Annotated in this window: 47 protein-coding genes, 1 tRNA gene and 1 pseudogene (2 of these 49 cut by a window edge); 23 read left to right on the top strand and 26 right to left on the bottom strand. The window is 41.3% G+C overall.

Annotation, left to right across the window (positions count from 1 at the left end; all coding sequences use genetic code 11):
- On the top strand, window positions 1–900 hold the 3' portion of the coding sequence (locus DP114_RS08935) for a response regulator (RefSeq protein WP_169266606.1). Its footprint begins 519 nt before the window's first position; 900 of the gene's 1,419 nt are visible here — the last part of the coding sequence; the start codon falls outside the window, past its left edge; it ends in the stop codon at window positions 898–900.
- A gap of 124 nt (window positions 901–1,024) precedes the next feature.
- Here the strand turns inward: DP114_RS08935 and DP114_RS08930 are convergent, their stop codons facing one another.
- A complete protein-coding gene (locus DP114_RS08930) occupies window positions 1,025–1,615 on the bottom strand; it encodes an HD domain-containing protein (RefSeq protein WP_169266605.1) in 591 nt (196 codons plus the stop codon).
- A gap of 92 nt (window positions 1,616–1,707) precedes the next feature.
- Here DP114_RS08930 and pheT point away from each other — a divergent pair, with 92 nt between their 5' ends.
- The 4 genes from pheT (at window position 1,708) to hetI (ending at window position 6,415) form a co-directional block, all read left to right on the top strand.
- Window positions 1,708–4,140: a phenylalanine--tRNA ligase subunit beta gene (gene pheT, locus DP114_RS08925; protein WP_171975925.1), complete on the top strand. Its 2,433-nt coding sequence runs from the start codon at window positions 1,708–1,710 to the stop codon at window positions 4,138–4,140.
- A 98-nt stretch (window positions 4,141–4,238) separates the two neighbouring features.
- Complete coding sequence (locus tag DP114_RS08920) at window positions 4,239–4,508, top strand: YciI family protein (protein WP_169266603.1); 270 nt, start codon at window positions 4,239–4,241, stop codon at window positions 4,506–4,508.
- A gap of 132 nt (window positions 4,509–4,640) precedes the next feature.
- Window positions 4,641–5,045 (top strand): hypothetical protein, encoded by a 405-nt coding sequence (locus DP114_RS08915; protein ID WP_169266602.1) that lies wholly within the window; start codon window positions 4,641–4,643, stop codon window positions 5,043–5,045.
- Window positions 5,046–5,695: 650 nt separating this feature from the next.
- Window positions 5,696–6,415 (top strand): 4'-phosphopantetheinyl transferase HetI, encoded by a 720-nt coding sequence (gene hetI / locus DP114_RS08910; protein ID WP_169266601.1) that lies wholly within the window; start codon window positions 5,696–5,698, stop codon window positions 6,413–6,415.
- A 529-nt stretch (window positions 6,416–6,944) separates the two neighbouring features.
- Here hetI and DP114_RS08905 read toward each other — a convergent pair.
- The 8 genes from DP114_RS08905 to DP114_RS08870 all read right to left on the bottom strand — a co-directional run bounded on the left by DP114_RS08905 (window position 6,945) and on the right by DP114_RS08870 (window position 26,433).
- Window positions 6,945–8,462 carry a thioester reductase domain-containing protein gene (locus DP114_RS08905; RefSeq protein WP_171975924.1) on the bottom strand — a complete coding sequence of 506 codons (1,518 nt, stop codon included), beginning with the start codon at window positions 8,460–8,462 and terminating at the stop codon, window positions 6,945–6,947.
- Window positions 8,463–8,519: 57 nt separating this feature from the next.
- Complete coding sequence (locus DP114_RS08900) at window positions 8,520–10,187, bottom strand: PfaD family polyunsaturated fatty acid/polyketide biosynthesis protein (RefSeq protein WP_171975923.1); 1,668 nt, start codon at window positions 10,185–10,187, stop codon at window positions 8,520–8,522.
- A 109-nt stretch (window positions 10,188–10,296) separates the two neighbouring features.
- Complete coding sequence (locus DP114_RS08895) at window positions 10,297–15,123, bottom strand: PfaB family protein (RefSeq protein ID WP_171975922.1); 4,827 nt, start codon at window positions 15,121–15,123, stop codon at window positions 10,297–10,299.
- Window positions 15,124–15,576: 453 nt separating this feature from the next.
- Window positions 15,577–17,322: an SDR family NAD(P)-dependent oxidoreductase gene (locus tag DP114_RS08890; protein ID WP_169264187.1), complete on the bottom strand. Its 1,746-nt coding sequence runs from the start codon at window positions 17,320–17,322 to the stop codon at window positions 15,577–15,579.
- Window positions 17,323–17,387: 65 nt separating this feature from the next.
- Window positions 17,388–17,912, bottom strand: coding sequence for a hypothetical protein (locus DP114_RS08885; protein ID WP_171975921.1), 525 nt, complete (start codon window positions 17,910–17,912; stop codon window positions 17,388–17,390).
- A gap of 165 nt (window positions 17,913–18,077) precedes the next feature.
- Window positions 18,078–23,630: a type I polyketide synthase gene (locus DP114_RS08880; protein ID WP_172195176.1), complete on the bottom strand. Its 5,553-nt coding sequence runs from the start codon at window positions 23,628–23,630 to the stop codon at window positions 18,078–18,080.
- A gap of 376 nt (window positions 23,631–24,006) precedes the next feature.
- The gene (locus tag DP114_RS08875) at window positions 24,007–24,294 is read right to left on the bottom strand and encodes a hypothetical protein (protein ID WP_169264189.1); all 288 of its coding nucleotides are present in this window, start codon (window positions 24,292–24,294) and stop codon (window positions 24,007–24,009) included.
- 777 nt (window positions 24,295–25,071) lie between these two features.
- Window positions 25,072–26,433: a ParB/RepB/Spo0J family partition protein gene (locus DP114_RS08870; protein WP_169264190.1), complete on the bottom strand. Its 1,362-nt coding sequence runs from the start codon at window positions 26,431–26,433 to the stop codon at window positions 25,072–25,074.
- A gap of 1,038 nt (window positions 26,434–27,471) precedes the next feature.
- On the opposite strand from DP114_RS08870, the gene DP114_RS08865 reads away from it, so the two are divergent.
- The 6 genes from DP114_RS08865 to DP114_RS08840 all read left to right on the top strand — a co-directional run bounded on the left by DP114_RS08865 (window position 27,472) and on the right by DP114_RS08840 (window position 34,437).
- Entirely contained in the window at window positions 27,472–28,698 is a 1,227-nt protein-coding gene (locus tag DP114_RS08865; protein WP_171975920.1) for an ABC exporter membrane fusion protein, read from the top strand.
- Window positions 28,699–28,895: 197 nt separating this feature from the next.
- Entirely contained in the window at window positions 28,896–30,074 is a 1,179-nt protein-coding gene (gene devC / locus DP114_RS08860; protein ID WP_169264192.1) for an ABC transporter permease DevC, read from the top strand.
- Between the two features lie 237 nt (window positions 30,075–30,311).
- On the top strand, window positions 30,312–31,316 hold the full coding sequence (locus tag DP114_RS08855; protein WP_169264193.1) for an NAD-dependent epimerase/dehydratase family protein: 1,005 nt from the start codon (window positions 30,312–30,314) through the stop codon (window positions 31,314–31,316).
- Between the two features lie 117 nt (window positions 31,317–31,433).
- Complete coding sequence (locus DP114_RS08850) at window positions 31,434–32,423, top strand: glycosyltransferase family 2 protein (RefSeq protein ID WP_171975919.1); 990 nt, start codon at window positions 31,434–31,436, stop codon at window positions 32,421–32,423.
- Window positions 32,424–32,612: 189 nt separating this feature from the next.
- Window positions 32,613–33,080, top strand: coding sequence for a DUF2141 domain-containing protein (locus DP114_RS08845; RefSeq protein ID WP_169264195.1), 468 nt, complete (start codon window positions 32,613–32,615; stop codon window positions 33,078–33,080).
- 97 nt (window positions 33,081–33,177) lie between these two features.
- Entirely contained in the window at window positions 33,178–34,437 is a 1,260-nt protein-coding gene (locus DP114_RS08840) for a glycosyltransferase family 2 protein (protein ID WP_171975918.1), read from the top strand.
- 29 nt (window positions 34,438–34,466) lie between these two features.
- Here DP114_RS08840 and DP114_RS08835 read toward each other — a convergent pair whose 3' ends face one another.
- On the bottom strand, window positions 34,467–35,429 hold the full coding sequence (locus DP114_RS08835; protein WP_171975917.1) for an NAD-dependent epimerase/dehydratase family protein: 963 nt from the start codon (window positions 35,427–35,429) through the stop codon (window positions 34,467–34,469).
- A 1,050-nt stretch (window positions 35,430–36,479) separates the two neighbouring features.
- On the opposite strand from DP114_RS08835, the gene DP114_RS08830 reads away from it, so the two are divergent.
- Window positions 36,480–37,730 carry a glycosyltransferase family 4 protein gene (locus DP114_RS08830; protein WP_171975916.1) on the top strand — a complete coding sequence of 417 codons (1,251 nt, stop codon included), beginning with the start codon at window positions 36,480–36,482 and terminating at the stop codon, window positions 37,728–37,730.
- A gap of 136 nt (window positions 37,731–37,866) precedes the next feature.
- On the opposite strand, the gene DP114_RS08825 is transcribed toward DP114_RS08830, so the two are convergent.
- Entirely contained in the window at window positions 37,867–39,141 is a 1,275-nt protein-coding gene (locus tag DP114_RS08825) for a tetratricopeptide repeat protein (protein WP_171975915.1), read from the bottom strand.
- A gap of 320 nt (window positions 39,142–39,461) precedes the next feature.
- On the opposite strand from DP114_RS08825, the gene DP114_RS08820 reads away from it, so the two are divergent.
- The 5 genes from DP114_RS08820 to DP114_RS34810 all read left to right on the top strand — a co-directional run bounded on the left by DP114_RS08820 (window position 39,462) and on the right by DP114_RS34810 (window position 41,590).
- The gene (locus DP114_RS08820; RefSeq protein WP_171975914.1) at window positions 39,462–40,079 is read left to right on the top strand and encodes a chromophore lyase CpcT/CpeT; all 618 of its coding nucleotides are present in this window, start codon (window positions 39,462–39,464) and stop codon (window positions 40,077–40,079) included.
- Window positions 40,080–40,127: 48 nt separating this feature from the next.
- Entirely contained in the window at window positions 40,128–40,349 is a 222-nt protein-coding gene (locus DP114_RS08815) for a hypothetical protein (RefSeq protein ID WP_171975913.1), read from the top strand.
- Window positions 40,340–40,411, top strand: a tRNA-Cys gene (locus tag DP114_RS08810). Before DP114_RS08815 ends, DP114_RS08810 begins: the two co-directional genes overlap by 10 nt.
- Before the next feature lie 173 nt (window positions 40,412–40,584).
- Window positions 40,585–41,172, top strand: coding sequence for a hypothetical protein (locus DP114_RS34815; RefSeq protein WP_246163091.1), 588 nt, complete (start codon window positions 40,585–40,587; stop codon window positions 41,170–41,172).
- A 157-nt stretch (window positions 41,173–41,329) separates the two neighbouring features.
- A complete protein-coding gene (locus DP114_RS34810) occupies window positions 41,330–41,590 on the top strand; it encodes an IS200/IS605 family accessory protein TnpB-related protein (protein ID WP_246163090.1) in 261 nt (86 codons plus the stop codon).
- Window positions 41,591–41,603: 13 nt separating this feature from the next.
- Here DP114_RS34810 and DP114_RS08800 read toward each other — a convergent pair whose 3' ends face one another.
- Entirely contained in the window at window positions 41,604–42,452 is an 849-nt protein-coding gene (locus DP114_RS08800) for a class I SAM-dependent methyltransferase (protein ID WP_169264200.1), read from the bottom strand.
- 130 nt (window positions 42,453–42,582) lie between these two features.
- Between DP114_RS08800 and DP114_RS08795 the strand changes: the two genes are divergently transcribed.
- Window positions 42,583–42,726, top strand: a complete 144-nt coding sequence (locus DP114_RS08795) for a tyrosine-type recombinase/integrase (RefSeq protein WP_211178359.1) — start codon at window positions 42,583–42,585, stop codon at window positions 42,724–42,726.
- A gap of 87 nt (window positions 42,727–42,813) precedes the next feature.
- On the opposite strand, the gene DP114_RS08790 is transcribed toward DP114_RS08795, so the two are convergent.
- Window positions 42,814–43,089 carry a lipopolysaccharide assembly protein LapA domain-containing protein gene (locus DP114_RS08790; protein ID WP_171975912.1) on the bottom strand — a complete coding sequence of 92 codons (276 nt, stop codon included), beginning with the start codon at window positions 43,087–43,089 and terminating at the stop codon, window positions 42,814–42,816.
- A 152-nt stretch (window positions 43,090–43,241) separates the two neighbouring features.
- Here DP114_RS08790 and DP114_RS08785 point away from each other — a divergent pair, with 152 nt between their 5' ends.
- Window positions 43,242–44,408, top strand: a complete 1,167-nt coding sequence (locus tag DP114_RS08785) for an LLM class flavin-dependent oxidoreductase (protein WP_171975911.1) — start codon at window positions 43,242–43,244, stop codon at window positions 44,406–44,408.
- 214 nt (window positions 44,409–44,622) lie between these two features.
- Window positions 44,623–45,093 carry a GNAT family N-acetyltransferase gene (locus DP114_RS08780; protein ID WP_169264239.1) on the top strand — a complete coding sequence of 157 codons (471 nt, stop codon included), beginning with the start codon at window positions 44,623–44,625 and terminating at the stop codon, window positions 45,091–45,093.
- A gap of 205 nt (window positions 45,094–45,298) precedes the next feature.
- Here DP114_RS08780 and DP114_RS08775 read toward each other — a convergent pair whose 3' ends face one another.
- The 12 genes from DP114_RS08775 to DP114_RS08720 form a co-directional block, all read right to left on the bottom strand.
- Entirely contained in the window at window positions 45,299–45,757 is a 459-nt protein-coding gene (locus tag DP114_RS08775) for an EamA family transporter (protein ID WP_246163089.1), read from the bottom strand.
- A gap of 468 nt (window positions 45,758–46,225) precedes the next feature.
- Window positions 46,226–48,022, bottom strand: coding sequence for a GTPase HflX (gene hflX / locus DP114_RS08770; RefSeq protein ID WP_169264203.1), 1,797 nt, complete (start codon window positions 48,020–48,022; stop codon window positions 46,226–46,228).
- A 320-nt stretch (window positions 48,023–48,342) separates the two neighbouring features.
- Window positions 48,343–48,672: a type II toxin-antitoxin system PemK/MazF family toxin gene (locus DP114_RS08765; protein ID WP_169264204.1), complete on the bottom strand. Its 330-nt coding sequence runs from the start codon at window positions 48,670–48,672 to the stop codon at window positions 48,343–48,345.
- The gene (locus DP114_RS08760; protein ID WP_169264205.1) at window positions 48,650–48,871 is read right to left on the bottom strand and encodes a hypothetical protein; all 222 of its coding nucleotides are present in this window, start codon (window positions 48,869–48,871) and stop codon (window positions 48,650–48,652) included. Before DP114_RS08760 ends, DP114_RS08765 begins: the two co-directional genes overlap by 23 nt.
- A 380-nt stretch (window positions 48,872–49,251) precedes the next feature.
- Entirely contained in the window at window positions 49,252–50,271 is a 1,020-nt protein-coding gene (locus DP114_RS08755; protein WP_169264206.1) for a DUF389 domain-containing protein, read from the bottom strand.
- Between the two features lie 167 nt (window positions 50,272–50,438).
- Complete coding sequence (locus DP114_RS08750) at window positions 50,439–51,446, bottom strand: mechanosensitive ion channel family protein (RefSeq protein ID WP_169264207.1); 1,008 nt, start codon at window positions 51,444–51,446, stop codon at window positions 50,439–50,441.
- Window positions 51,447–51,582: 136 nt separating this feature from the next.
- A complete protein-coding gene (locus DP114_RS34805; RefSeq protein WP_465251448.1) occupies window positions 51,583–51,783 on the bottom strand; it encodes a PIN domain-containing protein in 201 nt (66 codons plus the stop codon).
- Window positions 51,783–52,037 (bottom strand): UPF0175 family protein, encoded by a 255-nt coding sequence (locus DP114_RS08740; protein WP_169264208.1) that lies wholly within the window; start codon window positions 52,035–52,037, stop codon window positions 51,783–51,785. The genes DP114_RS34805 and DP114_RS08740 overlap by 1 nt, the downstream gene beginning before the upstream one ends.
- Before the next feature lie 125 nt (window positions 52,038–52,162).
- The gene (locus tag DP114_RS08735) at window positions 52,163–52,528 is read right to left on the bottom strand and encodes a type II toxin-antitoxin system PemK/MazF family toxin (protein ID WP_169264209.1); all 366 of its coding nucleotides are present in this window, start codon (window positions 52,526–52,528) and stop codon (window positions 52,163–52,165) included.
- The gene (locus DP114_RS08730; RefSeq protein ID WP_171975910.1) at window positions 52,521–52,859 is read right to left on the bottom strand and encodes a DUF2281 domain-containing protein; all 339 of its coding nucleotides are present in this window, start codon (window positions 52,857–52,859) and stop codon (window positions 52,521–52,523) included. Before DP114_RS08730 ends, DP114_RS08735 begins: the two co-directional genes overlap by 8 nt.
- 84 nt (window positions 52,860–52,943) lie before the next feature.
- Entirely contained in the window at window positions 52,944–54,128 is a 1,185-nt protein-coding gene (locus DP114_RS08725; protein WP_171975909.1) for a tetratricopeptide repeat protein, read from the bottom strand.
- A complete protein-coding gene (locus tag DP114_RS08720; protein ID WP_171975908.1) occupies window positions 54,125–55,450 on the bottom strand; it encodes an AAA family ATPase in 1,326 nt (441 codons plus the stop codon). Before DP114_RS08720 ends, DP114_RS08725 begins: the two co-directional genes overlap by 4 nt.
- Before the next feature lie 196 nt (window positions 55,451–55,646).
- Here DP114_RS08720 and DP114_RS08715 point away from each other — a divergent pair, with 196 nt between their 5' ends.
- Together DP114_RS08715 and DP114_RS34800 are read left to right on the top strand one after the other, a co-directional pair.
- The gene (locus DP114_RS08715) at window positions 55,647–55,865 is read left to right on the top strand and encodes a type II toxin-antitoxin system HicB family antitoxin (RefSeq protein WP_169264212.1); all 219 of its coding nucleotides are present in this window, start codon (window positions 55,647–55,649) and stop codon (window positions 55,863–55,865) included.
- 92 nt (window positions 55,866–55,957) lie between these two features.
- Window positions 55,958–56,095 (top strand): annotated as a pseudogene (locus DP114_RS34800) (type II toxin-antitoxin system HicA family toxin); the annotation flags it as partial.
- A 47-nt stretch (window positions 56,096–56,142) separates the two neighbouring features.
- On the opposite strand, the gene cofG reads toward DP114_RS34800, so the two are convergent.
- Window positions 56,143–57,081: a 7,8-didemethyl-8-hydroxy-5-deazariboflavin synthase subunit CofG gene (cofG, locus tag DP114_RS08705; protein WP_171975907.1), complete on the bottom strand. Its 939-nt coding sequence runs from the start codon at window positions 57,079–57,081 to the stop codon at window positions 56,143–56,145.
- Window positions 57,082–57,423: 342 nt separating this feature from the next.
- Here cofG and DP114_RS08700 point away from each other — a divergent pair, with 342 nt between their 5' ends.
- A protein-coding gene (locus DP114_RS08700; RefSeq protein WP_171975906.1) for a DUF4037 domain-containing protein crosses the window boundary here: on the top strand, window positions 57,424–57,671 show its start. 628 nt of this gene lie beyond the right edge of the window; only the first 248 of its 876 coding nucleotides appear in the window; its start codon is at window positions 57,424–57,426; the stop codon falls past the right edge of the window.

Raw genomic sequence — 57,671 nt, 5'->3', positions numbered from 1 at the left:
GCGGAACGTTGCCAACAAAAGTTGCAGAATTGGCATTCCTTGGGACCCCAAATTTCTTCTCCCTATCAACGTCCATATTTGTTAATTAAAACCACAGATAGTCCAAATAAATTATCAGGAATAGACCCTCAGTTAACTGAGTGGATGAAGGGTTTTAGTTTGCGACATTTGTCAGTGATTATGAATCAAGACGAAGTCCAACTAGCCAAAACATTATACCCTCATATTTTAAATGGCACTATACTATTACATGAACCAGATCCACCCTTTGATAAATTACCAAAAACTTTTACAGATGTAATATCAGTTTCTCGTTCTGTTACGCAATCAGATCAAACTAAACTGGTTGATTCGGAAGTAGGATCAACTCGCACCAGATATTCGGATAACTCTGTTATTTCTGCAAGTCATGCCGTTACTCAACAGCGAAAAACTCCAGTTTCTCCGGATAAGGAAAAAATTCAGAAATCAACAATATCTAATAATAACAATCTTAAACATGAAGCAGGAACTTCCGCTACTGTCACCCCACGAAAAGTCTACAAAGTTATTTCTGTAGATGATAGTCCCACCATGCTTAAAGAAATTAGCCGCTTTTTAGAAGATGAAAATTTTTCTGTCGTGACAATCAATGATCCACTCAAAGCCGTTATGTCCGTTATTAGGTACAAACCAGACTTAATATTACTGGATTTGAATATGGACGGAATGGATGGTTATGAATTATGCCGAATCGTCCGAAATAATTCAATGTTCAAAAAAACTCCCATCATTATGGTGACAGGAAATAAAGGACTTGTAGACCGTGTAAAAGCTAGATTGGTAGGAGCTTCTGGATATTTAACTAAGCCTTTTACTCGTGCGGATTTACTCAAAATTGTGTTTACGTATTTGGCTTAGGGATTCAGCTATTAATTACTAAATAAACAATCTAGTAATTAGGATGTAAAAAATGCTAAGAATATTATTTAGTGTGTATATTAGTTAGTGTAGATTTTTTCGTATTTTGCTGGCTGATTTGAGTTTAATCCCTTAAATCTTTTAGTGCTCTAGATATAGATTTTAGTTGCTGTGCGGACAAAGCTTGATTGGCACTTTGAAAAAATACTGATAAATTTGCTAGCTCCAAGTGTTCGTATACACTAGCTTGTAAAGCCATTTCTAATCGGTCAAGTTGATGGACAAACTGTGATTCAGCAGATTCTCCCTTTTCGTATTCCTCCCATAAAGCAATCCACTCTAATCCATGAGGAAGTTTATTCAGTACTTGAAGAATAGACTGCTTTTCTAGTTGATATTTCTGATTTTTTTCAATGGCATCTTTTGGAGTAAAGTCCCCAGCATAGACTTCTCCTAAATCATGGATTAAAGCCATACGAATGACCTTAGTTGTGTCTAATTCAAGGTGATATTCATCAGCCAAAAATAAAGCTAATAATGCCACACAAAATGAGTGTTCTGCAACACTTTCACAAGACTTTGGTTGAATACCGTGGTTTAGCCAACCCTGACGATAGAGATGTTTAAGATGATTAAACTCAAAATAAGCTTCAATAATAGGCAAAGTTTGCTTGCCGTTTAAAAGAGTAATAGGTAAAGCAGCTTTTGTGTGCATAATTCCAAAATGTGTGAGGAACTTCGTGGAATAGTTCTAGAATAGTCTATGCATTAATTTAGCTTAGATTTCAGACAAGGCAACACAAGACCATGCGTATCTCACTGAAATGGTTGCAAGAACTAGTGGAGTTGAAACTTAGCCCAGAAGAATTAGCACAAACGCTGACACTATCTGGGTTTGAGGTAGAAGATATTGAAGATCGCCGCACTTGGGCAGCAGGCGTTGTTGTGGGGAAAGTGCTGGAACGACAACCGCATCCCAACGCCGACAAATTAAGTGTTTGCCAAGTCGATATCGGTACGGATGAAACTTTAAATATCGTTTGTGGTGCTTCCAATGTCCGGGCAAATATTTACGTACCCGTAGCAACTGTAGGCACCTACTTACCAAACATAGATTTAAAAATTAAACCCGCGAAACTACGAGGAGTTCCATCACAGGGGATGATTTGTTCCCTCAAGGAACTGGGTTTGCCCAATGATGTAGACGGAATTCATATTTTTCCTCAAGAGAACTTGGCACTTGGTAGCGATGTACGTCCACTGTTAGGTTTAGATGATGTGATTTTAGATGTCACGGCGACTGCTAACCGTGCAGATGCCTTATGTATGGTTGGTATCGCGCGGGAAGTCACAGCCTTGACAGGGGCAAAGCTAACGCTTCCTCAAGCAGGTGAAGTTTCGATTTCTCAAGGTGGGTTTAATTTAACTTTAAAAATCGCTGATACACAAGCTTGCCCAGCATACATTGGCACGGTGATTGACCAGGTAAAAATTGCACAATCACCTGAGTGGCTGCAACAGCGCTTGCGTGCTGCTGGAGTGCGACCCATCAATAATATTGTAGATATTACTAACTACGTAATGTTGGAATGGGGACAGCCACTACACGCTTTTGACTGTAACCGTTTACAATCGGTTGCTGGAAGTGAGAATCTGGCGATTGGTGTCCGCTTCGCCAACGCTGGGGAAACTCTCAAAACTCTCGATGGACAAACTCGCACTCTATCTACACAAAATTTGCTGATCACCGCTAATGATAAACCTGTTGCGATCGCAGGAGTTATGGGTGGCGAGGAAACCGAAGTGCATGATGGAACTCAAAACCTCGTTTTAGAAGCAGCGCTATTTGATTCAGTCGCAATTCGGCGTTCTTCTCGCAGTGTCGGTTTAAGAAGTGAGTCCTCTGGAAGATACGAACGGGGAGTCAACCGCGCTGAGTTGGAAGTCGCAACTCGTCGTGCGTTATCGCTGATTAGCGAACTGTCTGGAGGAGTTATCATACATCAAGAAATTAATGATTCTCGTCCTGATCGCTCTAGTTGGTCGCGTTCGATTGAATTACGCTTGGATCGAGTCAACCAGGTTCTCGGACCAATTGATTTAGGTGAGGAAACAGGAGAAATCCAAAGCCCAGATGTTGAACGCATCCTCACAGCATTGGGATGTCAACTCACTTCCATACCCGATAACAAGTGGATGGTTTCCGTACCTCCCTATCGTTACCGCGACTTAGAACGGGAAATAGACTTAATTGAAGAAATTGCTCGTCTCTACGGCTATGATCGCTTTTGCGATACCTTGCCAGACAAGGCAGAAGCAGGTTATTTGCCTCTTGAACAAGAACTGATTCGCAAGTTACGAGCACTATTGCGAGCAGAAGGATTGACAGAATTAATCCACTATTCCTTGGTAAAACCTGGGGAAGATAGACAAATCGTGTTGGCAAATCCGTTATTTGTGGAATATTCGGCGTTGCGAACTGACTTGATATCGGGATTAATTGATGCATTTCAATACAACCTGGAACAGGGCAATGGTTCGCTGAACGGCTTTGAAATTGGACGAATTTTCTGGCAAGAAGAAGGTTTGCAAGAAACAGACGTTATTGCTGGGATTATGGGAGGCGATATTTCCTCCAGTAAATGGACAACAAGCGATCGCGAACAACCAATGACTTGGTTTGAAGCCAAAGGTATTTTAGAAAATGTGTTTCAACAGTTTGGCTTGCAGGTAGAATATCAACCGGATTGCAGAGATTCCCGCTTGCACCCAGGACGCACTGCTTCCCTATGGATAGGAGGTAATAGGCTTGGTCTGTTTGGGCAATTGCATCCCCAACTGCGGCAAGAAAAAGGTTTACCAGATTCAGTCTACCTGTTCCAGTTGGATTTAGATGTGCTTTTGGATTCTCTAGATGAAGATGAAATCTTAACACCACAATTCCACCCTTACTCCACTTATCCAGCCGCAGACCGAGATATTGCTTTCTTTGCGCCTGTTAAGGTGAGTGTTGCCGAAATTGAAAAAGTCATCACCAAAGCAGGTAAAGAATTACTGAAATCTGTAGAATTGTTTGATGAATATCGCGGGGAGCATGTGCCCCAAGGACAACGGAGTTTGGCATTTCGCTTGATTTATAGAGTAAGCGATCGCACCCTCACCGATAGCGAAGTTGAACCAGTACATAATAAAGTCCGCGAAGCCCTAGCGGAGAAATTTGGCGTAACTTTGAGGAGTTAAGCCACAAGAAACAAGAGTGAAAACTAAAGAAATTTTTTGCTCTTGTTTGTTCGTGTTTTGTTGAACTTTGATTTTTTGGATTTTGAATTCGTAAAATTATGCCTAAATATGTCATGTGGGGAACTTACTGCCAAGACGTTCTGGAAAAACGCGCCCCTTACCGTCAAGCACATCTAGATGGACTAGCAAAACAGAAAGAATCCGGTGTGTTAGTTACTATTGGTCCTACGACAGATGTCACTAAAGTTTTTGGCATTTATGAAGCGGAAGACGAAGCGATCGTACGCCAATTAGTAGAAGCCGATCCGTATTGGCAAAATGGCATCTGGACTGAATATTCTGTCCAAGAGTGGATTCAGGCTTTTTGAATAAAAGGTACGGTAATCATGAAAGCATTTTCATTGAGAAAAAGTTTCTTATTGTCTAGACTAGAGAAAAGGTAAAAACTGGAACAACTTCAACTTTTCTCTAATCGGTTGATAAGTTGAAAAGGAGATTCTATGAACAAAATTTTGAAACGCGCATTTATGCCCAGCCTATTGGCTGCAAGTTTAGCTGGTGTCAGTTTGGTTCCAATTCAACCTGCGTCTGCTGATGATAAAATCCTTGAGGATACAGCCATTGGAGCCGGTGTTGGCGCTGTCTCAGGCATCATTAGAGGACGTAGCGTGATCAACGGTGCCATTAATGGTGCTGGTACTGGTGCTGCTATCAATGGTGCTAATGGTCTTAGAGGCACTCGTAAAGAAAGGCAGCAACGCAGCATCATTCAAGATGCTGGAGTAGGTGCAGCCGCCGGTGCAGCCACTAATGGTATTACTAACGGTGGTAGAGGTACCTTTGGCAGTGCAGCAACAGGTGCAGCAACAGGTGTAATTATCAATCAAATCAGAAAAAGCAGATAGTAATATCCTCTCGAAATTAGACCGCCTCAGTTCAATTGTGAACTGAGGCGGTCTTGATGTTAGAAGAACTTATTATATAGTTAAAAAATTAAAAATCGGTTACAAAAAAACTATCAGGACAACCATTAAAAGCTATATAATAACGGGAAGTCAAAAAGCAAAACTGATTTTGACAACGCACTTTTTCTTGTATCTCTTGAAAAAAGCGACAAGACCGTTTGACTTTAATTTGAGTGTGAGATTGGGGTTTTCTGATGAAAACCCAGACGAGGGGAAACTGGGCTAAATCCACATATCACAGCGGTTTGCATGCACGAAGGGAACCCCCTGCACGGTGAGACAGCGCTTGATGAGGGTCTCCCGACCTAGGCGACTGCGAACGCGATCGCGTGCGCTTTGCGCTTACCCGAAGGGCACTGTCTCACCGCAACCCACTGCCTCCTCTACATCTTGTCGCAGGAGTGGTAAATTACTGGACAATGAGTTAGGGATAATAGTTCACACCGGTGAGACCAGCGCTCTTGGTAGGGTTTCCCGACAGCCAAGCGACGGGCGTTCCCGGAGGGCGTTCGATACGGGTGCTAGCTATCAGTCCTCTCGAAATTTAAGTATCTAATTCAGACATTAGCTGACTATTACTGCGTGACTCAATGACTGTTAATAATCATTTGTGGCTACCTGCATCGGCAGATTTAACTTTGTTGCAGGATGAAATTCATGTCTGGCGAATCGACCTTGACAGACCAGAAACACAGTTGCAACATTTGACAGCAACCCTTTCCAGCGACGAAGTTTGTCGGGCAAAACGGTTCTATAAAGAACAGCATCGACAACGTTTTATTGCTGGTCGGGGTATACTGCGAACGATATTGGGTCGCTATTTGGGTGTAGAACCGCAAGAGTTGCAGTTCTGTTATGAATCCTCTGGCAAGCCAGTGTTAGCAGATACATTTGCTGATAGTAAAATATGGTTTAACTTAACTCATTCGCAAGGCTTAGCTCTGTGTGCAGTGAGTTGCGATCGCCTGGTCGGAGTAGATCTAGAGTACGTCCGCCCAATTTCCGACGTTCTGGCCCTTGCGAAACGATACTTTTCTCCTGGGGAATATGCAGTGATGTCTGGGCTTCCTCCCCATCAAATGCAACAGGTGTTTTTCCGCTACTGGACTTGCAAAGAAGCATATTTAAAAGCAACTGGAGTAGGAATTGCTCAGCTAGAGCAAATAGAGGTTTCTCTGACTCCAGGAGGACAAGCATTGCTAAAAACAGAGCAACAGTGGAGCTTGCTAGAGCTTGTACCTGATAACAATTCTGTTGCGGTTGTTGCGGTGGAAGGTTATGGCTTGAATTTGAAGTGCTGGCAATATTGATACGCGGTTCATAGACATTGCCATTTAATCAAGATGGCAGTGTTGCCAGCATTGCTAACAGCAAGATTTGACAATTTTAAAATAGTTTTTGTTAAACCAGTTATCAGTTACCAGTTATCAATGAACAATAATTTGATAACTGATAACTGTTCACCCTATGGCTAACGCCACGCCTTACGGCTATCGGGTTCGCCAGTCGCCTACGGCGGAGCCAGTACTTGATGAGGGTCTGCCTCCGTAGGTATCTGGCGTTGGAAACCCGCCTGCAGCGCTGGACTCACTGTTCACTGTAAAAATGCAAAGATGCAAAGGCGCTCAGAAGAACTTTGCGTCTTTGCCTGTTTGTGTAAGCAAAAAAAATTGTTGGGTTTTGCATCTGCCTTAACCCAACTTGTCAATTAAAGAAGCTAGGGGGGTAAGGGTGTAAGGGTGTGAGGGTGTAAGGGTGTAAAGGGATAGGAATATAAATGCATTTTCCCTACACCCCTATACCCCTATCTTGGCTTACACCCCTTTGAATCTTGTCGTTTTATGCAACGTTCAAGAAACCACTCGAAATCAAGTAAGAAGAGTATGTCAGAAACAATCTAGAGTCTATTGGTGGACAGACAATAGAGCTTCCAGCTAGTGCCTTAAGAGTATCTTGGCAGCTAATAATTGGTCTTTTCGCTTGCAGATACAAATCTGGAATGGTGAGTCCTTCTTGAGACCACTTCTGAAGCAAGAATGGTCGCAGTGTGTACAAAGGATTTTGTTGAGAAGTGACATTTTTTACTAACATTGATTGCCACTCATCGTAAGGAACCAATTCAATTGGAAAACCAAAAGAGTGCATCCACTCAACTAACATCTTTAAAGAGATAGGTTCAGGATGTTGCAAGTGGAAAGCTTTGCCTATGGATTCTTTCTGTCTTGATAGATAGGCGATCGCCTGACTCACATAGTCCACAGGAGACATATCCAGCATATAGTCCACGTCTGGAAAACATCCCATCTCAAGACAACCTTTGATCATTAAGTTGGTAAAGTCATGGGTGTTAGATATACCTGTTTGACTGTGCCCTGATATGAGTGGTGGTCTGTGGATGGTAACGGGAAGTCCGCGATCGCCAGCAATTTTGACTAACTTTTCCGCAACCCACTTCGTCTGAGAGTAACCCAGAAAAATACCTTCCCAATGGTCAAACTTATCCTGTTCTTTAACGACTTTGCCAGCATAAGCAGGTGATTCAAAAACAGCAACACTAGAAACGTAATGTAAAGGTTTGGCTTTGATTGAACTTGCCAAGCGTATGACTTCCTGCGTTCCCAAAACATTCGCAGTCTTCAATGCTGAGTAGGGATACACATAGTTCAGCATGGCGGCACTGTGATACACAGCGTCAAGATTAGCTGCCAGCATTTCAAACCCTTCCGTACTCATCCCTAAGAGTGGCTGAGATAAATCTCCGGGAATGGCGATAATTCTGGGGCTGAACTCTTCATTCCAAAGTAAATATTGTTGCAAGTTTTTCTTTACCTTCTGCTTCCCTTCGTCAGAAGTCGTAGCACGTACTAAGCAGTAGATATCTGCATCAGTCGTCCGTAGTAGTTCATCAATTAGGAAAGCACCTAAAAAGCCTGTTCCTCCAGTTAAGAAGACATTATTTAGTTCAGTGGTAAATTGATAACTCAATGAGGGACGAATGTTCGAGTCAAGAACAGCTTCTGCCTGCAAATTTACCGTTGTCGTTTTGGAAACAGAAACATTTGTTCGAGGGGTCACTTTGTCATCAACTTGTGACTCTAAATCTTGCGATTCTTCAGCTAAACGCTCGGAAAGTGCTTCAATATTTGGGTAATGCCATAGCAGCATTGGAGAGACTTCAAATCCCAGCATTTTTTCTGCTTGGGTAATGAGAAGCATAGCTTGGGCTGAGTTCAAACCGTAGTTTTCTAATGAATCTTGAACATTAATTTCATCAGGTGCGATTTTCAGTGCCTCAGCAAGAATAGACACCAAACATGCTTGAATTTCTTCCGCTGTATGAGACTGTTTTGAAGCCATTATTGAGACACCTCTAAGAAAATAGTCTACGATTTTTCAAAATCTTTTATGTACCGCTTACAAGCCAGTAGAACTCACTGGATGATAGTGACAGTAATCATTTGAGATTTGCAGTCCTTGAAGTTTGAAACTTTGAATGCGGTATAAATATGCTGACCCGGTCATGATATGATGAGCAACATCAACCACTCGGCGATTTTTTGGCTCAGCTAAATAAGAACCACGAACCCAGTCATTAAAGCTACCCATTGCTGGACCGCACCAAATTTGATAATCGACTTCTCGACCCTTCTCTCCAGAACTAGACCAGCGAGAAGATAATCCTAAATACCAGCGAAAAATTGCTGCCATTTTTATTTTGGGATTGTTGATTGCTTTCGCAAGTTTTTCTGGATTTCTTTGAGATAAATAAGTTGCAGTTTCTTCCCAAATTTGAGGAATAGTCTTACGAAAAATCTGTTTCTCTAGTTTCTCTCTTTCTTCATTAGGAATATCTTCAAGTGAGTTATAATTTCTGTATATCTCATACAGTTTTTGCGCTCGCATAGGGAACATAGTTCCTCTTTTTAAAACTTGAAGTTTGACTCCCATTTCAAACATATCAGCGGCTGGTGCCATCATCATGTCAGCCATTTCTGCTTGTGCTAACAATTGCTTGGTATGTTCAGAAGTTCCAGCTTCAACACACGATTGATTAACAGAACCAGTGACGACATAAGCAGCACCCATCATAAAGCCGGCTATTGCTGATTCTGGTGTCCCAATTCCTCCGGCGACTCCAACTCTAATAGGTGTTGAGTAGCGATATTTTTCCTGAATTTCATTTTTTAATGCCAAGATAGAAGGCAAAAGACAAACGAGAGGACGATTATCTGTATGTCCTCCAGAATCGGCTTCCACAGTGATATCATCGGCAACAGGAAGTTGAGATGCAAGATTTGCTTGGAACTCAGTAATAAGTCCTTTTTCAACCAGTTCTTTCAGAATTTTTAATGGTGCAGGTAGGAGAAATTTACTGGCGACTTCTCGACGAGAAATTTTGGCAATGACTTTGTTTTTGATTTCAATTTGATTGGCTGCATTCACGCCTAACCCAGCCGCACGGTAATAAACAATATTGGGAGTCAAGTCCAAAAATGCTGAGGCTTCTATGGTTCTAACCCCATATTTGAGGTATAACTCCACAGCACGACGTTCAATAGCAGGTTCATTCGGACTATGAATGAGATTAAAAGCGTAGGGACCTTCAGGTAAAGCTTGTTGAATACAGTTAATAGCTGCTTCAAGACGGTCTGGACTTAAACCACCAGCACCAAAAGAACTCAATATTTTTTCTTTTCCTAGTGCAATGACCATCTCTTGTGATGCAATACCACCAGCCATTGCACCAGTTGTATAAGCATATTTTACACCATGAGAGGCAAGAAAACTGGGGTCTCCTAAATGATGTGTTGGCATGGGTGGAGTTGTCATCAACAATTCTACTTGTCCTGTTTTCCCATTATCAGTAGGACAAGAATAACCCTCGTTGGTGACACCAATTTTTCCTGCTACTCTTACGACGTAACAAGGTTTCTTTATATTCAGTAATTTATCTTTGATGGCTGATTGTTCAAAAGCAACACAATCTAAAGAACCTTTCCAAACTTCATTGTGATTGAAGGAGTTACTAAAAAAGTTAAGACCGTTATTGTATTTACCTAGTACTGGATCTTCGATTTTCACAGTGGCGATTCCCTTAAATGATTAATAGACGAGACAGAGGAGAGAGAATAGGGAACAGAGGATAGGAGGTAGGGGACAGGTTACAGGAAAACCTATAACCTATCACTTATTACTTATTGAGCAAGTTTTCAGCACAAGCTAGTTGTAGTTGAATCATTTCACTGATTTGTTTGCTGAATTCTTGTCGGGATTTTAAGAAGTTAGCGTGAGTTTTATGAACCCGATAATGGTTATTGCTGAACTTTTCGTACTGAGACAGATGTAAGTTATTTAGAGGTGCTGATTTTTTAAGTTGATGAGTTGTGGAAATTGGAGGAAGAATGGATGGAGTAATGATTTTTTGACTTTCAGTCAACTCACCAGATTGTAACTGTTCTCTAGGCTCAAAACTGTTATTCGTGGTGTTTTTCACGTTTTCTTCTTCTTGCATAGGTATTGATGTGGATATGTTGCGGGGATGACTTATAGCATTGTGGATAGTGGTTGAGTCTTGAGGAGAATGTATGACTTCAGAATCTGTAGGGAGAGGAATGTTCTGATACTGCTTACTTACAGTATGAAGAGGTTTTTTGATCGCTAAGTTTTGGAATTTTTTACGGTTTTCGTCGCTCAATATTTTGGTAAGAATTCTGTTTCCAGAACGGACACTTCCTTCGATAGGCGTCTGGCTTTGAGGAACTCCCCTTCCTAAAGTGAGAGTTTTCACAGTTGGTTTAAGTTGAGTGGATGTTTCTGTTTCCTGACTGTACAGTGTTGATAAGTCGAGAGAAACTTGATGACTGAAGAGTTTTGCTAATGCCCTGATTATAGAAGTATGGTCATCTACACCTCTTCTATTAACAGATACGGTTATATGTTCTTTTTTCTCTAGGATTTTATCAATCCATCGAGAGCAGATATTACCAGACCCTGCTTCGATAAAAATTCTTGCCCCATCGTCATAAACTCGGTTCACTAAGCGAGGAAAATCAAGCTGTTGGCACAAGCCTTGTGCAAGATTGCGACCGATGACACTGCTTTCTAATGTGATGGGTTGACATTCCGCTGAAGAATAAAACACAATACCTGGTATGTTGTGAGATGGTAAAGTGTTGACTCTAACGACTTCTTCGTACTCCGATCGCATTGGTTCACAATGGATTGCATGATTGAAGGGAGCACGAAAAGCATTACAACCCAAAGTTTTTATCACTCTCTGACAAGCTGCTGTCTCACCAGCAATTAAAACTTCTTCTGGTGTATTGATTTGAGTTAAATAAACGCGATTTTCATTTTTGAGGCATTCTTTAACTTGGGATGGACTTACCATCAAAAGATAGGTACTCCAGAAATCATCGTCTGATGATTGTTGTGCTGATGGTAATCCCCAACATTCGCGTACAGCGTTTTTCGGTCCAGATATCCTGTCTGCAAACAAAGAGGATGTGTGAAAAGCACTAATTCCTTCGCTAAAGTTACTCCATACCCCCATTGAACACATCATGCTTGTCTCGCCGAGGCTATACCCAAAAACATACTTTGGCTTAATTCGGAAATCATCTCGGATAATTGTAGTAATGAGTCTGGCAAATGCCATGTCAGTTTCAAGGATTGCCAAGGAATCATTAAGCAATTGCTTTTCGAGATTTTCTAACTGTCTAGTTGATAGTTTATTTAAGCTTCTGGGAAAAACAAGCTGAGAAACTTCGGCGAAAAGACTGAAAAGATTTTTGATGACCAAGTCATCGTAAACTCTGGGAAATAAGCGGAAGAGTGTGCGACCGATACCAAGATAAGAATTAATTGCTGCAGGATAAACGTATGCTACACCTCCCTTTTTACCGACTGGCTTTGCTGTAAAATAACTACCAGTTGGTGTTTGCCAGTCTTCCCCATTTTCAAAGGCATTATTTACACCTTTAAAAGCAGCTTCAATTTCTCTTACTAATTCGTTTTTGTTGCGTCCAAGAATTGCAAGCCCATAATTTGCCTCAACATGTTGTTTATAGATAGCAAAAGTTTGGCTCGCAGCAACGTTTAAAGAACTACAATTTTCGATGGTTGTTTTGAGAGTGCTAATCTGGTCTAGTAAATCTGAGTGATTCTGACCTGCAATGGGGAACAAATATAATGGTGTTTGCTCTAAATACTTACTTGGGCGCTGTACTTGCTGTGGTTCTTCTGACAAGATAACATGAGCATAAGTCCCATCCATCCCCATGCTATTAATTGCTGCAACTCGCTTTTTCGCTTCTTTGCCTAAAAACCAAGGTCTTGATTCTGGAACAACATAAAAGGGACTACCTTGCCAAATCTCTTGGTTTTTGACACCAGACCATTTGGGAGTTGCAGGAATGTATCTGTGATGAAGACAAAGAGCAGTTTTAATTAAGCTAGCAATTCCTGAAGCGACATAGGTGTGACCAATATTTGCTTTGACACTACCAATCGCACAGTTAAGACCATTTTTATCTGAAGGATAAGCTTGAACTAAACCTTTGATTTCTGCTTCATCTTCTTGGGGAATACCGCTTCCACAAACTTCCAAATATTCTATGTCTGTGGGTTTGATACCTGCTATCTGAAAAGCTTGTTGACAGACGGAGTTGACGGCTGCTGGTTCAGGTGTTGTTAGCCGATTGTGCAAGTCATTAGATGTAGAATGCTGTTGTGCAAAACTAATAGCATCGACAACTGCATAAATGCGATCGCCCTCTTTTCTTGCTGTATCTTGGCGCTTCAGAACAACTGCTCCCGCACCTTCACCAACCGTCCAACCATTCGCTTTTTGGTCGTAACTTAGGGTATTGACTCCTGTGTTTATTTGTGATGTGGAACTTCGCAGCAAGATATTTTCCAGCCCGCCAGCTAAATCAACACCACCCACAAGCACAGCATCCACTTCCCCTGCACTCAATAGCATTTGTGCGATTTCCAACACCTTGAATGTGGAATTCTCTCCGGCCGTAATAGTAAATGTTGGACCTGTGAAATCCCACAATGAAGAAACTCGACTCGCCATGATGTTGGTGATGTAACTCAGATATTCGCCAGTTTCTACTGGATGGTGAATCGCATCTTTAACAATGGTTTCTAATTCAGCAATCTTTTCTTCTGGTAAAGAAATTTCCCCGGCAACTAAGCCTTGTTTAATTTGCCAAGAGAGATTCCATCTCTGCTGTAACTGGTGAACAGAAAATTCTGTCTCTGCGGCGATGATCACTGCAACGTTTGCACCTTCTTTGATTTGGGCATCTTTTAGGGCGCGATCGGCGACTTTCAGAAGTAAGAGTTGTTGCGGATTCAGTTTGGACAGTTCATTCGGAGGGATTTTGTAAGATAAGGTATCGATTTGTAAATCTTGAATGTAAGCTCCTACTGGTGCTTTACCATCTGGTAAGCCGTATTTCTGGAGTAAGTCTTGTTGGTCTTCTAAGCCGTGCCATCTATCAGCAGGAAGAGGTATAAAATGCTGCCTTGCATCGTAAATGCTGCGGTCAAAGGCATCTAATCCATTGCAGGAACCAAAAAAGGCATCCATACCAACGATGGCGACTCTAGCTGGTTGCACGGGTGTATTCTCTTGTTCGCCATCTTCTACGGTTCCCTGTTCCAAAATCATGTGTGCATTAGTACCACCAAAACCAAATGCACTGATAGCTGCTCGTTTGACTGGTGCTTTTTGGGGCCAATTGGCTGTACTTGTAACAATTCGTTCAGGTGAAATGACGTTGTTTTCAGTTCCTATGGAGTCAGCAACATGAATTGTCGGAGGGATGACACCCTTGGACATACTCAGAAGCACTTTAATTAAGCTGACTGAACTAGCAGCGACTAGTAAATGACCAACATTTGCTTTGACGGAACCGACTAGAGGAGTTGCTTGATGCTGACCAAAGAAGGTTTCTATTGAGTTAAACTCTGTGGTGTCTCCTAGCAATGTGCCAGTTGCGTGACACTCCATGTAATCAATGTCTTTTGGACTGATTTGTGCTTCTTTGTATGCGCGTTCAAAGGCGAGAATTTGTCCTTTGGAACTGGGACTGAGCAAATGTTTTCCTCGCCCATCGTTGGAGAGTCCAGTACCAGAGATGGTGGCATAAATGCGATCGCCATCTCGCACTGCATCGCTATATCGTTTCAGCACAACCATCCCAACTCCATCAGCGGTGATCAGTCCTCTGGAAGATTTATCTAAAGGACGGCTGAGATCGTTGTCTTCTGGATATCCTTGGATACCAGAAAATAACATCCGCAAAAACAGAGGATCAGAACAGCTCATTCCTCCAGCCAACATCACATCTGCTTTGTGTGTCCACAAATAATGAGAAGCAAGCTTCGCTGCATATAATGGTGAAGAACACGCAGCATCAATGCATAAATGAATGTTGGATAAAGACAGAGCTTGGGCAATGATAGCAGCTGGCAAACCGGAAACCATTGCGTTGTAAATTGAGGCTTCTGGTGATGCTTTCAAGTCAGCCAAATCGAAGTCTTCACACTGCAAAAGTTCTCTCAATGCAGGCGTTAGTATCTGCTGATATATAGGAGCAAATAATTGATTGGATAATTTCGTAGGTAAGGAGAGAGTTCCTAATATGACTCCACATTTTGACAAAACAGATTCATTTCCTAAATACCCACTATGTTCCAAAGCTTGTTTGGCAACATCAAGTGACCATTTAAAGGTCTTATCTAAACTTTGCAGAAAGTCTGCTGGTAGTTTATATCCTGTTGTATCAAACTGAAAGTCGCGAATGAATCCTCCCTTTAAAGAATAGATTTTTTCTGGTTTACCTTTGACTGGGTCATAAAAAACTTGCGGATCTACTCCTATTTCCTGAGAAGTGATTGATGATATGGAATCTTTCTCCTGAATAAGATTATTCCAAAAATCATCAGGATTTTTGGCATCAGGAAATAGACATGAAAATCCAATAATTGCTATTTTTTCCATGATTGATTTTCTTTTTTTGAGTGAATGAAAAAATATTCTCTTTAGGACTTACGCAAAAACCCTTTTAAACCCTCTTAACTATGCGCTAAGGCGCACGCTACGCGTTCGGCAAAGCCGTGCCGCAGGCATACGCGCTCTTTGTGTCCTTTGCGGTTCATTATTTCATTGTTTTGCGTAAGTCCTGCTCTTGTTAGATTGGTTGTTGTCAGCTTCTTTGTGCTTCTAAGTAGCTCAACCTAATTAAACGTAAAATGTCATTGCGAGCAAAACGCAGTGGAGCGTAAGCGCAAAGCGCACGCTAAGAGCGAACGCGCAGCGTGTCCCTTTGGGACTCAGCAATCCCAACAATCGTATTTTATGTTGACCTACTTAGCACGTTTAAAAAAGAGACCTTCTGGTAAGCATTCCCTAGCTGAGGTAGGGAATAAGAGCTAAATTGCACTTGTTTTCTCGTTAATTACTTCTCAAGGATTGAGTTGGTATAATAGTCCCTTTACCTCCCAACAGACGCGAGCAAACTTTTCCTTGAACATCATGTACGATAAAATCAGCGACTATACTACTTGCTGTTTTCGTCTTAATTTCACAAGAAACGTAAAAAGGCGTATTGCAGGGAACCCGCGTGTATTGCTCATATTTTTGCTGCCCTGCGGGTAAGCAGATTTCTTGATGAAAATGCTGCATCCAAATCCATAAAGGATGGGTACTCAGGTCAATTGAATAAGGATTAACCCACCCAATAGGAAATTGTCCTTGTTGTTGATCTGTAATTTCAGACCAAATACACTCAGCTGTGATTTTTTCAGGACTAATGTTTAAGACCTTTTTGAGTTCTTGAAAAGAGTCTCCATGAAACAATGGAAACAGAGATGTTGTTTTTGCTTGATAAAAATCTTTACCAGTAATCGTGATGATGTTATCTTCTTCAAGATTTAATGGTTCATAAGTAGGACTAGTAGGTAGTTCTTGCACTAGCCGAACTTGAGCAATACTGAAATGATAATTAGTTCTACCTTCTGGAGTTTTACTCCATATCTTTGCTTGAAAGATGATTTCTTGCGAATCAGTTTTAGAAACTTCTTGCAAGTCTAAAATATACTCACTTGCTAAGGTTTCATTAAAAGTAATTCCCTTCAAAACTTTGAAATCTGTGTTACTGAAAAATCTGTAACCTGGATACAGTTGTTCGCAAGCATCGACAATCCAGGATACCGCACAAGTCGCTGGCAAAACTGGTTTACCAGCAATGGTATGGTCGAGTAAAAATGGATTAGCTGCAAGTGATAGTTTGCGACGAATGCGGTAGGTTTGTAGTTCGGGGTTTAGTGGTGCAGGAGGCGGAATAAGAGGGCTACCAATGACAACTTGTGCTGTTTGGCGGTTAGCAGGATGCAGTTCGTTGACAAGCATTTGCGTTCCAACTTCAACAGGGATAATCTCAATACCACGTCGGGCAAACTCTTTTTTCAATTGTGGTGTCACCATACCACTATCCCAGCCACCCCAATTTATAGCCACAACATGACATTCGGGGTAACGTTGCTTGACGAGATGGGCTGATTTGTTGAGAATTTCGTTGGCGATCGCATAGTCCGTCTGACCAACATTTCCATAAAAACCTGTGACAGAAGAAAACAAAACCAAATACTCCAGTTCACTGGGTTTGATACAAGATAAAAGATTTTCCAAACCTTTAACTTTAGCTGTATAAACCTTCTCAAAATCCTGTTCTGTTTTCTTTTCAATCAATTTATCAGCTAAATTACCAGCACCGTGTATAATGCCATTAATCGATCCAGTACGCTCAGTAACAATCTTCAGTTTCTGTTTTAATTCCTCTCCATTCGTGACATCAACGCTCAAGTATTCAGCATGACCTCCTACTTGTTGAATCGCTTCTAAAGTCTGTTTTATTTCTCGATTAGAGATGACTTTGTTATAGAGCTTTTGTACATTTACAGGTATGGGCTTCTCTCCCAGTGAGAGAAGGTATTCCATAATGCGCTTTTTCAACACTGGTTCGTCAAAACAATCTTTAGCCCAATCTGGTTCTTTGTCTAGGAGTTCGGAACGACCTATGAGAATAAATTTGCAAGGGGAGTGTTGTGCTAATTTGATAGTGCACTTAGCTGTAATTCCTTTTGCGCCGCCACTTACGAGAAAAACTGATGTTGGACGGATCGTAGTGATTAGTGTCATAAATTACCCGTTTACTTTGTCGGATTGTTAGAAAAATGATTTTTAAACCTCTTGAAACCTTGGGATTAAGAGGCTAGTTCATAGCCGGATTTCTGACAATTGATTGAAAGAGAAAAACCTTGAATAACTGCAGGCTGGCTTGAAAAGTAAATGTTTTGTTGAAGATTGATGCGAGTATCTGGCGTTTCTTGAGGCGGTGTTTCTTGAGGCGGAGGCAAAGTTAGTGCTGCTACAATTAAAGCTAACACTATCATGATTCCTGCTATAATTGTGAGTAAATTATCATTTTTTTCCTGTTCCTGATGAGAATGAGGATAGACTAGTCGAATATCACCAAGGTCTCTTTCATCCGGATATAGTCTCATGAAGGAATAGTATGTTTTGTAACCCTTTGCTTCTATGGTTATTTCTCCTTCAAAAACATTGTGGTTATCAAATGGAACTTTAAAATGATAAATTCCTTCTAAGTCACTATAGACAACACAAGAATAACCGGACAAATTTATTAAGACTTTAGCTCCACTTATAGGAGCTTGTTTCTCTCTATCGAGAACGCGACCAAGATAATGAATTTCTTGATTATGGAGCATAGTTTTAGGTGAGAGGGAAAGAGGGAGAGAAGAAAAGAGGGAGAAAAGAAGAGAGGAAAAAAAGGAGAAAGAAAGAGAGGGAGAAAAAAGTTAATGCTCAATAACTTTTGTCCCACACTCCCACACTTGTTAATTCATCCCAACTTCCTCGTCTTTCCTCTCTGGTTAAATTTCGGGAGCACTAATCAAGGTGACTCTTTCATGTGAATTGTAAGCAACTTCGGTAATGTAACGATTGGGATCATGTAGCTCAGCAAAAATGTGCTGTGCTGACTGTTCTGCACCAATCTGAGGACTCAAGTCAATTGCTCGGCAAAACACCTGTTGCCATTCCCAGTTGAGAGTTTTAGTTAATCCAAATAAACCAGCACTGATGGGGCCAAAGCTAACATTTTGTCCTAATCCAAAGGCTCCATCAAGACGAGTCACAGTGCAAAAACAATTACGTCCAGAATGTGTGGTTTCATTTAGGGATTTTTTCAGGTGTTTTGCTATGAGAAAAACGTGCTTAACAATTGCCTTTTCCTGTTCAAGATAAGGAATTTTGCCGTTGTAGATGACTTCAAATAAGGGATTGAGATGGATGAAGGCATCAATTGAACCATATTGAGTGGAAATGATGGCTAATTGTTGTTGCAGATGTTCCTCACTTAAATCAACAAGATTTACGCGATTGACTCCTGAGGGTAAAGGTGAGTGTTGTGGAACCAGCGATTGAGGAAAACTGAGAACAACGATTTTCCAGCCTTGTTCGGTGAGAAGTTGAGCCAATTTGGAAGTGGTGAGGGACCCATCATCGGTGAGTAAAGCGATGTGCCCCTCTGGTAAGGTGAAATCTAGAAAATCTGGTTGAGGCAGGATTTTCAGTTTGACTTGACGACGCAGAGGATTGTTGTTTGAGTTACCCGATGGGTTGGAGGACTTGTTCAGAGACTTTTTTTTTTCCGTACCAACTAACTTTTGCAGATACTCTACAATTTGACCAATGGTACGCAGTTCTCCCAGTTCTTCTACATTCGGTTTAGGCAAGTTGGGGTACATCTCCTGCATTGTCCCCAAGATTTCCACACGCTTAATGGAGTCAATCCCTAAGTCTGCCTCCATATCCATGTTCAAATCCAACATCTCTACTGGGTAACCTGTTTTTTCACTCGTGATTGCTAACAAGGTTTGACCGAGATCTGTGAAATCTGTGTCTGGTGCTTCTGCTTCTTCAGTAACTGAGACACTTTCGCTCACTAGGGTGGGAGAAGAGATGGGGAACTCAGGTGATAAGGTAATGAAAGAATTCTCAATCTCCACTTGCTCCTGTATTTTTGCATCCTCTTGTATAGAAATCGGAGTTTCTACAGCAATAGATGTCACCGCAACAGATGAAGAAGCAGTCTTTTGCAAACATTCGACAATTTGACCAATCGTGCGTAGTTCTCCCAGTTCTTCCACATTTGGTTTGGGCAAGTCTGGGTACATTTCCTGCATTGTTCCCAGGATTTCCACACGCTTGATGGAGTCAATCCCTAAATCTGCCTCCATATCCATGTTGATATCCAACATCTCTACTGGGTAACCTGTTTTGTCACTGATGATTGCCAACAGGTTTGTGCCCAAATCAGCTACATTTACACTGATATCAGAAGTCGTTGTAGAAGCATCTGTGGGAGCGCTTTCTGTCGCGACTGCTACAGTTTCGGTGATGACAGATGGGGCACCAGATGTAGAAGTATCTGTGGGGGCGGTTTCTGTTGTGACTGCTACAGTTTCGGTGATTACAGGTGAGGAGATGGGGAGGGGGACAACAGATGGGGCATCAGATGTAACGGATAAGTTATTTGTCGGACTTACTGAGAACTCATTCGTACTCACAAAATCCGTTGCTTTGTGTGTCTGCGTTTGAGTACCAATTTCTACAACTGAATGTAGCTGTGCTTCAGTTGCTGGTTTTTGATGAGTAGGAGGAACTGAACTGTCTTGTTTAATAGTTGTTGTATCTAAAGCAATCAGACGTTCACGTTTTTTATTTGCGGCTGTTGTTTCGTCAAGAAACACCACAGGTTGAGTTCTTGGCACCTCAGCATTGACAACCTGTGCATACTCTTGCTGTATGAGTTGCAAAAAGTTTGTGGTGTATTCTACCTGAGTGTTGAGATATTGCTCGTGAACGCGTAGAGTTTCACCTTGTTGAGCGTGAAACTGCATCATACCACGCTCTAAGCTTTCCATAAGAACTGCCTTAAGCTGTGCAGCTTCTTCTGAAGATTTGCTGTTGGCAAACAAAGAATTCTGCTGCTGCATCAGTTGGAAAAAGGTTTTGGCATATTCCATCTGATGGCTGAGGTACTGTCCGTGAACTTGTAAACTGTCGCTTTGATTTTGCTGAAATTGTGTCAGGACGTATTCTAAGCTTGCTAAAACTTGTTGGTAGTTCACGGGTTCATCTGGATTTTTTGGCATTTTCGGCTGTGGAATCGGTTGAGAGGAAGTTGGGGGAGTTGGGGGAGTTGGGGGAGATGAGGAAGATTCCAGGTTCTGAATTTTGAATTGTTCCGTTCCCTTATCCTCAATCTTCTCGCTGACGGGAAGTAGGGATTTATTTGTGTGTCCGTTACTTTCTGCAACCGTTGGGGGAGTGGCGGTGATGGTGGTGAGTGTCGCGGAGAGTGATTTGGAGTCAATATGAGCGTTATTTTCAGATGTGTTTGCAGGTAATTTCACTTTGTGTCCATCCTGCAAAGCTTGCTCAAATGCCATTTTTGTTTTTTCTGACACGTAGTTGATGCCATTTAAACGCACGTTCAACCCTTTGCTTTTCTCGGTTGCGGGTATAGGTTGTGGTAGTTGGTAGGGGTCGAGGTTTTTCAAAGACAAACCAGCTACGCGTAATTGGACAACGGCTTCTCTTAGAGAGCGATCGCTATCTTTTTGGCTGCTGGGGTTTAAAGCGACGGTGAGGTGGGGGCGATCGCCTAAAATATCTTTCACCAAACCCGTGAGAATTTTCTTGGGACCAAATTCAACAAAGCAAGAACCACCACACGCATAAATATTTTCAATTTCCTGCTTAAACAGCACCGCATTAGAGATGTGAGTCTCTAGAATTCTAGAGACTTCTGCTGCTTCCTTGGGGTACTGCTTTCCTGTCACATTGGTGTAAACAGGTATTTTTGGATTTTGAAAACTCGTACTCTTGATAGCTTGGGCAAAGGCTTTCTGAGCAAAAGCAATCAGGGGTGTATGGAAGGCTGCTGATACAGGTAACAAAACGGCTGCATATCCTTGCTCTTGTAGAGTTTGCCGTATTTTTGCTATTTCCACTGCAGGTCCTGCTAACACCACTTGACGGGGAGAATTGAGATTAGCAATTGTCACCCGAGGGAAATGCTTGAGAACTGCTTCTACCTTGCCGACTTCTTCTTTGACAGCTAACATCGCTCCTGCATCATAATCAGGATCTTGGGGAGCCGCCATTGCTTGTCCCCTAGCTTTCACTAAGAAGCAGTAATCTTCCTCACTCAAAACACCCGCAGCCCACAATGCTGTGAGTTCTCCAAAGCTGTGTCCTGCAACGAAATCTGCCTTAAATCCAGCTTGTTGCAGTATTTTATATAGCCCTGCACTCAACATCCCAATTGCTGGTTGAGCATATTCTGTACGCTGTAATGCAACAATTTGGGTATTTTTTTCCACTTCCTCAAACACAGGACGGGGAAAAACGATTTCCGACACCGGCTGTAAATTATCTTTGAGCAAAAGGCTATCCATGTAGCCAAAAAGACGCCGCAGAATTGGGAAATTCATCACCAATTCTCGACCCATACCCAAGGATTGAGAACCTTGTCCAGAAAACAAAGCAACAACTTTTCCTGTCAACTCAAGACCAGAAGAACGGTAGTAAATTCCCTGGGGATGCTCCCAAGAGGAATCTGAGGTTCTGGTTTTCAGTAACTCAATACTGATTTGCAGCAATTTGCAAGCCTCAGCACAAGAAGCTGCAACAAATCCAACTCTGGCTGTATTAAGAGGAATGTCTTTTGATTTAGATTCCTCTACAAGCTCCACGTAATTTCTGTTACCATCTTGCGATTGCAATTTACCCAAAATCTCTTCACAGTTTGCTAATAACTGTGCAGGAGTTTGAGCAAACAGCAGCACCTCACCGGGAGTGTTGTGTATACGGTAAGCACGCTCTTGTTCAGCTTCGTATTCTTCCAAGACAACGTGATAGTTTGTACCACCAAAGCCAAAAGAACTGATACCCGCACGTCTTGGTGCTTCCCCTTCAGCACGAATCCAAGGTCTTGTTTCGGTATTTAGGTAAAACGCCGAATTTTGGATATTGAGTTTGGGGTTAGGTTCAGTAACGTTAATTGTTGGCGGTAGTATCTTGTGATGTAGCGCTAAAGCAGTTTTTATTAAGCTTGCAGCACCTGCAGCAGCTTTTGTGTGTCCGATTTGAGATTTCACACTACCAAGTGCAATGTACTGCTTGTGTGAGTTTTCCCCGAAAAATTCTCTCAGTGACCCAAATTCGGTGGGGTCACCAGCCATCGTACCTGTACCGTGCGCCTCCATTAAGGTGATGGTTTCAGGTGAAAAACCTGCATCATCGTAAGCACGCTGTAAGGCTTTGACTTGTCCTTCTTGTCGGGGAGCATAAATGCTTTTATACCGTCCATCGCTGGAGGTGCCAATTCCTTTAATGACAGCGTAGATTTTATCGTTGTCTCGTACAGCATCTTCTAAGCGCTTAAGGACAACCATACCGATACCTTCACCTAGCATCATCCCATCAGACTTAGCGTCGAAGGGTTTGACATTGTCGCTAGGAGAGACAGCAGGTGTTTTGCTGAAACACATATAAGCCATGATGGTGTTGTCAGTATCAACTCCACCCGTTAGCATCATGTCGCAGCGATGTTCTACGAGTTCACTAATTGCCATTTTTAGGGCAGCTAATGAACTGGCACAAGCAGCATCAACGACACAGTTTATTCCGCCTAAATTTAAACGGTTAGCAATTCTGCCAGCAACAACGTTACCTAACATCCCAGGGAAAGCATTCTCATCCCAGTTGACGTAAGCGCTTTTAATTTTCTTGATAATTTTTTGTGTATCCTCATCGGATAAGCCACTGCTTTTAAGCACCTTTTCCCACACGGGATACTCTAACCTGGCGGCAAGTGGTAATCCCAATTGGTTTCCTGCGACACCTAAAATAACCCCAATCGTCTCGCGATTAAACTCGCGGGATGTATTATAGCCAGCATCTTCCATTGCTTCTTTTGCAATGACTAAACTTAAGAGTTGCGCCACATCCGTCACTTCTAAGATGCTAGGAGGAATTCCAAATTCCATTGGGTTAAAATCAACGTCTGGGATAAATCCACCTCTTTTGCAGTAGGTTTTTTCCTCAGGTGTTCTAGGATTAGGATCATAGTATTCTTCTATATTCCAGTGTGTCGATGGAACGTCAGTAATACCGTCAACTTTATTAATAATATTTTGCCAGTACTCTCGTAAGTTTCGAGATTTTGCGAAAAGAGAAGCCATACCAACGATGGCTATAGGATTATCTTGTAATTTTCTATTAATTTTGTTAACGGACAAGGATTTATCAGACATCGTTTTTTTCTCCTCAATAGACTTATACACAGCCTTTTCAAAGTTATTGACCTGGGCTTCCAATTCCGCAAACGCAGTATCAATTGAATAAGCAGACATAGAACATAGACTAATTGTGAGTAGTGTGTTTTGTGTAACTACAGTGATTTATGTGGCGAGTCAAAAAAGGACTATTTCCTATTTTCAGCAGCTATTCTATCTGCAAACAGTAAAAGATTCAGTTCCAATCAACACCACATAACAATTCAAAATTCAAAATTCAAAGTATGCCTTACGGGCACGCTGCGCGTTCGCCTCTGGCGTGCGCTTTGCGCATACAAAATGAATGAAGAAAATCAGTGTTAGCAATTGGTCTAGCCCCTAGTTATATGAACTTCTTTTAGCGTGACAGCTTAAGAGATACAATCCCGGAGAGTTAATGCTCTTAGGCTTCTCGGAGATTTTGGCAGTATCACAGCAATTTTTCCTAAACATGCTATACAATGCCTGACTCCTGATGTTGTGGTAGTAGATCGATGACATTATTGAAACTTGTAAAATAGTCCTGTAGTGCGTTAGCTGCAGAACCCGTAAATTCGATCCATTCAGAAGGCAAGTGATTCTGAGGATTTTGAGAAATTGTTTCCGACTGAGACAATGTAAACTTGGGAGTAGCTATGAGGACAGAAACGCTTTTTTCTCCAGAGCTAGTTTGATGATTGAGTATAACTGCGGCAACGTAGCTGGTGTTAATAACAACGTTCTCTATCTTGATAAATCCCATGGCCAGTTTAAACGTTCAAGATAATATATTCTATGGAGTTTGACAAATCAAATTTGACAAATCCGTTACCGAAAAAACACCCCTCTCAATCCGAAGAAATGGAAAAGATGAAACATAAGTGCATGAGCACCACGTGATAGCAGGCAGAGCATTTTTTATGTTTCATTTTTCGTTAACTCAATACTTATTACCTGGAAGCATGATAATTAATAAAAAGACTAGCATAAACAAAAAAAAATGAATAGTTCGTTTTTAGCAATTTGAAAAATCCAATTGATTTTTTGCATACATAAAGTTTTTCAAACATCAAAAAGTATAGGTGCTTACTATTGTTTAGCGTTTTTTAAGTTATTTCTTAAGGTTTTTAGATAAAATTTGTTTTCAGGAAGCAATTACAGCGGTTTTCATATGAATAGACCTATGTGATAGACATTTGAGATATTGGTGAGCAGTCCGTTGCGGGGGTTCCCCCCGTTGTTCGCATGATTGCGTCTCCCTTTGGGAGAAGGAACTGCTCACCCTCCGGGTGAGCAATGCCCACCTTATAGAAAACCGTTGTAATGTATTTTTTTTTAATTCATGGGCGATTTAACAAATGCATACACTAACAGAATAGTTTGATAAGAACATGACAGTTTTTGTAATTTTTAGCTGCTCTTTTCAAAACAGGCATTCATGAGAAAATCCCACAAACCTTGGGATGAAAACCGCTGCAAGCGTTAAGCGTTCCCTATTTTCAAGCTAGGTTGGTTTGAAGTGAACCAAACCAACCCAACTTTATAGTTCAGATGATTCGGTTTTTGAAGCTGACTTACCAGTCCACTCTTGCCAGCGCATAATTCCGCGACTGATCAATTCTGGATTCTCACCTCCAATAAAACAGGTACGTGCCATCCTTTCACAACCAATCAGAATTTCACCGTGTCCCATAAATGGGGCAATGACAAAATTATTTGGATTTGTATACATATTTAGTAAGTAAGCAACTATTCCCTCCACTCCTTCTATATGAATTGGTATCTGTGGCTTGGATATTGATTGGCGCGAAAAAAGACCTACATACAAATTGTTAAGGACTAATTCGTATTGAAATGGCATAGATGTGCGACTGCAAAAATTATAAATGTTACCCTCGGAGCGTAGCACAGCGACAATTCTAGCTTCATTTATTAAGTAATCATGATTCCAACTCGGGGAAAGAGTCGCAATGGCTAGAGCCGCATTACCAGGAAGCAGGTTTGTAAATTGTTTACCAGCAGTATCTCCACAATAAACGAGATGCTGTTGATTGAGTATCCATTCGTCACCAACATTAACCCAAGGCTTACCTTGCCCAACTGTTGCTTTTCCTGCTTGATGCTCCTCAACTAAAGATTTCGCTTTCTTTGCAGCCAACTTAGCTTCTCTCTTTGCCATAGCAATTTTAAAGGCTTGCAACTGTAACTCTTGTTGCCTAAGTCGCGATTGTGCCGCTATTTTAGCTTGCTGTTGGGCTTCTTGCTTATCTTTTTTAGCCTGAGCTAACTCCAAACTTTGTTCTGCTTGTTCTGCTAAAGTACGTTCTTTAGTCCCCGCTCTAGCTATCCTGAGCAGTTCCGTTTTTATATCAGCGATGGGCGTACCTTTGATTTTCTCTTTGACTTCTTGGTGAATATCTTTGGCTATCTGCTTATCGTGCTGCAAGCTACGCTCGCTGTATCCAATTTCTTTGGCAAACTCTAAATTCGTTTTGGCAGGTGGTGAAATCATTTCACGACCTTTGAGGGTATGTTGGTTATCCCCTGCTTTGGCGATGAGTCCGAGTCTGTCCAAAATTTTCTGGCGTTCCAATAGCATTTCTGCTCGCTCTAGAGGTTTTAACTCATTGCGGATAAAGTTCTCGTCAATCTCCGCCAAACGCGCTTGATCAGCATCTTCGTAATCAACAATATTACACTCGATTTTTTCTAAACCAAGGAGCCGACAAGCTGTCAGACGGTGTAGCCCAGCAATCAAGTTCAGTTTTCGGTCTACTGTGATCGGGTTCAATAGACCATTAGCCTGAATTGATTCTTTCAACTCCTCAACTTTGTCGCCGTTGATTGGACGGCGGTTATGACCTATTTTAATTTGGTCTATGGGTACTGACTTTATAGGCATAATTACTGCTCTTTAGTGTTGTCAGCGAAAACACTAACAATAAGATATCGCTAGTTTATTTAATCAGTACTATCAAAAACAGAAATTTCATAAGAACTTTGATAAAAATGTTTTATGTCTGTCCACTGTGCTGATAGTCATATAAAGAATAAAGTATAAATTGGATGGTGAATCGTAAATTTCACGGATTGCTCCAAAACACGGAAGAAAGCTGTTGAACCAATTAATATTTTTGAATGAGACCGCCACGCTCCGCTCGCGGCGCTACGCGTTTTGGATTTTTGAGAATGATATCTGTATATTCATTCTTACTTCATTTTTAAACCTTTGTCTTTTATCATGATTGATTGCTCTTAGTAGGCTAGGCTTAAAATTACGGAAGTTAATCGCCATAAGAAAGTTCCCTATTTTAGCATTTGAGTTTTATGCTTGTGCGCGAAAGGCAGAAGCTACAGTAATTTTCAGGTATATAGACTACGTTTTAAACACAGAGGAAGTGAGAGAGTGAGAAAGGGATAGATATAGTGAAATCAATTGAAAAACGTTATCATATTTTTCTTATGTTTGTATTTTGGACAACAATCTTTTCTCTACACTCTGTTCTCTAAAACTTTAACAGAGTAAAAAAAATGCGATGAAATATATGAATTTTCTGTTGACAATATAAAAGTTTTTTGCGAGTATGGAAGACAGGTTTTTGTAAATTAGATATAACGTCGCTTCGTGTTACTTGAGACTGAGGTCTCTCAAATACTATCTTTAGGTCTTTAAAGTCATTTATCCAATAGAAATATTGGATAAAATAGTGGATTTCGATGTAACAATACAATACATTTTACTACCGACATAGTTATTCTGGGTCGTTTTGTTCTAAGCAATTACGTAGAAGAGTTTATAAAAGTTATTAAGACTTTTCCAGTCAAAAATATCAGAGCTATGCAGGAAAAGTTCTCTTGAAAAATTTTCATATCTATTTACGGCAATCAATAGATGTAGGTATTTAGACTAATCTTCAACATGACACAATTGAGATGAAAGATGGCAACAGAAAAAGGAAGTCAGTTATACACCAAACCCACCTATCGGTGGCCAATTTTATTAGCAGCTCTTGTTGCTTCAGCAACGGGACTTGTATTATTTCATAATTTAGCAAGAAGATCCAACCTTCACACTCAGGCAGTAAAAGCGCCAAAGACGGCCCCAGCAAGGATTGTCAGAGTTGCTGTGACTGGGTTAGGACGTTTGCAGCCTCAAGGTGAAGTTACTAGATTGTTTGCTCCTAGCTCACTCTCTGGTGTCCGAGTTGAAAAAATGTTGGTCAAAGAAGGAGATGAGGTTCGCAGTGGACAGGTTGTGGCTTTATTAGAAAGTTATGCTCGCGCTAAAGCCGCTCTACAACAAGCTTCAGACAAAGTTCAAATTGCTCAAGCTCAACTGGCGCAAGTGAAAGCTGGAGCTAAAACAGGAGAGGTAGACGCTCAAAAAGCGGCGATCACTCGCTTGGAATCACAATTAAAAGGAGATACGGCGACTAAGCGAGCGACAATTACTCGTTTGCAGGCTGAATTAGAAAATGCTCAAACCGAAAACAATCGATATCAGCAACTCTACAACCAAGGAGCCATTTCTGCTTCCACAGCAGACAGCAAGCGTTTGCAACAACAGACAGTGCAACAGCAACTGACAGCAGCTCAAGCAGATCTTAATAGCACTGTCAACACAATCAACGATCAGCTTAGGGAGGCAAAAGCCAAACTGGGGAGTATCAAAGAAGTACGTGTTGTCGATGTTAAATTGGCAGATGTTCAAGTCCAAAGCGCTATCACTGCCGTCCAACAAGCAAAAGCAGACTACGATTTAACGTATCTCAAATCTCCCATAGATGGAAGAATTTTGAAAGTTCACGCCAAAACAGGAGAAGTGAGCACTAATGAAGGGATTGTTGACATAGGCAAAACATCTCAAATGTATGTAGAGGCAGAAATTTATCAGACTGATATTAGCAAAGTCCGTATCGGTCAAAAAGCGACCATCACCAGCACTGCGTTCTCCAAAAAAATAAAAGGAACCGTAAGTGAAATTGGTTTGCAAGTTGACAGACAAAATATCCTCAGTGTCAATCCAGCAGCAGATACAGACCGCAGAATCATTCAGGTGAAAATCCGTATTGATGATCCAGCAGATAGTCAAAGAGTCGCAGGTTTAACCAATTTACAAGTGGATGTCGCCATTCACATTCAGTCAACAGTGAACAATCATCAGTGAACAGTGATAGCTGATAACTGGAACTGATTATTGCTAACTGATAACTGATATAGGAATCTGGTTTGATTTGGTGAATTGACTCGTGGAGGTAGGGAACAGGGAACGCTTAACAGGGAACGCTTAACAGAAAGTGTACCTAGCTTCGCAAAAATCAAATATGAGTCCTATAACTGAGAACTGTATTAAAGGCTGGAATCATGGCTGTTAAAATTCCTTTGGCATGGCTGCAACTTGTCCGAAACAAATTTCGTTCTCTTGTGGCTGTCGCCGGTATTGGTTTTATTGTAATTTTGATGTTTATCCAACTTGGTTTCCAAGATGCTCTTTATACCAGCGCAACCCAAGTGCATCGACATCTCCAAGGTGATTTATTTTTAGTCAGTTCTCAATACAAAGCATTAACAGCAAATCAAAGCTTTTTCCGGACTCGCTTGTATCAAGCTTTGGGGTTTAATGGAGTCGAGTCTGTCAGTCCTATGTATATAGGATTTGCGAAATTGAAAAATCCTGTTAACGGTCAAAAATACTCAATATATGTTATTGGCTTTGAACCAGGAAAGCCTGTTATGGATCTTCCAGAAATTGAGGCAAATTTAGATAAAATTCAAATCCCTGATGTTGTGCTTTTTGACCGTAATTCTCGACCAGAATTTGGAAATATTGCTGAAAGATTTGAAAAAGAAAAGACAGAACAATTTATTGAGATTTTTCCGTTTAACTCATTATCTGGTTATAGAGTGAGAGTGGGTGGCTTGTTCAGCTTAGGTTCCTCGTTTGGGGTAGATGGAAATTTAATTGTCAGTGACTCTAGCTTCTTGAGAATATTTCAAAATAGCCGTCCATCAGAAATGATAGATATAGGTGCAATAACCCTTAAGCCTGGTGTTAATCCACAAAATATTCAGCGAGAGTTACAAGGTAACTTAGCTAATGATATCTTGGTTTTTACTCGTCAAGAATTTATTGACTTTGAAAAAGAATATTGGGCTAACAGAACACCAATTGGTTTTATCCTGAATCTCATGTTATCAATGGCTTCAGTCGTTGGTATCGTTATTGTTTATCAAATTCTTTACAGTAATATTGCCAATCAATTAATTGCTTATGCAACTTTAAAAGCTATAGGCTACGCAAACAATTATCTATTTAACGTTGTCTTTCAGCAGGCTATCATATTGGCAGTTTTAGCTTATATACCTGGATTTATATTTTCTTTAGGTTTATATAATTTTGCGATGCAAGTCACTAAATTACCAATAATGATGTCTGTGAACAATGCAATCATCGTCTTCATGTCAACAATATTAATGTGTATCATTTCTGGATCACTAGCTGTTAACAAGCTTCGCTCTACAGATCCAGCAGAGATTTTTTAGCATTAGACTTCTCCAAAAATCGCTATGAAACCTTTACCGCGCTTGCACTAAAAATGATTTTTGAAGAGGTCTATTAGTCATTAGTTATTTTTCGTTTGTCAATATAAATGAATGCCACTTGCACTCCACGAGGGGGAATCCTCCAACAGAACGTAACGCGGTGGCTGCTAATGACGAAAGATTAGTGCTTAAAAAGGACTCCAGTTTTTCATTACAATCCTCTATCTTTTATCCTCTATGAACCTGAACAACAAAACTCTCCTCATCACTGGAATTAGCGGATTTATTGGCTTGCGTGCTACTGAACTAGCTATGGCACAAGGGATGAAGGTTTGTGGATTACAAGATTCTTCAGATAAGAATAAAAAAGCACAAAACTTGGGTGCTAAGGTGATTTATGGCAGTGTCACTGATCCGACTGCTGCTCAAAAGGCATGTCTTGGAGTAGACATAGTTTTACACACAGATGAACTGGCTAAAGAAGGTGGTTCACTCGATAAATTTCGTGAGAGAAATGTTGAGGGAACAGTTAACATAGCTAAAGCTGCTAAAAATGCTGGAGTGAAAACTTTTGTTCATCTCTCAAGCGTTTTAGTTTACGGTTTTAACTATCCTGACCGCATCACAGAAGATGGACCATTACGTGGTGAAGATAATCCTTACTGTCAAACAAAAATAGAAGCTGAAAAAGCACTTCTAGAACTGAACGATCCTGGCAATTTTGGCATCATTATTATTAGACCAGGAGATGTTTACGGACCTGGGAGTATTCCCTGGACAATTCGACCACTTATGATGATGAAGCAAAAATTATTTGCATATGCTAATGATGGTCGAGGAGTCATTAATCATGTGTACGTTGATAACCTGATTGATGCTATCTTTCTTGCTATCGAAAAAGAAGCATACGGGGAAATCTTCAACGTCACTGATGGGCAAGAAACAACTTGGAAAGAATATTTTACACACTTAGCAGAGGTAGCAGGTTTAGCCGCACCCTTTTCTTTACCAAAAGATGAACTGAAATTATTTCTCAAGTTGCGCTATCAAGGACAAAAACTTTTTCGCAAAGAAGCCGATCTTCTACCAGAAGTTGTAGATTTTATGACTCGCCCTTACGCGTATTCAATTGCGAAAGCACAAAACCGGTTAAATTATCAACCAACAATTGATTTGAAAGAGGGTATGCGGCTGACACAGGAATGGCTTAAAAAAACAGACCTTCAAAAATTTGTTCAATAAAGTTGTCGGGCAATACTTTACTTTTTACTCCAGACTCCAAACAACAAGAAGTTTCTCCATAAACTTCTTGTTAAGCAACAACTCTCATATCTCACGGAATCTCTGCATCCTTTTTTTATGACCAATAACCAGCCAAGATTGAGCATTGGACTGCCTGTATACAATGGCGAGAAATTTTTAAAAGAAGCCATAGATTCACTTTTGGCTCAAACATTTGAAGATTTTGAGCTAATTATCTCAGATAATGCATCTACAGATAAGACTGAGGAAATTTGTAGAGCATACGCTGTTAAAGATAAACGCATTCATTACTACCGTAACGAAAAGAATATCGGCGGCGCCTGTAATTTTAATCGTGTGTTTGAATTGTCTTCAGGTGAGTACTTCAAATGGGCTGCCCATGATGATCTGCATGCTCCAGATTTTTTGATGAAGTGCATTGAGGTACTTGACCAAGATCCTACCCTTATCTTGTGTCATTCCAAAATTTATTTCATTGACGAACACGGTAAATTCCTACAAAACTACGATATTCAACTCCAGACAGATTCACCAAAGCCACACAAGCGTTTTCATGAGCTTCTTAGTAATTACCTCTCTTACCAAACTTACGGGGTGATACGCGCAAGCGCCCTCAGAAAGGCACCACCTATAGGTAGTCATGGTGCTGCTGACGCCATTTTCTTGTTAAGACTTGGTCTGCTTGGACGGTTTTATGAAATTCCTGAATACCTATTCTTTGCTAGAAGCCATTCACAACAATCATTGAGTCTGTATTTTCCAGATTATTTGTCGTTTACTAACAATAATCCGCAATACTCATTGAGTATGCTGCCTGATTTCTATGCCTATACAGTGTGGTTTGATTCCTCTAAAAAAGGGAAAATTCTGTTTCCACATTGGAGAATCTTTTGGGAGTATTTGCTCTCCATATGGTATGTTCCACTCAATTACCATGAGCGAATATGTTGCCATGTAAGTTTGCTAAAAAAGCTAAAAGGAACAGAATATCTTTTGATAAAAGACCTGCTTCTAGCGGCTCAAGTGTTCTCTAAACGTTTGCAAAGAAAATCAATACAAGAACAGGCAAGCTTTTTTGGAAATTAACTTAATTCCATTCTAATATCAAGTCTGTAACTGGCGATATACAGGCTTGATATTACAGACAGAAGCTATTTATACCGCAATACAGTTAGTGCTGAAACCAAAACTGTTACCAAGCAATGTAGAGCACATAAATGCTACGTCTCTACACATTACTTCTCAAGACAAAGGTAAAAGAACTTATTGAAAATTATGCTTAGAATATTTAAAGCCAACACTTTCTTTCTCGCTATCGTAGCAAGCATCAGTTTAATTAGAACAGTGAATGCAGAATCCACTGCAACACTCACTGTCGTAGTTAATGGGCTACATCACAAAAACGGTCAAGTTTGCCTAAGAGTATACTCCGGTGAAAAAGGATTTCCTGATAGTAATACCAGTGAAGTACAAAGTGGCTGCACTAAGATAACAGGAAGTTCTGTGAAGAAGCAGTTCTCAGGCTTGAAGCCAGGAACTTATGCTGTCGCCGTTGTTGATGACGAAAATGGAGACCACAAACTAAACAAAGACTTTTTCGGTATTCCAAAAGAAGGATTTGGTATTTCCGAAAATCCTACTGTATCAATAGCAACGGGTACACCAAAGTTTCGCGATGCGAGTTTTCTGCTGAAACAAAATACAACCATCAATATAGTCATGAAATATTCGCTCGACCCATAAAACATCAAATTCCACTGAACAGTTATCAGTGATTTGAAGCTAACGCTGTTAACTGTTTACTGATAACTGTTCACTGAATAAAAAACTACACCGAATTATGAAAGAGTTGGCGATATTCCTGTCTAAGTCTTTACTGGGCTGGTTGGCTATTCAGGTATGTTTTACGGTTGTTTTTTTGTTGTACCTGCGCTTATCCCAGAAAAACTCATTACCAGACGAGCAATTGCCCAAAACTGCGGTTATTCTCTGTTTACGCGGAGCTGATCCGTTTCTGACTCATTGCTTGCGATCGCTACTGAACCAGAACTACCCACAATATGATTTAAAGCTGATCGTTGATAGTCACGAAGATCCGGCTTGGAAAATTGCTACTGATACCATCCGTGAGCAAAAAGCGACCAACGTCCAAATCAGTCCTTTGAGGATAGCGCGCCAAAGTTGCAGTCTCAAATGCAGTTCCCTAATACAAGCTGTCTCGGAGTTGGACGATTCCTACAAAGTCGTTGCCCTAGTAGATGCTGATACAGTCGTCCATCCCAATTGGTTGCGTGAATTAGTCAGCCCTCTAGCCCATCCCAAAGTCGGGGCGACAACGGGTAACCGTTGGTACCTGCCGACAGGTAGATATTGGGGGTCTTTGGTGCGGTACGTAGGCAATGTATCTACAGTGGTGCAAATGTACTTGTTCCGAATTCCTTGGGGTGGTACTTTGGCTGTGAAAACAGAACTACTTCACCAAACAGAACTGCTAGATAAGTGGGGGCAAGCCTTCAACGAAGATACCATGATCCGCAAGGTCTTGGAAAAACATGGGATGCAAGTCAAGTTTGTGCCTTCTCTAATAATGCTCAATCGGGAAGAGTGCGAATTACCGAGCTTAAGATACTCGCTAATGCGCCAACTACTGTCGGCTCGGCTTTATCACCCTTTGTGGTTGGCTGTAGTTAGTGACGTTGTTTCCAGCATACTGATGCCTACTCTCGTCATAGTGTTGTTTCTGGTGGCGTTGTTGAGCGGAGAATGGAATATTGCAGGTTTGTCGTTTGGCTGCTTTAGCATTTATACGGTGGGATTACTCCTAATGATGTTGACATTGGAGCAAGGGGTACAGCAAGTGATTCGCAAACATGGTGAGCCGATGACAAAATTGTCAGCTCTAACAGTAGTGAAAATGCTAATAGCGATTCCTTTGACACAGTGGGTTTATGGGTTAGCGATGGTATCATCCCTAGGGATGCGAAAAGTCAACTGGCGTGGCGTGACTTATCGAATCAAAAGTCCTTGGAACATCCGCCTAGTTGAATATCGCCCTTATCAGGTTTCAAATCGAGCTGATAATAGTAAGGTGTCTATATGACATCAGCTCATATTTCTTACAACTTGTTTCTATACCATCTCTAACAATCCCTCTTGTCGTGAAATCACTGGTGTATAACCCAGTTCCCGTCGTGCTTTGCTATCATCTACTGTGACTTGGGAGCCGATCATAGACAACGCTGTTCGGGTGATTGAAGGTGAACCTTTAAGCTTTAACAACTCCCAAGCCCTCTCTAAACTCCATGCTAATGTCCAGGCTAACCAACGTGGTATGCTGAGTGTACCTGGTTCAACTCCTTGAGTACGTGCATACTCTGTAATAAAGCTTCGAAATTCCACAGGCGAACCATCAGTAATGAAGTAAATTTCACCACCCTTTCCTCGTTCTGCCACACAAATCAGCCCTTCACACAAGTTTTTTACGTGACAGGTAGAAGTCAGATAGCGACCTCCGGAAATCCAGGCAAACTCTCCATTGCGCATAGCTTTAACAAAGCGTGGTAACAATGTGGTGTCTCCTTTTCCCCACACAAAACGCGGACGAACCACCACTGTTGTGAGTTCAGGTGAGTTTGCTTCAATGACCTTTGTTTCTGCGATCGCTTTAGTCAGTGGATAAGGACCTAATGGTTTTACAGGACGAAGTCGAGTTTCATCAGCATTAATGATTGCTTTTCCTCCAATCAATACAGCTTCGCTACTCACATAGACAAGGCGTGATACACCTGTTTCCCTTGCTGCAGCAATGACTTGTTGTGTTCCATCTATATTAACTTTCTGGAACTCTTCTAAAACTCCCCAGTCATCTACCTTTGCCGCTGCATGAAAGACAACTGTACATCCTTCCATCCCAGACTTCAGTACCTCGAAATCATTAATATCTCCAAAGATTGGAACAGCACCACAGGACTTGAGTATGTCAATTTCAGTCTCCCATTTTACCAACGCCTGTACTTCAACTCCCTGTTGCACAAGAGTGGTTATTAGGTTGCGACCAACAAACCCCGACCCACCAGTCACAAACACACGCATTCGTTTGTCTCCTTAGTTTTACTACGTTTACTGTTCAAGCCTTTTTCAAAAAAACTATACAACTTGAACACAAGGAAAAAAGCGTACTTTCTAAGATGTACAAAATACGCAGAAAATATCTAATTTTGCCAGCTTTTCACTTAGCTTTTGATGAGTTTGTAATGGTATTCAAAGTGCTAGTTCACTTTTTGAAATTGGGTAGGTAAGTGAAGCACTATAGTCGCTTCCTTTATCTTCTTTTAGAAGCTCTTCGGTGCTTATAAATTTCTTCACCAACCTACATTAACGCTCGTTGCAGTGAGTATGTGGAGTCGTCACCTTTTGCTTTATCTATCCTCTTAACACTTAGTGTACGAATTTTACCAAACATTCTAAAACATATACACTTGCTAAAAATAAGGAGCAATAAACAGTCATCTTTAGTTGATATGAGCCAGATTCACTCTAACATAGAATTTCTTAATTTCTAGGATATTTTATATATCATTTTAGTATGACTATCACTGAAAAAATACTACATTGACAACAAGCAAATTATTTATTTCTGTAACAGAGGAACATTAGTGAGGTTTTTATACAAACTAGAATTTGATAATTTTGTTGCAGATTCATCAGTTATATTTGCAATAAAATATAAAATAGCAGTCAACAGCATAAATTGAATTGACTCACAATCAGTAAAATAGATAATCAATGAAAATTGGTATTTCTGAAAAGGGCTGGAAAGAAGATATCCAGAGTTAATGATGAGACTTTAACTTTCAAACAATAAAAATAGCAGCTATCATGAACTGCAAACCACCGGACACATAAAAATTTATCTTCTTTTTTCTGTGTTCTGAGTTGGTGGGTTCTGAGTTGATGTAGAGTGCAAGGGCGCAGCCCGTTCTATTTTCAAGTCAGGGTTAGTAAAAACAGAAAATATTTTCTGCTTACTAATAATCTCTCGCAATGCGTAAATCCTAAATTTATCTGGGCTATTGCTGACAAGTGTACTTCTGTTGGACACCAGTTTTTAGCTTTGCAAAAATACAAAAATACATAGAAATTATGAACAAGGAACCTCTTCGCATTGCGGTTTTTACAAGCTTGTATGCTCCTTTTTTAACAGGAGTTTCTGTAGCAGTACACCAGCGGGTTCGTTGGTTGTTACAGCAAGGACATGAAGTCTTTCTTATTCACCCTCAAATCAACGACCAGTATCCCAAATCTGTGAGCAATCGTCCCATGCCAGGGATAGAAGAGTTAAAAGCTTTCCCTAATTTTTCTGATTACGCATTTCCCACACAGCCGCTAATATTTTACAAGTCTCTTCCACAACCATTACACTATCGGCATTGGAGTGATACTAAGTTATTAGAAAAGTTCCAGCCTGATATTATAGTCGTTGAAGAAGCGGCACAAATCAGAGGATTTTACTCACTTTATTTACAAGGTTACGGTCGTCCGATTGGGAGTGAATACGCAAAGCAAACAGGTACCCTAATAATATCTCTGTTTCATACAGATATTGTTGCCTATATCGAATATTACTTAGGAAATCAGTTTTTCAGCTTGATTCGTCCGATCATTCCCTTTTTGATTAAGCAGTTCAGCGAAGTTTATGATGTCAATTTCTTTTCTTCCCGAGAACAGCTTGCTAAGTACCAAGAAATGAAATCTCAACGTAGTGAATATCTCCCTTACCAAGGAGTTGATTGTCAAAAATTTAATCCAGCAAACATCTGTTATAACCCTATCCCCAACGATAACCGACCAACCCTTCTTTTTGTCGGACGCATTACCGCAGAAAAGAATGTTACCCAACTTATAGACGCATATCCACTCATCGCTGCCAAAATTCCTGATGTCCATTTGGTCATTATTGGAAGTGGTCCTTATGATGCAGAAATCCGCAAGCGTGCTGAAGAGTTTAAATCAGGTGTGACTGTATGGGGCGAGTCCCACGGAACAGAACTTTTAGGCTGGTATGCTCGTGCAGATGTTTTTGTCAATCCCTCACTCACTGAAAACTTCTGCACATCAAATAACGAAGCATTGGCTTCTGGTACTCCTGTTGTCGCTGCTATTGCACCCTCAACCTCAGAGCAAATCAAACCCGGTTTTAACGGCTTGTTAGCCCAACCAAATAACTCAACTGATTTTGCTGACAAGGTGATTTCAATTCTTCAAAACCCTGAACTCAAAGAAGAAATGTCTCAACACGCTCGCTTCTCTATACTTGAATTTGATTGGTCTGCCTGTATGGAGAAGTTTGAGAATAAACTTTATGAGCTTGTTGGAGTACGTAAACAGCTATAGGAGTACGAGACGGCAACGGAACCTCACCCTGCCCTATCGGGCATCCCTCTCCGCGAATTCGGAGAGGGAAAGATTTTTGCTACGCAAAAAGCGAGGGTGAGGTTTTGAGCGAGATGTGTGTACACACAAGCCCTCTCTACCGCGAAGTTTGCCCAGATATTTTTTGAATTTGCTGGGTGAAGTATGTTTGGTCAGAGTTTAATTGTTGTGCGATCGCAAGACCTTTTTGAAAAGCTGTTAATGCTTGTGGATAGTCTTTGCGTTGCAAATGAATTTGCCCAATTTGGTCATAAGCACTCATTAAACCGTAAAAGTTGACGGCTTGCTCCTGTGCTTGTACAAGAATTTGGCTGGCTTGCAAAGCCTCTTCTACTTGTCCTTGAGAACGATACAGTGGAATTAACTTTTGCAAAACTTCACTAGCACGAATATATTGCTGTGATTGCCAAGCTATGGTATACGCTTCTTTGTAATTTTTGAAAGCTTCTTGTAGGAAGCTGGGATTTTCTCGTGCCAAAGATTCGTAGTCTAAGCCAATAGATTGCTTTAATGTTGCTAACTCCACAGGGTTGTTTTGGCGTTGGTAGATTTCTGCTAGCTTATTACGTATCTTTATTGATTGCTCTGGTTGTTTTAATTGCTTGTAAATGTAAGCAAGTTGTTGTAAGTATGATATTTCGTTGGCAGAATCGTTTTTAGAGTCACCAAAAGTAAGCAATTTCTCATAAGTCGCTGCTGCTGATACGTAATCAAACCAACTTAAATGTAATTCTCCAATCGTCTTTAGGGTGTCTACTTCTGCTACAGTATCTCCTTGCTGTCGCACGGCTGTCAAAACTTGGTCATAAACTTGCAGCGCCTCTCTAGGCGATCGCACTTGTTGATAAGCTTGACCTATGGCTCGCAACAGTTGTAGATCTATCGTGTTTTCTATTGTGTTTTGGGCGATCGTGTTTTGGGATTTTGTTTTTTGGGATTGCCCCTGTTTTTGAATAGCTTGCAATCGCTGCGTGATGTACTGCACTTCTTGGCGATTGTTTTCTCTCCAAGCAATTTCACCGACTCGCGACAGTGCTTGCACCTCAGCTAATGAACCCAAAAAGCGACGCAAGCGCAACTCTCGATTCCAGATATCGAATGCTGTTATCTTGTCTGCTGCTTGTAGTGCCGCTGTAGCTTGCTGATTGAGCTTATCTAGCGCCGCCTCCAAATTTTGACTTTCTTGCAAAGTCAGCGGCTGCTTATCTTTTGGTGAACGTGGTAGTAGTGGGTCAGGTGTGGTAATCTCTAGCGGATTCGGGGGAAATTTATCTGGCTGTTGAGGCTTTGTGCTCGCTGCTAATGTTAGCGAATTGCAAAACAGACAGAATGTAGCAGTCGCAGTAATGGTAACACTTAAGCGTCGTAGCATGGACATTTTACCTTTTCGTCGGATCACAAAGGGACAAGGGAGTTAACAATTCAAAATTCAAAATTCAAAATTCAAAATTCAAAACTCAAAACCACTTAAGTTCTGATCGCCGTAAGCCAGCGATCAGACTTCTCTCAAAATTTGCAATCTTCCTCTACCTGACGAGAGTCAGCAAAAAAATTCTCCTGAGAAAACAGTCAACTACAAGCTATACAATACTTTCTAATACAATTTATATTTATCCAGCTACACACTGGTAGCTTTCAGTACCAAGTAGCTTGGTTGACCCAATTCAAAATCTGGAATTCAAGATTGGTATAATGACTCATTCTACTGATATTGCCACGTTAGCCCGTTGGATGGCAGCAGATTTTAGCAATCAAGAACAAGCTATAGAAAACCCGCCTTTTTATGCCCACATCCGTGTTTGTATGCGTCCTGTGTTTTTGGGGTTATCATCAGGCCTGAGTTTGTTTCTTGAACAAGCTTATGATTACATGATCAATGACCCCTATCGTTTGCGGGTGTTGAACTTCATAAACGCAGAAAACCATATTATTTTGGAAAACTATACTGTCAAAGAAGAACAACGGTTCTACGGTGCATCCCGTAACCTTGAGCGCTTGAAAACTCTCAGCGCCGACGATGTGGAAATAATGCCAGGCTGCAACATGATTGTAGAGTGGACGGGTCACAGCTTCAAAGGCAAGGTAGAGCCGGGAAAAGGTTGTATCGTGTTTCGCAATAATAAAAAGACTTATCTTGACAATGAATTTGAAGTCAATGAAGAAAAATTGATTAGCCTTGACCGAGGACGCGATATAGAAACCGATGAGCATGCTTGGGGGTCGATCGCTGGACCATTTTACTTTTTCCGTCGGGCTAATTTTGCAGATGAAGTGAAACTCACTCCTGAGTCGGAGAGTGCTAACTCCTGAGTGAGTGCAAAAGCACCTTTGAATAAAGGTTAGTGTTGAGTTTTGAGTTTGGAACGACATCCAATCACTTGGAACTTAGCACTTGGACATTCCTGTGATATGCTAGTTGCTGCCAAATTCACGCTGACTCTAACTTTCACAGCAAAGGTTGTAATTGGTCATGAGTTAAACTATAATGGATTAGCACTGAATGCATATAGCTATTCAAAAGCTCATATAAAAAGTAGTGCAATTTGTCAAGTGCAAGTAACTGCACAAGCGGCGACATAGCCAAGTGGTAAGGCAGAGGTCTGCAAAACCTTTATCCCCCGGTTCAAATCCGGGTGTCGCCTTTAAGTTTTGTACATTAACTGATTTCCTGTGATTGTTAATAAATTAAGTGTCAAAGTTATGTATAGACATGTTAAGTGACCTTTAATTTGTTAACTTTCACCAAATACTGTATTTTTTCGATTTCTGGGATTTGACAGATAAATAGTCAATCTCCTAGTTTAGGACAGATAATTTGTTAAATACTGGTTTTTCGATTAAGCGATCGCCTCCTATCCTTCCTTCTGAAGAACATTATATTAAAGCAAAGCGCCAAGTGCTGCGATACCTTAAATCTGATAAAAAACCTAAGTACTTGTCAAATCGGGAACGGTGGCATTTAGCGCAACTTAGAGTGGGAAAGACACCTGAAGAATGGGGATATCTGGATCACGGTTATGAAGCGTTAACAGAGCCAACATTAACATCGTTTCTCCTGAATGGAGAACCACTAGCACATATTACAAGGAATAGTTACGGTCTGCTTTGCCTCAACTCACCCCAAGTAATGTTTGTTGACATTGACCTTGTTCCTTCAATCTCTCCAATCAGAATTCCTGTAAAACCTGGTTTAAAATTTAACGACTGGTGTGAAGTGCGGATAGTTCCAACTTCTGGATGTTTCGTCATAGAAATTGTATACGAAATTCCTGACAAGGAGGAATTTTTCTGTAGCCTTAATCCAGAATTAGCTGCGTCTATTGATATAGGGTTAGACAATCTTGCAACGATTGTTTTTAATGAGCCGACGATACAACCAATAGCAGTTAAGGTAAACCATTAAAGGCTGCTAACCAGTTATACAACAAGCAACTGGCAAAGTTTAAAGGTTTCTTGCCTTAGGTTGTGAGAACTTCTAGGCGTATCCAAAATATTGTTCTTAACCGCAATAATTTTGTTGATAGCTATTTACACCAGTCAACAAAAATGATAGTTGACAAATGGTAAAAAACGGTTGCACCGTTGTAAATATAGGTAAAAATAAACAGTGGAAAACCTCTGTTAATCTTGGTAAGAGAAACAACCAAAACTTTACCCAAGTACCACACGCTAAGTTTACCCTGATGCTGACTTACAAGTTAGAAAAAGTTGGCATCACCGTTAAGGTTGGTGAGGAATCTTACACCAGTAAGGCTTCACTTCGTCCCGGGACACCAGAAGATTTTGTTCCAGATCTGAAAAATCTACACGAATTGACGTGAGTGACTCCCGAACCTACATGTGTGGCTTCAGTAAGTAGACATCCTGGGGCGGATTCCCCTTGGCTCCTTCTGGGATGAAATCGACCACGTCGAAACCCTGAGCCAGAACGCTACGGACATAGGCTTCCGGGTGATAGGCACTGCAATAGTTCGTGCCAATGAAATCTTGGTCACATACCACCAAGGTCCCTTTTTGGTACTTTAGGCGATCGCCTGCAAGCATCCCCGCCACAGACTTGTCGCCATGGACACTGAGGATTAAACAACCCTCAGGGGTCAGGATGCGATGGAACTCATTCATCCACCTGACTTGTAATGGCTCTGTTAGATGCGTCAAGACTGAGAACGCATAAATGAGGTCGAACATACCATCTGGATAAGGGAGGGGTGGTTCCAGTGAGTTGACGTTGAAGCGAGCAAAGTCTAAGTATTTTTCGCACCAATGGATCGCTGTGGGGTTGCTATCAGCGCCATAGATCTCAGCGCCGGACAGACCTCTGAGGTGACGCAGGACTCGACCGCAGCCGCACCCGAAATCTAAGATCCTCTTGAACTCGTCGAGGGTCTTGCCTTGTGTAGCCAGTATCTCAACGAGAGTCTGGGCACCGAGTTTGCCCGAGTGGAGGAACCACTCGACGTCTTCTGTACCTGCTACCAGATACCTCAGGACACTGCTCGGAACTGGTAGGTCCTCCGCTTCTATCAATCTCCCTCTCTCGGTCTCGACGAGAGGGACTTCGGTTGTGAAAGCGAGCTGATGGATGCAGCTTTTCAGTTGCCGGTTTTCACTCTCAAGGTTCTCAACGAGCTTGACCACTTTCGAGAACCCAGGGATATGGCGCAGTAGATCCCGTTTCCGCATATGTAATCCTTATGATGAAGAATATTACCATAGCATCCACAGAGAAAGTGGAGTAACTAGTTATTATACGGGCAATTTCTGAATATCATGACTAATGTAGCCGCATCAACTCAAAATTAAGCTTTTAGTTGTGAAATTTTTGTATGCTACTGGGTTGCGGTTAACACAAGGACTAAATTTACGTGTCAAAGATGTAGATTTTGCCCAACAGCAGATCATTGTTTGGAATGGTAAAGGCATGGAAAGTCGGGTAACAATGTTGCCTGCAACTTAGAACGAAAATATCTCAACGCCAGTTGAGATTGGGTTTAGCAGGATGATTCATATTTAACAAAATTGACTTTTGGAAGAAGTCTCGTCCTCAAAACTCCTCATCGGCGAAGAATTCGTTTTCATCTTCTGATCTAAAATTCCTTCGCTCAGAACCAGCAACACCCCACAAGGGTTGCAGCAATGCTACACCAACCATCCCTACAACAGCACAAAAAGCTAGCACTAAACCTACTGGAATTTGAATCGACTGGAAGGTTAGAAATTTCAAAGAGACTGGTTGAGCGTTTTGTACTGAGAGGATGGCTACTCCCATCACCCATGAAGCTATAACTATCGATATCAGCAGACTGGTAAAATTTTTCATAGCGCTACAATATTATTCTTTATACGGTCGGGATAATTACTGATAAGTTATTATTACCTCGTTTTTCTGTAGTTTTGCTGGCAATCAGCCGTCTGATCCAAAAATGACTAAAGTCGAGTACAACTTACAGAGTTATTTAGGAGAAAGAAAAGATGTTTAAAGGCGATGTACCTCGGCTTTCGACTATTAGGACGCATCAGAGGGTATCTGAGGTGGGTTGGTTTGCCGATTTATGCGGGGGTGACACTGATCGTTTAGGAAAGCTTGACCCCTCTCGGCGCAGCAACTACGAACATTGCCGTGATATTGTGCTCACAGCTGATTCCTTAGGCTACAAGAATATTTTACTGCCCACAAGCTATATGTTGGGTCAGGAAGTGTTACCTTTTGCGGCGGCGATCGCATCCCAACTCCAGCAAATCAGTTTACTCACCGCAATACGCACAGGCGAGATTCACCCTCCCATGCTCGCACGTCATCTTTCGACGTTAGACCATCTGTTACAAGGACGACTGACTGTAAATATCATTAATTCCGAACTCCCCGGACTTGTTGAAGACGCTGAGTATCGCTATCAACGGTGTAAAGAAGTGATCCAAATTCTGCAACAGGCGTGGACGCAAGAAAAAATAGACCATTCAGGGGAGATTTATCGCTTTAGCCTACCAAGTTACCCAGTCAAACCGTATCAGCAACATGGCGGACCACTGCTTTACTTCGGCGGAATATCACCAGGTTCTCGCGATGTGTGTGCTCAATACTGCGATGTTTTTCTGATGTGGCCCGATACTGAAGAAGGACTGTTTGAAAGTATGCAAGACCTTTCCAACAGGGCTGCTGCTTATGGACGAAGTATCGATTTTGGACTCCGTATTCATGTAATTGTACGCGAAACCGAGGAAGAAGCTCGTTTCTGGGCAAAAACTTTGATATCAGAACTCGATGCAGCTCGCGGTGTACAGTTGAAATCTCGTACACAAGATTCTCGCTCCGTAGGCGTCTTGAAACAAGATGCCCTGCGAACAGTTGCTGACGAAGATGACTATATTGAGGGGAACTTATGGATGGGAATAGGACGAGCGCGTTCTGGGTGTGGAGGAGCACTCGTGGGAAATCCATCTCAAATACTTGAACGACTGCATCGTTACTTGGATATGGGAATTCGAGCATTCATTTTTTCTGGCTATCCCCTGATTGAGGAGTCTCACTATTTTGCCAAGCTTGTGTTACCTCATCTGCCGAATGTTAGGCTTGCAGAACTTCAAGAACGGTTACCTACGGTGCAGCCGGTGACACCTTTGACAACGGGAGAACTCTAATAAGAGCAGATGGACGAGGTAGTGTGTTGGACGGGTTCCCCGGCTTGTTCGCATGATTGCGTCTCCCCTTGGGAGAAGCACCTGCCGTGCAGATACACGCAGATAAATCTGTACTTGATTCCAACGAGAAGCGCTATAGGTGTTGAGCCGAGATCCTTGTAAAATCATGCAAGATGGTCTGAAAACTCTCGTTAAGCATACACTGAAGTTCTCCATGATCCGACCTACAAAACCCGAAGATGCAGCGGCGCTGATTGCCGTAGCCAACACAATCGGTTTCCAGCCGAACGAGCTCGAGGATCTCGCCAAAATGCTGGCTGACTACCTCGGCGGCAACACCGACAGCGATCCCTTCTGGATCACCGACGACGATGACGAAGACGGGCCGGTGGGGGTCGCCTACTGTGAGCCTGAACGGATGACCGATCAGACGTGGAACCTACAATTGATCGCCATTCGCCCCGACCGCCAGGGACAAGGACGCGGTGGGAAACTGCTGTGCTACGTTGAAGAAACTTTGAAGGCGCGGGGTGGGCGAATGCTACTGGTGGAAACGTTAGCGAGCTTCGATCGCACACGGGCGTTCTACGCGAAGTGCGGCTACGAGGAGGAGGCTTGCATCCGGGACTTCTACACGGCGGGCGCTGATAAGATTGTGTTTCGTAAAGTGTTGAATGGGCACTAGACCACAGTAACCCATGAACAAGTTTCGGTTCAGACTAGCTCAGTACTCTTGAGAATAATCAGCTTTAAAAAATGAGTAAAATATCTCACGGGAAAACTTGGATCTTGACACTAACGCGCTTTGCCATCACATTTGGTAGTCTGTCTCGTTATCGCAATGAGTTTGTGCTCGAAAGATTTAATTAGAGTATCCCTCAATAATATTATTAAAAGATTAAGACCAAAGTTCCTATAGCTATTAAGAAAGTTCCTAAAAGAATTTTCCAACTTAACGGTTCATGAAGAAAAAGTACGGAAAACAATAAAACTAATACCAAACTAGATTTATCAATTGGTGCAACAAGCGAGGCTTTTCCTTCTTGTAAAGCCTTGAAATAAAAAATCCAGGATAAGCCAGTAGCAGCCCCAGAACATAATAGAAAAAACATAGTTTTTGGGGGAATTTCTGAAAGATTAACCATACTGCCTTGAGCAAATACAATTCCCCAAGCAACTACTAAAATGACAACAGTTCGGATTGCTGTTGCCAGGTTGGAGTTTACATTTTCAACCCCAACTTTGGCAAATATGGTTGTTAATGCGGCAAAACAAGCTGACAATAATGCATAGATCCACCATGTGTTTGTGTTGCTCATCGTTTTGCTTCCTATTTCACTAGTCATCATAGTGGTTATTGTGTATTGTTACAGCATTAAATTTAGATTTTTCAGAAGTGATATCAAATCCTGTTGATTGCACGCAGTTCCCACAAACCTTCACCCTTAATTTATAATGCTTATGGGTTTTTTATACCATGTGCATTTACCCGGATTTGATATGATATGTATGTCAACATTGAAAAACGTACTACGGCGATGAGCGATAGCTTCTCTACGAGACGCTGCGCGATACGCGCTCTGTAGGGCGATCGCGCTATAGCAGTTTTCAATTGGGTGCAATATAGCAATCTATAGCCGTTGTCAGGTAGATTAGGACATGAACTAATCAGAAAATCTGGACATCACGAGATTTTCAACCCTGTTAAGCGTTAAGCGTTAAGCGTTCCCTGCTATATATTAAAGAATTAAGGTGTAAGGCTGTGCTTATTCTGCACTAACACCCCACACCCCTATGTTGACGAAAATAAAATTTATTTACTGATAAGAAACGGCATATTCAACTAGTTGACCGAGACGTTGGCGTAAGGTTTCTAATCCTAAACGCTCGCTCGCGGAAATAAACACCGCTAAAGGAAACTCTTCCTGCGCTAATGCTAAATTTTTAGTATCGACTTCATCAATCTTGTTAAAAACAACTAGCGCGGGACCCGGAGTGATGGGCATTTGTGCCAGAATTTCTCTGACAGAGCGAATATGACTCAACCAAGCTGGATGAGACAAATCTACCAAATGCAACAAAGCATCAGCTTCTGTGACTTCCTCTAAGGTGGCGCGGAACGCATCCATTAAAGATGCGGGCAATTCGTGAATAAACCCTACTGTATCTGTCACCAGAATTTCTTGAGGTTCATCCGTTTCGCCGTGGGGAACAACCAAGCGGCGTGTGGTGGGGTCAAGAGTGGCAAATAATTGGTCGGCTGTGTAAACCTCTGCATTGGTGAGAGTATTTAGCAGCGTAGATTTGCCAGCGTTGGTGTAACCAACAATAGCCACTGAGGGAACTTCTTGATGTTGTCGCCGCTGGCGCAACCGTTCCCGATGTGCTTGTAGTTGGTTAACTTCTTGTTGTAGTCTGGAAATACGTCGCCCAATGGCACGGCGTTCTGTTTCTAATTTGGTTTCACCAGGACCACGAGTCCCAATACCACCCCCCAGCCTGGACATTGCTTGACCTCGACCAGCCAGTCGTGGTAGCATATATTCTAGCTGTGCGAGTTCAACTTGCAATTTACCAGCACGAGATTGAGCGCGTTGAGCGAAGATATCCAAAATCACTTCGGTGCGGTCAACTACGCGAACTCCAATTTGCAATTCTAAATTACGAACTTGTGTGGGTGAGAGATCGCGGTCGAAGACGATGAGGTTTACTCCTAAGGTTTGAGCAGCTACGGCGATTTCTTGGACTTTACCTTCACCAACGACTGTTTGAGGATGAATGCGCGATCGCTTCTGTCGCATCATCTGCAACACCTCTCCTCCAGCCGTATCCACCAACCGTGCCAATTCTTCCAAGGTGTCTTGGAATTGTTGAGCAGTCGTATCATCAGTCATAACGCCAACAATCAGGACGCGATCATTGTCGGTGTCTACATCTTGGGCGACAAATTCCCGCCGGAACTCTGCTTCGAGTCCTTCCACCAACTCCATCAAGTCCTGATTTGTCAGCATATCCACACTCATGGGTGGCGAAACGCTCCAACTTGTGTATGGAAGGTTGTTGTTTTGTTCTTTACCCTCTTTATTCTCCCCGCCTGCAGGTGGAAGATGAGAAACTTTTTCCATAGTTGGGCTGCTGATCAGGGCGCGAGCGTCTTGGGGTTTCAAATGAGCTAAGTAAGCTTCCTTGACATAGCCCGTCGCGCCGCCACCGCGTCGTTGAAATCCTGTTCCGGTAATATTCAGCATCACTAAGGCATCCAATCGTTGCAATGCCATAGCAGTCAGCGCCGCTTCATTAGGCGGTTCTGGCTTTAGGTGAGTGGCGATGCAACGAATACCGCTCAATCGTTCTGCGCCATAACGGGGTAATTCCAAAGGTGGAATTTGCGTTTGGCGCGGTGTACCTACTCCTACGCGGATCACTTGTCCGCGACGGTTGAGGTAAGCACACACTGGCTGATTGATTTCAGTGCTAATTGCTGCCAGTCGCTGAGAAAATTCAGGCGTTGTGATGCGATCGCCTGATATGCGCTGGTGATACAGTCGCTGTATTTGTTTCAGCTGACTAGACTTTAGACCTTGGAGATTACCAAAGATAGTCTCGATAAGCATTTATGACCAGTAATATGGTCCCCCGAATCCTACTTATTTTATTTTATCTCACTCTTTTTTTGTCAGAAATCTTACTTAGGGAGGATGCTTTTTTCTGAATATTTTAAATTTCGATATGACGTTATGTTGTATGATATAAGCCTATACCCAATAAAGCAATGGTAACAACACGCATCCCCTCAGAATCAAGGGTTGTTTTAAGAAACATCAGCTGGCACACCTTTGAAACCATGCTAGCCCAAATGGGGGAAGACCGAGCCTGCCAACTTGCTTATGACAGAGGCATGCTAGAAATTCTGACGCCACTCTTGCCTCATGATTTAAAATTGCGGTTTAATATACGTATCCCATACCTGTTTCAACTGCTTTGCATCGGACTCGGAAATCTGCCCAATCTTCACAAGCAACAAAGACTTTTCTAGACAGTCCAGTCGAGATAGACGCACAGTTGAAGTAACACGTAGACCACTTGCAGCCCAATCATTAAGAGGTACATCAGTCTGTGTACGTGGTTTGGCTGATGTGACGACTGCTGCTACAACATCATCTCCATCTAACCACAATATGAGTATTGGGCGCTTTTTAGAACCGCCACCGCTTGTGAATAGAATGTCTGCTACCCAAAATTCACCTGGTTGGATAGTCGTCATATAGTCCTTCGTCTTCTGGTGCGTAGCCTTTCAAAAATGCATCATGGCTACGGGTATTTACAGGTTCTTTTGCTTTTTGTTGGATAGTTATGATCCAGTGTCCTGCACCCACACTTTCCAGTAATGATTCTGGGAGATTCAATTTTTCCCCTGGTTTAACTTCAATTTCGTAAGTCAAGTTTTTTTGTTCACTTTTCATAGATTTATTGTTGGTATTTTCATAGTGTTAGTTTAGTTTTGTAACAACTCTAGCACTAACAATTTCGACCTTCTCTCCTCTATTTGTATGGACAACCAAATGCGGTTACTGATTTTCAGAATAGCCTATATTTATAGAAGATAGTTCTTTCTTTTATCAAAATTCCTCAATTTTTAGAGGAAAGTCAAAGAATTGGGGTGATGGGAATGACGCGGAATTTTCGGAATTGGGTGAAGGAAAGGATTTACAACAGCAATTCTTAAGTTACAAGTAAAAAGGGATTTGTATCTGGCTTTGAGCTTTTATTATTTACACTTCACGGACTTGCAGTAGTCCATCGCTTCTCCTATCCCACAAATTTTACCTAGAAGAATTCTGCCTCAATTACTCTCGTTGACATCAGAAGCTGGGGTATCTGTTGTAATTTCTTTAACTTGTCCAACTTCAAATATTAACCGAAATGGTCGTCCCATTTCTTTTGACAAAAATTCTTCTAACAATCTTACTTGTTTAGGTGTCACAGGTTCTTTTGCCCGCACACTTAATCGTACTTCAGGCGGATTAGTTAACCAGTTAGTGTCGCTTTCAATTAAATTTAGGCGCTGAAAGGTAACAGTTCGATTCAATAATGCTTTTTTGACACTGTTTTCTAACCGCGCTTGTTGGACTAATCTACCAAAACTGACTGTTAGAGGAATGAGCAATGCACCTGTAAAAACTAGGGTTAAAATAATAGGTGTTTTAGCTCTTCCTAATGGAGAATAACCGACAACTAAAAAAGTCAACATACAAGCAAGAGTAATGCCCAAAAGATTTGTCAGGTAGAGTAAAGTTGCTCCCTGACTAAGTGCCCAGTTTGCTTGAGATAAACCCAAACCAATCACACAAACAGGTGGCATTAGTGCAACAGCGATCGCCGTTCCTGCTAAAGTACTAGATATCTTCGGTTCCACTTTGGCGTAACCACTAATTGCACCAGCAGCTACTGCAATACCTAAATCTAACAAAGTCGGTTGAGAACGTGCTAAAACTTCGCTACCAAAGTTGGAAATACCAACAATTGAACCCAAAGTGCACGCGATCGCCATGGCCAACAGAGTTCCAACTGTGACTGCAATTAAACCTTTACGAAACAAATCAACATTACCCGCCAATGCGCCAAAAGCTAACCCGCGAATTGGTAACATTAAAGGTGCAACAATCATAGCTCCGATAATCACCGCAGTGCTATTGCTGAGTAACCCAAAAGTAGCAATGGCACATGAACCAACAATCAAAATTAAGTAAGTTGAATTCAGGGTAGATTCATCAAGTAAATCTGTTTGTAGTTCATGGATTATAGTTGGTTCTGGTCGATTTTGTCGAAAGAACCTGAAGCGATCGCGAATAATTACTAGCAAAGTCTAATCCTCACTTTCTCACTTCATTCAATGCTGATTGTCTGATTAAATATTAAGTGATTAAATCCAGTCATCTACTATTGGTGATAATCTCTGAATTTAATTTCTTGCAAAGGTTGAAAAATCAGCTGATTTGCAGTTCATCTTCTGCAATGTATGGATTATCATCACGTTTCATCGTTCGTGATTTGAGAATCAACCTTGCCATTTCGTTGAGCTTGTAATTGTGCTAATTTTCTGATACTGTCACTAATACGTCGAGGTTTTGGGTACTCACCTTTACCAGCAGGCCAGCCTTCACGTTGACGCGATCGGTCGCCATCTGTCTCTTCAGTTTGGTCGTGGAATAAGATTTGTCTGGTTGGGTAAGGTAAATCGATGCCGTTTTCGAGGAGCTTTTTCTTGATGGCAGATAGTACGCGATCGCGTGAACTAAGATCATCTGCCCGACGTGGCGGATTAATCCACCAACGTGCGCGAATATTAACACTACTTTCAGCTAAATCCATCAATAGCACATCGGGAGCAGGGTCTTTCAATACTCCATTTACACTATGCATTGCTTCCAAGATTAACTCTTTTGCTCTGTCGATATCATCGCTGTAACCAATGCCAACATCGTACTGCAATCGGCGGTTCTCAAAAGCAGTATTCACAGTCACAGAATTAATGAATAACTCCGAATTGGGAATAACAATTCGCCGACCATCATAAGTTTTAAGAATTGTCGCCCGTGTTTCAATATTTTCAACAGTTCCTTCAAAGTTTTTAAAAACAATTTGGTCATTGATTCGGAAAGGTTCTGTTAGTAAAATTAAAATACCAGATAAAAAGTTTTGCAGAATATCGCGGAAGGCGAAACCAATAGCTACCCCACTGATTCCTAATAATTGAACCAAATCACCTGCTCTAAATGTAGGAATTAAAATTGATAAAGCAACAAATAAACCTATCAAAATTGTTGTTCCCTGTGCCAACCGTCCTAAAACTAATCCTAAATTTCGAGCATGGCGATACCTACTGGTAAAACGTTTGACTATTTGCTTGATTGTTCGAGCAACAAAAAAGAAGATTGCAAAAACAATCACTGCCAGCACCATATTAGGGAGTAGGATAATAAATCCGTTAATCATTCCCTGGATTTTGTCCCAAAGAGCGGAGATTTGTATGTTCATGTTAATTGCTTTTTTACCAACTTCCAAATGTTAGTAAAAAACAATACTTGTAACATCTGTCTATAGTTAGTTAGTTAAAAAAGAACTTTGATAAATGAAATTGCTACTCTAAGTGCAATTGCTCGTTCTTTTAAAGTTAGCCACTTTCACCAGCTTGCTCAAGCGCAAAAGTGATGACTGTTGCACTCAGTCGAATACCACGAGTTAGCATCCGCTCAATGGCTTGCTGTAATGAAACTGGGTATCCTTCTTTCTTAGCACGTAACAAAATACCAATAGTACCTGTTACTGAAAGACTACTTAATCTTGCTACCCTCCTACCAGCAGTTTCATCAATCAGGCATTTTCTAAATCGCTAAGCAGTTCCTCTTCTGTTAAATCAATCATTGGGACTCCATAACGATGCAAATTGAGCAAGAAAGAAACTCGATCCACGCCTGCTAATTGTGCTGCTACACCTGAGGAAATGCGTTTCATTTCAAACAGCTTCACCGCCATTGCCATTTTGGCTTCTTGTTCAAACTGTTTTCGAGTCTGTTGCAGAGCATCTGGTAGAGTTTCTGGGTAGTCAATTTTCAGTTGTAATGACATATTATTGTGAGATATTCTTGACTTTATACCGATTTTAGAAAAGAATGCGACAGATATGTAGGTTGGGAAGGAATTTTTAGCACGAGTTAATAAGTATTGTTTTGAAATCCCTTCCGATTAGAAATTCAACTGTTGCTTTCAAAAGAAGAATCAATACAGATAATTAAACCTGCGAGCAATTCTTGCATAACCTCTTCGGATACTTTTCCCAAACACCGGACAAATCGTTCTGTCGTTACACTCCGAACTTGTAAGACATTACCTGCTGAATTGGAATCTAAACCATTTTTATCAGTTTGCTGGATTGGAACCATGAAGGGGCGATTTTGGAATTTGGGTTGCCAAGTCGTCACAGGAATAATTATCCGCATGGGGATAGCACTAAACATCTCGGAACTAATCACAACAGCAGGGCGCGTCTTCTGAATTTCTTGTCCTCTGGTTGGATCAAGTTGCACAAGCCAAATCTCACCTCGTCTGGGATTAGTCATTTTCAGTTTCCCAGTCTTCCCCATCCAAAACAGAAAACTCTGTCAATTCTGGGTCGTTTAAAAAATCTTCAGCTGTTGCAGCTATATAAGGTGCTAGTAATTTGTGACGTTCATCCACAGGAAGCTTTGCAATTTCTTGCAGAGATAATTGTTTTTTCTTTTGAGTGGTTGATGAAATACTAGAATCTGAACATTCACTGCTCACCTGCTTTAGCTTTCCTGATTTTTGCACTAGAAATTCTACAAAATCCAGTACTTCCTGTTGTTGTGTATTTGGAAGTATCCGCAGATTATCTAAGACTGCTTGCTCAATGTTGATTGTTTCTGACATCTAAATAGAACTCCCTAACAATAGTTTTATTTTGTAGCCTTATTCTTTATGGTGAGCAACATAGTACTTCTAAAATAACTTTAACTAATTACCCGTTTGCTGTGCTTGAATCAACACCAAAAAGCGCTCATCTTCACGAAGACTATCAAAATCTGAATCGGTTTTAGCCATTTCCTGATATTTATCAGGATTCAGATGAATTGCTTTTTCGAGGTTTTCAATTGCTTGCTCAATGTTACCTTGAAGAGCATAGGAGCAAGCTTTGTTGTACCAAGCCGAATCATAGTCAGGTTTAAATTTCAGTGCTTGGTCGTAAGATGCGATCGCTTCCTCGTAGCGTCCCAAATTCTGCAGCGCAATCCCCCGGTTGTTCCAAGCCGAATCGTAGTCAGGTTTAATTTTCAGTGCTTGGTCGTAAGATGCGATCGCTTCTTCGTAGCGTCCCAAATTCTGCAGCGCAATCCCCCGGTTGTACCAAGCCGAATCGTAGTCAGGTTTAATTTTCAGTGCTTGGTCGTAAGATGCGATCGCTTGTTCGTATTCCTTAGCCGCAACTAATAAATTTCCCAATTCAAATAGTAAGCCTAGCTTACGACTCTCTGTCTGATGTTGTTGTGTCAGTAATTCTTGAAATTCCAGGACTTTCTCAATCTTTTGTTCTGCATTCAGTTGCAGATATTTCTTATAGTCACCTTCCAGTACCAAACGATTGGATTCTTCTTCTACCACTTCTGGTGTTGTTGGTAATTTAAATACCCCTGAACGCCAGTCAAAAAAATCTGGGGCGCGGTGAATCAAATAGTTAATCGAAAATGACCGCAACAGAAAAACAAAACAAAATGGAAAATCATCTCTAAACCGTTCTCGCTGTTGGTTTAAGTGATTTAAAATTGGAGGAACACGAGTTATATTACTAAATTGTCCTTCTGTTATTTCGCCAAAACTTCTTTGCTCATACTTATATAAAGAATATTCCAACCCTTTAATCAATAAAATATCAGTTGGCTTGTCTTGCACAAACTCAGTCACCCGCGCATATAAATTATCAATCGCCTCAACCAAACGAAGCGTTGCAACCTTTTTCTGGGGAATCTCCTGCGGAAGTTGAGTAATGAAACGTTCGGCTTCCACAGGAGTACATTGGACAAAAAACAAGCCAAATCCTGACTTGCGTTTTAATGCGCGAACCAAATCTTGATAAACTTCCTCCGGTTCCGGAGGTAAATCATCATCCCAATCACTTTCCCAATCAGTTAAATTTGGGTTCATTGAAGTTTCGCCACAGCTTCTTTAAATTCGGAAATTCCTTGAATCAATGGGTGAATGTCATACCAACGCTGCATTTCTTGATCTTCATCCAAATAGCGATATTCTAAAAGACAGCGGTTATACATCAAACTGCGATACTGGTCATCATTAACGATGCGTTTAGAACGGGAGACTTCCGCCAGCAGACACCATTGATGATTTTCCACTGCCCGATGATAGTCATCTCTGGCTTGAGTGATTGCTCGTCGCACTGCTTTTTCAGAAATTGGTAACTCTTCAGTCCGTCCAATAGCGTTTTGAGTTAACAATAGCAAATTTCTGACATGACCTCCACTCATCAAACACAATCTTTCTAAAGTTTGCTGACTATCAAAAATTCCGTTTTCCAAAGGAAGTTCTTGTTCAATTTGCCGGATTCGCTTACGAATCACTTCTTTGACTTTCTTGACTCCTGGTTCGTAAACTTCTCCTGTGCGAGTTTTGACCATAATCATCGGCAAAATCAAGCATTCACCATAGATATCTCTGATGTCTGTTGCCCGTTTAGAATACAGCATTGAGATGGGGGCAGTATAAATCAAATGGCAATCCAAAGCTTTGAGTTGTTCACTACGGTCTAAAAAAACTTCTTCATGATTTGTGTTTTCCCCATCTTTAACTAATACCATCCGGTCTAAGTTATCGACAATCACCGCTAGTTGAGTATAGCCGTTTGGTAGTTTGCTTTTTGCATCTGCAAGGAATTCATTCAACACCTTAATTAAGGTGACAGTATGGGGATCGACTTTTCGGCGAATCTGATGGCGTAATTCGGGAACACCTCTTAAATTTGCTGTCAGCTTGGCAAATTGAGCGATTTGTGCTTCTAATTTCATGTTGTCAAACTCTATCGGAGTTTGCACCAAATCTTTCAAATCTTGCCAGCGTTCTTTAAGCCAGTTTAGCACCGGACTAGCATCACCAAATTGCTGTAAATCTTTGAGCAATCGGCGGGTACAAGCGAGGAGAATATCTGTATATTGAGCATCTTCTGAGTCGATATCTTCTTCATCAGCGGCAAAATAAACAACATAGAATTTGCGATTTTCCAGATATTGCTTCAACCTCAGCAGTTCTGTAGACTTCCCCGCCCCCCGATGTCCAGAGTACAATTGGCAAGTATTTCTATTTGCTCGTTGTATGCGATTTCCAAACTCTTGTAAAATATCCACATCACCGCGTACATCCTGACAATCAACGTACTTAGGATCACCTGCGGGTAAGGGTTCAAATGGGTTAAAGGCGTTGTAGAGCTTGGTGAGTAATTCCTGACTATCAATCATAGGTAAAAAATATTGCAATCTTTATCAGAGGACGATCAATTGTAAAATAAAGTTCGCCATAGCTTGATATTAGTCTGCAATTCTGACTATAGCCTATAGTTATAGAATATAGTTCTTTTGCACAACAGCCTTTGAGATAATTTTGAGATAATAAATTTCGAAAATAGCACAGTTATTCAGCTTAAGACAGCAAATTATGAAAACATTTACAGCATATATCGAATGGGATTCTGAAACAAAATTATACGTTGGCATTGTTCCTGGAATTCCTGGCGCTCATACTCAGGGAGCTACTTTAGATGAACTCAAAACAAACCTTCAAGAAGTTTTGGAATTGTGTTTAGAAGAGTATAGAGATTCCTTAGAAGACTTGCCTCAATTTGTAGGTTTACAACAGATTGAGGTAGCAGTATGAGTCGCCTTCCTATTGTCAATTTTAAGACGATGGAGAAGGTTCTTCTACATTTAGGGTTTCACCAAGTCCGACAAAAATGAAGCCATGTTTTTTACAGACACCCTGATGGTAGAACGACTACAGTACCGAACCATCCTGGCAGAGATATTGCTCGTCCACTAATTAGAGAAATTCTGCGAGAAATTGAGCTAACACCTGAGGAGTTTCAAGCAATTGTGGAAAATTTATAAAAGAATTTGTGTGAGGTAATTTGAGGCGATACGCAAAGCGTATCGCCTCAAATTGTTCTGTAATTCACTGAGAACCAATGATCATACTGAGGATAAACGGGCAATCTTGGCACTAACTCCCAGCCTGCAGGCTGTAAAATTTCCCTCAATTCCTGCTCCTGAAGATGCGGATAATCAGGATTCACTTCATCTTTTGGTCCAATTCCGCCTAAATCTCTCGCACCAGCTTCTAAACACGCGAGTAACCATTGATCATCTTTGATTAAATTCGGCGGAATTTGAATTGTAATATCTGCTGGTAAAATTTTACGTGCCTGAAAAATAACTTTTGGCAATTGATGAGGATTAAAAGATGGTGCGTCAAAAGTTTGCTGATTTCCCGGACTATGAGGTTGCAAAATAACTTCTTGAATATGATGGTAACGTTGATGAATTTGGGCTATAGCTTCTAATGTTTCCCACCAATCTTGTTCTGTTTCCCCAATTCCTAACAGTAACCCAGTGGTAAAGGGTATCTTTAATTCTCCCGCCCACTGTAATTGTTGTAGACGCACTTCTGGTGTCTTACTCGGCGCATGTTTATGCACTGTCTTCAACAACTCTGGCGTTAACTGTTCCAACATTAACCCCATTGAAACATTAACTTTCTTTAATTGTTGCATTTCCTCAAAGCTCAATGGTCCAGCATTTGTGTGTGGTAAAAATCCCATCGCCAAAGCTAACTCACACAAATCATAAATCCGCTGAAACCACCCCTGACGCCGTGGGGAAAGAGGATGCACCTCGCCACTCAGTATCAAAATTTCACAAACGTCTTGGTTGTGAAGTTGTTTGAAAAGTTTTTCAGCTTGTGAAATTGTTAGCCATTCGCTCTTACCCGGTTCTGTGCGAAAGTTACAGTAAGCACAGCGATTGAAGCACTCGTAAGTTGGGACGATTGTGTAAGCAGGGCTGTAGGTAATTTTTTGGGAATGGGAAGTTGACATATGGGGGCGATCGCTCTTTTGGATATATATAACGCCATGTACGACTTTTTCTTGAGCAAGCTTTTTAACTCAGTTAGGGGATCTAAAGTCTAGGTTACATCACGTGAAGATCCCCCCTAACCCCCCTTTTGCGTTATTTACATGTATATAACTGTAAATTTCAGAATTAAATGGCACCAATTCTTCAGAATTATTTAGCACTGTTAGGGTGCATCTGACCTTCTGATTCTATGCGTTTCAAGTACGCTTTAACGGTGTGGAAGTCCAATAGAAAGTTTGCGCATAATAAATAGTTAGCCTGCTGCGCTACATTGTTTCAGTAGAGACTACAAAATCCTCAACATGACTGAACACAGCGTATGGCGAATTTCGTTGGCTCACAAAATCGCTCCTGCTTTCACGGCTAACCCCGAAGTTGAAGCGTGTTTTGTGTTTGGCTCGGCGGCAGTAGGGATCTCAGACCAGTACTCTGACCTTGAGCTAGCTTTCATTTGGTCACAATTACCGTCTGCTGAAGAATTACAAGCTACAGCCCAAAATGTTGGTGTTAAAGGATGGGAAATTCAGGCGCATGAGGAAGCAAAAGAAGC

Origin of the sequence: Brasilonema sennae CENA114 (genome assembly GCF_006968745.1) — a bacterium.
Taxonomy (GTDB): Bacteria; Cyanobacteriota; Cyanobacteriia; order Cyanobacteriales; family Nostocaceae; genus Brasilonema; species Brasilonema sennae.
This window is presented reverse-complemented; position numbering and strand designations above follow the sequence as displayed.

Excerpts from the sequence above, each read along its gene's own strand:
- hetI (WP_169266601.1), top strand. The coding sequence starts at position 5,696 with ATGACTGTTAATAATCATTTGTGGCTACCTGCATCGGCAGATTTAACT.
- DP114_RS08870 (WP_169264190.1), bottom strand. The coding sequence starts at position 26,433 with ATGCCTATAAAGTCAGTACCCATAGACCAAATTAAAATAGGTCATAAC.
- DP114_RS08775 (WP_246163089.1), bottom strand. The coding sequence starts at position 45,757 with ATGATGACTAGTGAAATAGGAAGCAAAACGATGAGCAACACAAACACA.
- pheT (WP_171975925.1), top strand. The coding sequence starts at position 1,708 with ATGCGTATCTCACTGAAATGGTTGCAAGAACTAGTGGAGTTGAAACTT.
- devC (WP_169264192.1), top strand. The coding sequence starts at position 28,896 with ATGGCTGTTAAAATTCCTTTGGCATGGCTGCAACTTGTCCGAAACAAA.
- DP114_RS08825 (WP_171975915.1), bottom strand. The coding sequence starts at position 39,141 with ATGCTACGACGCTTAAGTGTTACCATTACTGCGACTGCTACATTCTGT.
- DP114_RS08890 (WP_169264187.1), bottom strand. The coding sequence starts at position 17,322 with ATGACACTAATCACTACGATCCGTCCAACATCAGTTTTTCTCGTAAGT.
- DP114_RS08850 (WP_171975919.1), top strand. The coding sequence starts at position 31,434 with ATGACCAATAACCAGCCAAGATTGAGCATTGGACTGCCTGTATACAAT.
- DP114_RS08765 (WP_169264204.1), bottom strand. The coding sequence starts at position 48,672 with ATGACGACTATCCAACCAGGTGAATTTTGGGTAGCAGACATTCTATTC.
- DP114_RS08915 (WP_169266602.1), top strand. The coding sequence starts at position 4,641 with ATGAACAAAATTTTGAAACGCGCATTTATGCCCAGCCTATTGGCTGCA.
- DP114_RS08880 (WP_172195176.1), bottom strand. The coding sequence starts at position 23,630 with ATGTCTGCTTATTCAATTGATACTGCGTTTGCGGAATTGGAAGCCCAG.
- DP114_RS08720 (WP_171975908.1), bottom strand. The coding sequence starts at position 55,450 with ATGATTGATAGTCAGGAATTACTCACCAAGCTCTACAACGCCTTTAAC.
- DP114_RS08905 (WP_171975924.1), bottom strand. The coding sequence starts at position 8,462 with ATGGCTTCAAAACAGTCTCATACAGCGGAAGAAATTCAAGCATGTTTG.
- DP114_RS08730 (WP_171975910.1), bottom strand. The coding sequence starts at position 52,859 with ATGTCAGAAACAATCAACATTGAGCAAGCAGTCTTAGATAATCTGCGG.
- DP114_RS34810 (WP_246163090.1), top strand. The coding sequence starts at position 41,330 with ATGGTAAAAAACGGTTGCACCGTTGTAAATATAGGTAAAAATAAACAG.
- DP114_RS08930 (WP_169266605.1), bottom strand. The coding sequence starts at position 1,615 with ATGCACACAAAAGCTGCTTTACCTATTACTCTTTTAAACGGCAAGCAA.
- DP114_RS08785 (WP_171975911.1), top strand. The coding sequence starts at position 43,242 with ATGTTTAAAGGCGATGTACCTCGGCTTTCGACTATTAGGACGCATCAG.
- DP114_RS08760 (WP_169264205.1), bottom strand. The coding sequence starts at position 48,871 with ATGAAAAGTGAACAAAAAAACTTGACTTACGAAATTGAAGTTAAACCA.
- DP114_RS08725 (WP_171975909.1), bottom strand. The coding sequence starts at position 54,128 with ATGAACCCAAATTTAACTGATTGGGAAAGTGATTGGGATGATGATTTA.
- DP114_RS08895 (WP_171975922.1), bottom strand. The coding sequence starts at position 15,123 with ATGGAAAAAATAGCAATTATTGGATTTTCATGTCTATTTCCTGATGCC.
- DP114_RS08740 (WP_169264208.1), bottom strand. The coding sequence starts at position 52,037 with ATGTCATTACAACTGAAAATTGACTACCCAGAAACTCTACCAGATGCT.
- DP114_RS08780 (WP_169264239.1), top strand. The coding sequence starts at position 44,623 with ATGATCCGACCTACAAAACCCGAAGATGCAGCGGCGCTGATTGCCGTA.
- DP114_RS08835 (WP_171975917.1), bottom strand. The coding sequence starts at position 35,429 with ATGCGTGTGTTTGTGACTGGTGGGTCGGGGTTTGTTGGTCGCAACCTA.
- hflX (WP_169264203.1), bottom strand. The coding sequence starts at position 48,022 with ATGCTTATCGAGACTATCTTTGGTAATCTCCAAGGTCTAAAGTCTAGT.
- DP114_RS08865 (WP_171975920.1), top strand. The coding sequence starts at position 27,472 with ATGGCAACAGAAAAAGGAAGTCAGTTATACACCAAACCCACCTATCGG.
- DP114_RS08800 (WP_169264200.1), bottom strand. The coding sequence starts at position 42,452 with ATGCGGAAACGGGATCTACTGCGCCATATCCCTGGGTTCTCGAAAGTG.
- DP114_RS08845 (WP_169264195.1), top strand. The coding sequence starts at position 32,613 with ATGCTTAGAATATTTAAAGCCAACACTTTCTTTCTCGCTATCGTAGCA.
- cofG (WP_171975907.1), bottom strand. The coding sequence starts at position 57,081 with ATGTCAACTTCCCATTCCCAAAAAATTACCTACAGCCCTGCTTACACA.
- DP114_RS08885 (WP_171975921.1), bottom strand. The coding sequence starts at position 17,912 with ATGCTCCATAATCAAGAAATTCATTATCTTGGTCGCGTTCTCGATAGA.
- DP114_RS08875 (WP_169264189.1), bottom strand. The coding sequence starts at position 24,294 with ATGGGATTTATCAAGATAGAGAACGTTGTTATTAACACCAGCTACGTT.
- DP114_RS08855 (WP_169264193.1), top strand. The coding sequence starts at position 30,312 with ATGAACCTGAACAACAAAACTCTCCTCATCACTGGAATTAGCGGATTT.
- DP114_RS08840 (WP_171975918.1), top strand. The coding sequence starts at position 33,178 with ATGAAAGAGTTGGCGATATTCCTGTCTAAGTCTTTACTGGGCTGGTTG.
- DP114_RS08750 (WP_169264207.1), bottom strand. The coding sequence starts at position 51,446 with ATGAACATACAAATCTCCGCTCTTTGGGACAAAATCCAGGGAATGATT.
- DP114_RS08735 (WP_169264209.1), bottom strand. The coding sequence starts at position 52,528 with ATGACTAATCCCAGACGAGGTGAGATTTGGCTTGTGCAACTTGATCCA.
- DP114_RS08790 (WP_171975912.1), bottom strand. The coding sequence starts at position 43,089 with ATGAAAAATTTTACCAGTCTGCTGATATCGATAGTTATAGCTTCATGG.
- DP114_RS08830 (WP_171975916.1), top strand. The coding sequence starts at position 36,480 with ATGAACAAGGAACCTCTTCGCATTGCGGTTTTTACAAGCTTGTATGCT.
- DP114_RS08715 (WP_169264212.1), top strand. The coding sequence starts at position 55,647 with ATGAAAACATTTACAGCATATATCGAATGGGATTCTGAAACAAAATTA.
- DP114_RS08820 (WP_171975914.1), top strand. The coding sequence starts at position 39,462 with ATGACTCATTCTACTGATATTGCCACGTTAGCCCGTTGGATGGCAGCA.
- DP114_RS08920 (WP_169266603.1), top strand. The coding sequence starts at position 4,239 with ATGCCTAAATATGTCATGTGGGGAACTTACTGCCAAGACGTTCTGGAA.